We start from the raw sequence: 57,671 nt of genomic DNA, 5'->3' as shown, positions 1-57,671 counted from the left end.
GCGATGCAATTGCCCTGATGCAGCAATTACCGGCGGCGCATATTGACACGCTGCAGTTGTATTTTCCCGACCCTTGGCAAAAAAAGCGCCATTACAAACGCCGTTTTGTCAGTGCTGATCGCATGAGGGTGGTGGAACGGGTGCTTAAAAAAGGCGGCATGTTCCATGCTGCTACCGATTGGGAACATTATGCCCACTGGATGATTGAAGTCATGGATAGTTTAACCGCGTTTGAAAATGTCGAAGGCAAAAACAGCGAAGGTATAGGTAACTTTTTACCGCGTCCCGATTTTCGCCCCCTGACTAAATTTGAAAAACGCGGTATGGAGGAAGGTCGCGCTATTTACGATATTATGTATCGCAAAATTTAGCGCGTTGACAATTTTATGCCATAAACAGGATAATCAAAGCGATTATCCTTTTTTTATGCCTAAAATTTTTCTACAATGTGACTTTTCGTTATTAGATGGTATCTATCAGGATGTCGATTAGCGTGTGATGCCACGTAAAATCTCTATGACTGCTATCAATTTTTAGTGGTTTTATTACCTTGAATCGGGATGACCTTAGGAGTGATGGGATGACACCCGTTTATATTACATTTACGTTGTATTTGATTTTGGTATTGGGCATCGGGTTTGCGGCATATTTTGCCACGCGTAACTTTGATGACTATATTTTGGGTGGTCGTAGTCTGGGCAGTTTTGTGACCGCGATGTCGGCAGGTGCGTCAGATATGTCAGGATGGCTGCTGATGGGGTTACCTGGGGCGATTTATGTATCGGGGTTGAGTGAATCTTGGATTGCGATTGGTTTGGTGATTGGTGCGTATTTTAACTGGCTTTTAGTGGCGGGTCGACTGCGGGTGCATACTGAGTTTAATAACAATGCGCTGACTTTGCCTGAATACTTTCACCACCGCTTTGGCGCCAACAATAAATTGATTAAAATTGCTTCGGCGGCGATTATTTTGTTTTTCTTTACCATTTATTGCGCCTCAGGCATTGTCGCAGGTGCGCGGCTATTTGAAAGCTTGTTTGAAATTGACTATGCCACGGCTATGTGGCTAGGGGCATTTGCCACCATTATCTATACCTTTATTGGGGGATTTTTGGCGGTAAGCTGGACGGATACTATTCAAGCAAGTTTGATGATTTTTGCACTGGTATTCGCACCCATCATGGTTTATTTAAACTTAGGCGGTATGGATGAAATTCATGCGGCGGTCAGTATGGCGGCACAGGCAAATAACAAAAACTACGGTAACTTGCTGTTTGGTACGTCATTCGTCGGTATCATCAGTGCGGCTGCGTGGGGCTTGGGTTATTTCGGTCAGCCGCATATTTTGGCGCGTTTTATGGCAGCAAATTCGGTCAAATCACTGAATAATGCTCGTCGTATCGGTATGACTTGGATGATTTTATGCCTAGCAGGCGCGGTGGCGGTCGGTTATTTTGGGCTTGCCTATATGACGGTGCATCCTGAACAAACTGCCATTTTAAAAGATAATAACGAGCGTATCTTTATCGGTTTGGCACAATTGTTATTTAACCCTTGGATTGTCGGTGTGGTGTTGTCGGCTATTTTGGCGGCGGTCATGAGTACCCTTAGCTGTCAATTATTGGTATGCTCAAGCGCGATTACAGAAGATTTTTATAAAGGGTTTATTCGTCCTACTGCCACGCAAAAAGAGCTGGTTTGGATTGGTCGCTTCATGGTGCTTTTGGTCTCAGCGATTGCCATTGTCATTGCCCAAAACCCAGACAGCAAAGTGTTAGGATTGGTCTCGTATGCTTGGGCAGGTTTTGGCGCGGCGTTTGGTCCTGTAGTATTGATGTCGTTATTTTGGCGACGTATGACTGGCACAGGCGCGTTGGCGGGTATGCTTGTAGGCGCGTTGACGGTCATCGCTTGGAAACCATTAACCGATAGTAGTCTTTATGAAATCGTACCAGGCTTTATTTTAGGCATGATTGCCATCTATGTGGTGTCGCTGTTAACGCCCGCATCTGATAAAGTCATGGCACGTTTTGATGAAGCAGCAACCGCTTTTAAAAATGCTCGTTAACACATTGGCGATACACCGTGCAGACGAAACGCTAAATTTTTGAAAAAAATTGCAGATTATCCTTGACGAGATAGGTCGAAATACGCATAATATGCGACCACAAGACAGACACAAAATGTCTATCCTACATGGCGATGTAGCTCAGCTGGTTAGAGCGCACGACTCATAATCGTGAGGTCAAGAGTTCAAGTCTCTTCATCGCCACCATATCAAAAAAGCCAATAACTTAATGTTATTGGCTTTCTTATTTGCCAAATGTGTATTTGTGCCTTGAAATCTCGTCGAAATTTACCATAATAGTATCAACGTACCAAAATATTATATTGGTTACTGTCATACTCCCCTAATCTCTCAACCTTATGATTTATCACAACTATAAAAACCCATAAAAGGAAGCACTCTTGAGCGATACCATCAGCAGAACAGTCGATTTATCATCTCTAAAAACCCATCAACTCAAAACCTTACTTGGCGAATACAACAATCACATTAAGTATCTTGAACATCGTCTGTCAGTCCACATTCACCAACGCAAAACCGATTTTGTGATTTCAGGTGAGCTCGATTCAGTCGCGCGTGCTGAGCGTATCTTGGCACAGCTTGCCGATGAAACACAAAGCAGCGACGTCATCTCGCCAGAAGATTTGCACCTGCTCGTGCAAACGAGTTTTAGCCGTGAGCAAGATTTAGCGCTAGAGAATGATGCCGCTAGCGAAAATGGCAGCGAGCGCGTAGATAGCACTGAATTCACCCCGATTAGTTTGAGAACCCGTAAAGGAAAAATCATCCCACGCGGTTACAACCAACAGCAATATGTCAAAAAAATCTTACTCTCTGATGTTTCGTTTGGCGTAGGGCCTGCAGGGACGGGTAAGACTTACTTGGCGGTGGCTTGTGCGGTGGATATGCTAGAGCGCAATGAGATTGAGCGTATTTTGCTGGTGCGCCCTGCGGTAGAAGCAGGGGAAAAACTGGGCTTTTTACCGGGGGATTTGACCCAAAAAATCGACCCTTATCTACGCCCACTTTATGACGCTTTATATGAAATGCTAGGGTTTGAAAAAGTGGCAAAACTGATTGAAAAACAAGTCATTGAAGTAGCCCCCCTCGCTTACATGCGCGGTCGTACCTTAAATAACTCGTTTGTGATTTTGGATGAAGCACAAAATACCACCCCCGAGCAGATGAAAATGTTCTTGACCCGTTTGGGTTTTGGCTCGCGGGCGGTCATCACGGGCGATATGTCACAGGTGGATTTACCTCGCGGCACCAAGTCAGGCTTGCGGCATTCGCTAGAAATTTTGGCGGATATTGAAGAAATTCATGTGACGCGGTTTGATAGCAAAGATGTGGTACGCCATCAATTGGTTCAAAAAATCGTGCAAGCCTACGATAAATATGATGAAGCGCAAGAAGCGATTAAAGAAGCCAAAAAGCAATCGCGCCTACTTGAAAAAATCCAAGCACAGTCACAAGCCGCAAGCTCGGCTATCGGAGTGACGGATAACAACGCCCCGAGTGATAAAGCACCGAATGATAAAGCTCCGATTGATAACGCACCCATTGATATAGGTATCGCGGAGTAGCTTATGTCATCAGCTTTGCCAACCCAAATTGATTTAACAGGTGATTTAGCTGGCGCTTTGCCGCAAGCGCCGCTTAGTCAAGTGCCGATGAGTCAAGTGATAATTAGTTTTGCTGAAGACTTAATTGCGCTGCCAAATTTTGGCGAACTTGAAGCCTTGTACCAACAAGACAAGATTGTCGCTATTTTGCAACAAGTTCTGCAGTATTTTGAAAACCATCAAGACACTATCGAGATACCTAATCAACTGGGTGAATTTATCTTTCAAAAAACCGTTGAATTAGAAATTTATGTCACGGAGCCTGTGGAAGCTCGCGCTATCAATTTGGATGCGCGTGGCAAAGACTACGCCACCAATATTTTATCCTATGCCAGTGAATTGCCTGAAGCTGTGCTAGAATTACTGCCTGCATTGCCGCTAGGCGAATTAGTGATTTGCCATGCGGTGGTGGTCAGTCAAGCCGCTGAACAAGGCAAGACCATTGAGCAGCATCTGACCCATTTGCTGGTACATGGGATGCTGCATTTGCTGGGTTTTGACCATGAACTTGGGCAAGCTGAGCAAGATGAAATGGAAGCGATTGAAATCGCTGTCCTTGATAAGTTATCTGTTGCCAACCCTTATGAGTAAAATTTCAATTGAGTAAATCTATCAACAAATCAGGTATTGGCATCATCTACGCGGGCGGCACTTTTGGCAGTTATGGCAAACCGCTTGCTAGCTTAGATGCCGATATTTTTTTACCTGTGTTATCACAGATTTTACAGACCCATTTTGCCACTTATCCAAACCATGCACACGACCCTGTGGATTGGCGGATATTAGATAACCATGTCATTAAAGACAGTAGCCAGTTAACGCCTGCCGATTTTGCGCATTTTTATCAATTGATTGTACAAGCCATTGCGCAAGGGCTTCGCCAATTTGTGGTACTAACAGGCACGGATACGCTCAGCTACCTTGCGGCTTTTTTGGCAGAGTGTTTTGCGGGTAGTCATATTAGTATTGTGGTGACAGGGGCGATGAGACCTTTGCTTGATAGCAATGTGTTAACCGATTACCGCATCGACGCGCAGAGCGATGCCATACAGAATTTATTTGATGCCTGCAAATTAGCCCGTCATGGTGAGCCTGGGGTGCGGGTTTGTTTTTCTGGTGAAGATTGGCCTGCCCAAACTGTGCAAAAAATTCATAGCCATGATTTAATGGCGTTTGTGGGGCACCACCGTGCTGGTTATCCCGCCAATAGCTATACCGCAAAAATCACCCAGGCTCAGCATCAACTTTGGCTAGAAGATCGGTTAAGTGAATTGCCGCAAGTGTTTGACAGCTTGTCCCATGCCAACATTGCCACACTCTATTTGACGCCCGTGGATACGCAGTTGCTCGCCACTCGCTTGGATAATTTATTGTCTGAAAAACCTGATGCCATCATTATTTTGGCATTTGGTGCAGGCAATATGCCGTATGCCGAATCCATTAAAAACCAATTATTACAGGCGAAAAAACAAGGCTGTCTGGTTGCAGTGACGACCCAATGCGCGTATGGCGGCGTCAGCCAAGCGTATGAAGCGGGGGCATGGCTGGCTCAATGTGAAGTTTTGATGACGGGGCGGTTGACCTTACCTGCCATATTTGCGCGTCTGCTTTGGTTGATTGGCAGTTATGACACCCCTGCTCGCCGCCGTCAGCGTTGGGCGCATTGTCTAAAAGATACCCACACCGTCGCCTAATAACTGATTAGTTGTTATACTAGGCTTTTTATCGTAGGTTTTGACAAAATTGGCTTTTTTATGACTGTAAATACTTATGCGATCAGCATCGAATTTATTGGTACTCGCTATCGCGGCTGGCAACGACAACAAGAAGTTGATAGTATTCAGCAGCATGTTGAAGCAGCGTTATCAAAGATAGCCAATGAACCGATAGAAGTCATCGCTGCGGGTCGTACTGATGCAGGCGTCCATGCATCAAATATGATTGCCCATTTTCAAACCACTGCCACGCGTCAGCCTTATAATTGGCTGCGTGCCGCAAATTCTCTACTACCTGATGATATCGCGGTGCGCTGGATACAAGTGATGCCCGCTGAGTTTCATGCGCGCTTTTCTGCAATTGCTCGACGCTACCGCTATATTACCCTCAACCACCCCTTTCGACCTGCGATACTCAATCAGCAAATTACCCATGAATACGCCCCGCTTAATGTCCAACTGATGCAGCAGGCAGCAGCTTATCTGGAAGGCACTCATGATTTTACCAGTTTTCGTGCCGCTTCCTGCCAATCTAATCAACCTGTCCGCCATGTCCATTTTGCCAAATTGATTGCGCATGGTGAACTGTTGGTGCTAGATATCCAAGCCGATGGTTTTTTGCATCACATGGTGCGAAATATTATGGGTACGTTATTTGAAATTGGGCGCGGTGAAAAGCCAGTCGCATGGATTGAAGCATTGCTACTTAGCAAAAATCGGTCACTTGCGGCAGCGACGGCTTCTGCCGATGGGCTGTACTTTATCAATGCGCTGTATCCACCCCAATTTCAATCACTGTTACCTGCAACAAGGCTATCCCCTATTTGGCTAAATTTGCCTGAATAAGGGCACGATGAGCGCAAATCTTTTAGCTGTTTTTTTCAATTGATTGATTTGGGGGTTAAAAGTTGCGATAACACACGCATCAGCGTATAATCTGCATTTATACATTTGACTCATAGATATAGGTATTATGGCAAAAAAAGACGATGTAATTGAATTTGAAGGCGAAGTGGTCGATACTTTACCTAACACATTATTTAAAGTGCGTTTAGAAAATGGGCATGAAATTATTGCGCACATTTCTGGAAAAATGCGTAAAAACTATATTCGTATCTTAACAGGCGATAAAGTTAAAGTTGAAATGACACCTTACGACTTATCGAAAGGACGTATCACTTACCGCGGTCGATAGTTGTTTAGCTAGATATAGTCAGTAAAAAGAGGGTGTTAACTCATTGGGTTAACACCCTCTTTTTTTTGTGACTGTTCAGGTCAATAAATTCTTACAAAAATGTGATTCTATGGTTGTCAATTGTTAAAATTTTGATTATTCTTTACCTAACCAAAGGAAGGTATTACGTCAACTTTAATTTACTAATAAGTTTTTGTTAAATTAGCTGTTAGACGTGATGATTAAAATCAAACAGGGAGCTTCACATGTCATTTAAAATTTCTTCTCTTGCGCTAGCCATTGCTACGCTTTCTACTGTTTCTATCGCAAACGCCGCCGGTCTAGACCGTTCTACCCAACCAAGCTGGGCTTTTACCGAGCAAGGTACTTTTGCCTATGTTGAGCACATTACCATCGATCCAACAATCGAAGGTAAAGATAACGCAAAAGTTGCGACAACTGACGCAAACTTTACCGCTGGTCGCAATGTCCCTGATATGGCGGATGATTACCAGTTTTTAAACTTTGGCGCAAAAGCCGATGTTAATGATACCATCAGCGTAGGGGCATTTTTTGATCAACCTTGGGGTGCCGATGTTGAGTTTTCTGGCGATAACAACTTTGTTGGTGCACCAACTTCTATAGTGAATGGTATCTATGCTCAGGCAGCAGCGGGATTGCAAAATGCAGGTATTGCACTGCCTGTTACCAATGCTACAGAACTGCAAACCGCTATCTCAACCATCCAAAATCAAGTTACTGCAGGGCAAGCGCGATTAGATGCAGCAAATACTCAATTAGCGAGAGCCCAAGCTGCTTTGGCTGCTAACCCTGCATTAGCGCCTGTTTTAACGCCACAAATTACTGCACTTCAACAAGGGATTGCTGCAGGTACTACCCAAGTTGCGGCTGGTAACCAAGCAGTTAAGACTTTATCTACCGCACAAGCGGCTTCACAAAATTTATCTAAAGTCACAGGTGCAACCAACGTTTCTTTCAGCAGCCAAAATTTCACAGGACTGTTGGGGGTAAAACTGGGTGAAAAGAAAAATATTCAAATCTATGGCGGTCCTACGATTCAGCGTTTAGAAGGTGATGTCCACTTACGTGGTAACGCTTATAAAACCGCCTCTGGCTATGATGCAAATATTACGCGTGATACGGCTTATGGCTGGATGGCTGGGATTGCTTATTTAAAACCTGAAATTGCCCTCAAAGCCGCGTTAACTTATCGCTCTGAAATCGACCACGACGTCAATATGACGGAAAATCTTCCTGCACTTGGTGCAGCGGGTGTCGGCTCCAATGAAATTACTATCACCACGCCAAAATCTGTTAACTTAGATTTCCAAACAGGTCTCAATCCAACAACCCTTTTAACTGCAAAAGCACGTTGGGTACCTTGGAGCGATTTTGCGATTAAACCAAAAATCTATGGTAGCGCAAGTGGTTTAAATTTAGTTTCTTATGACGATGACGCTTGGACTGCTGAAGTCGGTCTAGGTAAGAAACTATCGCCACAATTAGCTATTTCGGGCGCTGTTGGTTATGACTCAGGTGCAGGCAATCCCATCACTTCTCTAGGACCTGTGGAGGGTAACTGGAATGTGGGTTTGGGAGCAAAATACAATTTGACACCTGAATGGGCTATCTCAGGCGGCGTTAAATACTTAATGTTTGGTGATGCCAAAGCGAAACTACCTGATGGTAGCATTGTTGGCGATTTCCAAGACAATGATGGTTGGGTATACGGCTTACGTTTATCTTACCAAAAGAAATAAGATAACTTTCAATAACATGAAAGCCAATCTGTTCATCAGGTTGGCTTTTTTTATGTGTCTAGTTAATCAATTGTTGATACAGTAAGCGCTTCATGATTATCAAACAGATGCTGCTTCAACGACATATTGTAGGGTTTAATTTGCAAAATTGGTTAGGGCTATTGTGAGATTACCAATGCTTGGTACCGTGATGCCATTGGCTTTTCTTGGGTAAAGTTTGGCTTTTTGCACTTGTTGGCAAATAAATTTATCCACCGCTTGATCACCCGATGTTTGCGTAATCCTGCATTTTTCCACGCCACCTTGGGCATTGACATTGAGTTTTACTTGTAGGCTGGATAGCTGTTTTAGTGTCACAATACGGGATAAATTGGGTGGTAACTGCGTGTTAGGTCTTTTCTGCCAACTTGCATCCGCATTGCCAAAGGTGATGGGTGTTGCTGGCTTTGGTGACGAATTAATAGCTGGGACAGCGGAGATAGCTGAAATAACTGGGCTAACGGGCTGATTTGGCGTTTTTTTTATTTGAGGGCGCATCGAGTCTTTAGATGATTTAGCAGATGATTTAGCACGCTCATCGTGAGTTATAGGTTTTAAAGCATACTCAGCATTGGTATGGCTTTGGTCAGTAGTAGCTGAGTTGGTGATAGTAGCTGATTTGGGTTGAGCAAGAGATTGGCTAGTGTTTGAACTTATGTTGCGTTCTATTTGCGCCGCTTGCTGTTGTTCATAGTTGGCGTTATTTTCACGCACGTTCAGTAATGGCTCGCTAGGAATATCTTGTGATTTTTTTTGGGGTTGAGTTTGGCTTCGACTTCGACTTCGACTTTGACTTTGACTTGCTGTAGATAACGAAGTTTTAAGTTGACTGGCTTTTTTTTGGTTAGTCGAATTATCTATCGTTGGTCTGAGTTCGATTGGCTTGTGGTTATTATCTTTTGCTGGGTGATTCACCAGTTTAGCGGGTGTAGGGTTTGGTGTTGGGAACGGTTTTTCCTTAATATCAGCCGCTTGTGTGTTATCGCTAAAATAAGGTTGTTTGGCAGGGTCTGCATGATGGATAACCACAGTCTGCGGTTGTGAATGGTAGGTTTGTGAGGGGTAAGGCTTCAGCTGGATAAAGCTAATTTCGAGCGGCTGTGTGGTTTGCGGTTTGATTTTTAATGGCGTTTGGTACTGAAAAAATAGATATAGCAGCAGCCCATGCAACGCAGTAACAATGCCAACTACCGCTACCCTAATATATAGTTTTGACGATTTGTTATCAGATGATGGGGTAGATAGCATAACAGGAAAATCGCTTGATGCACGCTTGAATGATGACAGATGATATTGCCATGGTAATATAATTGTGCCATAAAGTCGCTTGTCCATTGACTTCCTCCCCTCCCTAAAGCGAGGGGATTCCTTCTGCAAGACGGTGAAGCCCCACCGCAAACCTTAAATAGTGGCAACCGCCCGTACGACACACCGTACATTTAAGGTTCTTATTTTAAACTAATCCTACCATTAGGATTGTCAATAGACACGGATTAGCTTAAGTGTGTGTTTGGAGTGCCTTACCAGTTAAGTTACTGCGTACTCGCAATTTAGTCTTAACTTAACTGTTGAGTGCAAGACATTAAATATAGTGATATGAGTATAGCAAATCTTATAGAGTTAAGCAATTGCCTTATATCCACCACCTGAAGTCGCAGGTTTACGGCAAGGTCAGATAATGACGCTTTTTTGCTTATCAATTGATTCAGCGGGCTTGGCAAGGCAGGCATTTTTTGCATGGGTGGCAATCCAATCTTTATGCAAGAAAAAACCTAAAATGAATAAAATTCATTATTTTTAAATTTTAATTCGTTTTTATTCATCTTCATTTTAGCGTATAACTGTCTTTGTACTTTTAGCTGTGACGATTTTTAGTAATCGTAGGGTGCTAAAAGAAAATTTTTTGCGCGACTGTTACGGAGACTATAGACATGACTTTACCGATTGATTGTCATATCAAAACCACTGCATTTGATGAAAACTACCAACCTGCCAAAGATACTAGGCTGACTACCAACTTTGCCAATCTGGCACGGGGTGAACACCGCAAGCAAAACTTACGCAATACCCTGCAAATGATTAACCATCGATTTAATGACTTGGCACATTGGGACAATGTGACGGGCGACCGCTATCAGGTCGAGCTTGAAATTGTATCTGCCCATCTTGAGATAGCGGGTACCAAAGATAGCTTTCCGGCTATTGAGATTTTAAAAACCGTTATCTTTGACACCCATACCCAGCAGCGAATCGATGGCATCGTGGGTAACAGTTTTTCTTCCTATGTGCGCGATTATGACTTTAGTGTATGGCTGTTGGCGCATAACAAAAACCAGCCATCGTTTAGCGTGCCCGAGCGCTTTGGGGATTTGCATGGTAAGTTGTTTGATTATGTGTTGAACTCGCCTGCCTATCGTGAGCAATTTAACAAACCCCCGGTGATTTGTCTGAGTGTATCGACCACCAAGACTTATACCCGAACTGCCAATTGTCATCCAATTTTGGGCATTGAATATGTACAAGACGCGTATTCGCTGACGGATGAGTACTTTAGCAAAATGGGGTTATCGGTGCGTTATTTTATGCCGCCAAAATCAGTGGCACCTTTTGCATTTTATTTTAAAGGTGATTTGCTCAACGACTACACCAACCTTGAGCTTATCAGCGCGATTAGCACGATGGAAACGTTCCAAAAAATCTATCGTCCTGAGATTTATAACGCCAATAGCGTGGCAGGTCAAAGTTATCAGCCCAGTTTAAATCATGAGGATTATTCACTGACCAAAATCGAGTATGACCGTGAAGAGCGCAGCCAGCTGGCGATTCAACAAGGTCAATACACAGAAACCCACTTTATCAAACCCTATCAAACCTTATTACAAAACTGGTTAAATTCCCAAGTAGCTTAACCCAAGTAGCTTAACCCAAGTAGCTTAACCCAAGTAGCTTAATAAGTCGCTTAAGCAGTTTTTGCTGACACCAAACAATCAAAGAGAAAACAATGACGACACTTTTTCCAACATCAACGGCAGGTAGCCTGCCTAAACCCAGCTGGCTTGCTGAACCTGAACAACTTTGGTCACCTTGGAAGCTGACAGACAGCGCCCTTGTCCAAGGCAAACAAGATGCGTTATTGGTATCATTGCAGCAGCAATTAGCAGCGGGCATTGATATTGTGAGTGATGGCGAGCAAACCCGCCAACATTTTGTCACCACCTTTATTGAGCATCTAGATGGGGTTGATTTTGCCAATCGCGCTACGGTAAAAATTCGCAATCGCTATGAAGCCAGTGTGCCGACTGTGGTGGGTGCGGTGTCGCGCCCGCAATCGGTATTTGCGAAGGACGCCAAGTTTTTGCGTCAGCACACAGACAAACCTATCAAATGGGCATTGCCTGGCCCCATGACCATGATTGATACGTTAAGTGACCAATACTACGGCAGCCGCGAAAAACTGGCTTGGGAATTTGCCAAAATACTCAACCAAGAAGCCAAAGAACTGGAGGCGGCAGGGGTCGATATTATTCAATTTGATGAGCCTGCCTTTAATGTATTTTTTGATGAAGTTAATGATTGGGGTATTGCGGCACTCGAACGTGCTATCGAAGGGTTGAAATGTGACACTGCCGTCCATATCTGTTATGGTTATGGTATCAAAGCCAATACCGATTGGAAACAAACCTTGGGCAGTGAATGGCGACAATATGAAGCCATTTTCCCCAAACTGCAACAATCGGCGATTGATATGGTGTCGCTAGAATGTCAAAATTCGCGCGTACCGATGGAACTTATCGAATTGATTCGTGGCAAAAAAGTGATGGTGGGCGCGATTGATGTGGCGACGCATCAGATAGAAACGCCTGAACAAGTGGCAGAGACGCTGCATAAAGCCTTGCAATTTGTGGATGCTAAAAATTTGTACCCTTGTACCAATTGCGGAATGGCGCCGCTCCCCCGTCATGTGGCACAAGGCAAGCTGTCTGCCTTAGCACAAGGCGCCAAGCTCGTCCGAAATGACTATTTAGCCACGCATCAATTGGACGACCTAATAATTTAAAAAGTACTTTGGAAAAAACAATGGTTGACGTTACTGATTTTAAAAATGCCATGTCGATGTTATCGGCTGCGGTCAATGTGGTCACTACCGATGGCCCTGCGGGTCGTCATGGCTTTACTGCATCGGCGGTGTGCAGTGTAACCGATACCCCACCGACCTTGCTGGTATGTATGAATACCGCCTCACGCTCGTATGAAAATTTTGTGCAAAACAAGGTATTGGCGGTGAATGTGCTGGCTGACCATCATGCAGAATTATCCGAGGTTTTTGCATCAAAACTCGAAGCGCAAGCGCGCTTTGAGCATGGCACATGGCATACCTTGATGACCCAATCACCGATTTTGGACAATGCCTTGGTGAGCTTTGATTGCCAAATCGAGCAAATCCAAGAAGTCGGCACACACGGGATTTTTATTTGTCGTATCGAAGCCATACAACAAGGCAAAGACCAGACAGGCTTGGTGTATTTTAACCGTGAATACCATGCCGTCAATACAATTAAAGTCGATACGCCCAGCCAACCATAATGCCAAGCAATGCCAAGCACCGAGTCAGATTTTCTACAATCCAAGCAATTTAATGCTAAAGTAGTCACTCATATCGATAGTTACATAATTTAGGATGGGTGATGGCGATTATTAAATCTTTGTTGGACACGGATTTATACAAATTTACCATGCTACAAGTGGTACTACACAAGTTTCCACAGACGCATAGCGTCTATGCGTTTCGCTGTCGCAACCTTGAGGATACTGCCTATCCCCTATCAACGCTACTCGATGGAGTCAATGCCGAGCTCGATGCGCTTTGTGAACTACGTTTTACAGCCGATGAGCTGCAATACCTTCGTGGTCTGCGCTTTATCAAAAGTGATTTTGTTGATTATCTTGAATTATTTCAACTCAAACGGCGTTTTATCAAAGCGACCATTGATGCCGAAGGTCGGTTAGACATTCGTATTGAGGGCCCGATGATACAGGCAATGATGTTTGAAATCTTTGTGTTGGCGATTGTCAATGAACTGTACTTTAGTCGCCTTGACCAGCAATCGGCTTGGCAAGTCGGTGAACAACGGCTAAACGATAAACTGCTACTGCTACAAGACTATCGTCACCAAATGGCGGCTTATGACGTTCCTTTTTTGCTATCAGATTTTGGTACGCGTCGACGTTATAGTGTTGCTTGGCAAGAGCAAGTGATTGAGCGGTTGATGACAGTGCCGGAAATATTTCGCGGTACGAGCAATGTGTATTTTGCCAAACAGTTCGGTATCACCCCAATTGGCACAATGGCACATGAATTTCTGCAAGCCTTTCAGGCACTCGATGTGCGCTTGCGTAATTTCCAAAAAGCGGCACTCGAAGCTTGGGTTCAAGAATATCGAGGTGACTTAGGTATTGCGTTGACAGACGTAGTCGGGATGGACGCTTTTTTACGAGATTTTGACTTGTATTTTGCCAAGCTATTTGATGGGCTGCGTCACGACAGTGGCGACCCATATGAATGGGGCGAAAAAGCTTACGCGCATTACCAACAACTCAAAATCAACCCAAAAACCAAAATGTTAAATTTTAGCGATGGGTTGACTTTGCAGAAGGCGTGGGCGCTGTACTTGCATTTTAACGACCGTTTTCAACTTGGGTTTGGTATCGGTACTCACCTGACCAATGATATGGGGCAAACACCGCTTAACATTGTCCTTAAACTGGTTGAATGTAACGGGCAATCGGTCGCCAAAATATCCGACAGCCCAGGCAAAACCATGACCGACAACGATACCTTTTTGGCATATCTGCGCCAAGTATTTGATATCGCTGAGTAACAGTACTAAAGCACTAATTGCAAAAACCAATAAGCTAAATCAGCGCGTTCAATTTCACGCCCAGTCACGGCAATGTATACCATGAACTTGGACGATTTAACTATTATTGCACATCAATACACCAATACTTGGTAGTCACATAATCTTCAATCCCATACTTTGAGCCTTCACGCCCAAAGCCTGATTGTTTGACACCCCCAAATGGTGCAACTTCGGTTGATAACAGCCCGGTGTTTTGGGCGACCATACCATATTCAAGTCCTTCACACACTTTCCACGAACGCGCAACGCTTTGGGTGTAAAAATACGCCGCTAGTCCATAAATCGTGTTGTTGGCATGGGCAATCACTTCATCATCGGTATCAAAAATGAACACGGGCGCAATCGGACCGAAAATCTCTTGGCTGGCGATGTCCATGTCATCGGTGATACCCGTGATAACAGTTGGCTCAAAACTTAACGCCGATGCTGCATGTTTTTTACCCCCAGTTACAATTGTCGCGCCTTTGTTCACCGCATCTTCAAGTAACTGCTCGACTTTGTCTAATGCACCTTGGTTGATGAGCGGACCGATATTTACGCCCTCTGTCATACCGTTACCGACTTTTAGTGCTTCGACTTTTTGTTTGAAGATGGCTAAAAATTTATCCTTGATACTTGCTTGCACATAGACGCGGTTTGCACAGACACAGGTTTGTCCGGCATTACGGTATTTGGAAGCGATAAGCCCACTTGCTGCTTTTTCTAAGTCGGCATCATCAAATACGATAAATGGGGCATTGCCACCAAGCTCCATTGAGAGTTTTTTGACGGTGGACGCGCATTGTGACATCAGCACGCGACCGACTTCGGTGGAGCCGGTAAAGGATAGTTTATGGATACGTTCATCTTGGGTGAGCACTTCACCAATCACTGAGGATTTACCGGTGACGATTTGTAGCAAGCCTGCAGGTAAGCCTGCACGTATGGCAAGTTCGCCCAGTGCTAATGCGGTCAATGGGGTTTCGGTGGCAGGTTTGACAATTATGCTACAGCCAGCAGCTAAGGCAGGGGCAACTTTACGGGTAATCATGGCGGCGGGAAAATTCCAAGGGGTAATCGCTGCGCATACGCCAATCGGTTGTTTTAACACCACGTAGCGTAGGTCTTTGTTGGTGGTGGGGATGATGTCGCCATAGATGCGTTTGCCTTCTTCGGCAAACCAGCGGATAAAGCTATTGGCATAGCCGATTTCACCGCGCGATTCGGTGATTGGCTTGCCTTGCTCAGCGGTCATGATGGTTGCTAAGTCTTCTTTATTTTGGTCGATTAAATCTGCCCAGTTGTTTAAAATAGCTGCGCGCTCGTTGGCGGTTTTTTGTGCCCAGTCTATTTGCGCTTTATGTGCGATGGCGACGGCGTCGATGACTTGGGATTTTTCTAGGCTGGGTATGGTGGCAATCACTTGGTTGTCAAATGGATTGGTGACATCAATGGTAGTACGATCCGTTGCATCTACCCATTGGTTGTCAATGAGGGATTGGGTTTTGAGTAAGGTTGGGTCTTTGATTGGTAGCATCAGGAAGTCCTGTTCGTTATGTTGTTATGAGGATATTGAGAACTTTTTTATGATAAGCGAGTCAATGCCATTTATTATAAGCTGATAGCAGCTACCTGCAATAGCGTCATTATGTTGCAGCAGCTGTCTATGCAGTAAAGATTAGATAGCAAATGGCATAAATAATCGGATAAAAATACAAACCGAGTCGGTTAACTCAACTCGGTTGTGACTCTCTTATCGCATTTGAGGCTACTGGCTCAGCAGTGGTATGCCTTTGACTGCATGCGTCTGTGAAAATTGCCGCTGCTTAAAAGTTTTTCTTGGAAATTTTTCTCAGCGCGCTGTTGGCAAATGTCGCTGCATAAAATCATTGACCTTATTAAAGGTAGGATAAAAAGACTGTAACGGTGCTGCCAGACCAATGACGACGCCTACATGAGTGGCAGGGACTTGCACCCGTTCTACGTTGCCGCCTGCTTGGGTCAGCGCTTTTTGTAAGCTATCAGCATTTTGTGGGTAGACAAGCCTGTCTTTACTACCTGTCACCAACAAATGCGGGGGTACATCTTGGCGGATATGATACACAGGCATCACTTGCTGGCGGGTGCTATTAGCTGGAAAAGCAACTTTGGTAGTACCTGTACGAAAATCGTAATCATACGGCCCTGCTAGTCCAATCACGCCTAATATTGCCTTGTTGGGAATGCCGGAGGTTTTCCAAAAACGGCTATCATCCACCGCAGATACCACATTAAACGCCCCTGCAGAATGCCCCATGACAAACAGCTGATTAGGATTGCCGCCATATTGAGCGATATTGCGATACACCCAACCCATGGCGCTGGCTGTATCAAGCACATAATCTGGGAATACGTTTGCAGGGGCTAAGCGATAATCCACCACCACTGTGGTGTAGCCCGACTTGGCAAACTGCTTACCGACAAAGCCATAGGTTTGGCGTTTGCCATGTTGCCAGCTGCCCCCATATACAAATATCAACACAGGGTGACGCTGACCATCTGCAGGGGTATAAATATCGAGTTGTTGGCGGGTATCTGTGCCATAGGCAATATTTTTGATGGTTTTAATACCATTTGACACAGTGCTATTGCTATCAGCTTTTGCTGCGATGGGTGCGTTTTTTGTCGCCATGGCCTGACAGCCTGTTAAACTTAACCCCACAAGGGCTATAACCGCAGCAGTTCCAAGTTTGTATTTATTCAAGCGGAGGGTGGCGGATGACGGGTGTTTTGTAGCGTGGGTCGATGAATTTGACATAGGTTTCTCTTTGTTAAGGGTTTATCTTTGTTAAGCAATTACGTTTTCAATTCAGGACGTTTTTAAGTCAGAACGTTAAATCTGAAATGATTAAATATTTATGTAAGAAAATGGCTTTTTGTTAAGTATAATCGCTTATAAGCGTTAATCAAATGCCCGCTGTAGTGAATTGGTAACAGCGGTAACCTTATGTTGGATATCGTTATGTGTAATGCTATTTATTATTTAACCTATACCAGTAAAATCACCTTACTAGGCGCGATTAATCCGTTTACTTTCAAAACTATCGAGCAGATTTCTAGGCAAAACAATTATACCCAACACATCACAGGATTTTTGCTATTCAAAAATGGGCATTTTTTTCAATATTTGGAAGGGGATAAGGCATTGGTCACTCACCTGTACCAAGATTTACTGAAAGATTATCGCCATAAAAATTTAAAAATAATTACCGAGGGTCATTGGGAGCAGCCGCGGTTCAAAAAATGGGATATGTACTGTATTGACATTGATAAGGATGTGAATAATTTATCCATTAGCCGACTATTTCAAGCGTTTACCCCAACCTATTGGCAGTCATCGGAAGTAAACGAGCTAATCACAGATATGCAAACACAGCATCATAAAAATAATTAAATTTATTACCCTAAAAAAAAATTTATAAACTTTAATTTATTTTTGTATGAATTAAGGGTTATACTTTAGTTTAAACAGATAATGCTAAATTAATAATAACATTAAAAAATTATTATGCTACACTCAAAGTAACATATAAAGAGTATGGCTGAGGAGTTCTACGATGATGTCTCCCCCTACTTACTACCTCACTTATACCAGTTCGCTTACTTGGTCAGCCGCTTTAAAGCCCAGCACATTTACCCAGATTTATCAAAGTGCCAGAGATAATAATCAAAAAACCGGCATAATGGGTTTTATCCTATTCAAAGATGGTCGCTTTCTGCATTTTATGGAAGGTAGTGAAATGTATAGTAAACGCTAAATTAAACTGAACAGTATTTAACACAATCATGAAGCGAATCGAAGTCATTAATCGAGAGTTTTACCTTTTGCTTAACCACTGCCCACTTATGCTCCACAGGATTTAACTCAGGAGAATAAGGTGGTAAGTACAGTAACGTTAAGTTGTATTTTTCGGCAATCTGTTTTAAATCACCACCCCGATGAAAACGCGCGTTATCCATGATTAAAAAACGCTGTGGGTAGCTGTCGAGTTCATCTTTAGGCAAAGATTGACCAAGCGTGTGAAGCCAATTTTCTACCGTATCACGCTTACACCCACCTTCAAAGGTCACAGGCGCAATCAGTTTAAATTCAGCCATACTCATTGCACCGATAAGATTTAAGCGTTTGCCTTTATTGGCATCCATTTTAGCATAGCAAGGTGTGCCAACCGGTGACCAGCTACGATGATAGCTTTGTCTTTGGTAAAAGCCTGTTTCATCCATAAATAGGATGTTGGTTAGACCAAACCAAAAAGCCATGATAGCTAAACATACGCTGAAACCTTGCTGTTTTACGGGGTCTGATTCTTTGTAGGTGAAGGTCTTTTTTTAAATGTCCAGTTGATACGATGTAAGGTATCGACAAACGCATTGTAGGATATACTGACATCAGGATGGTCTTTTAAATATTGTTCCCGTAGCTGTTTAGCGGTATCAAATTGTTTAGCTTTGACATATCGTTCAAAGCTATCAAGGTCGGTTATGATGTGTTTTACACCCGTTGGTTGTGCTTTCTTAGGTTCGGTATTGCCTTGGTCGTGGTACAAGGCTATCCAACTGTTAAGCGTGTTGCGACAGATGCCGAATATTCTCGCTGTTTTGCTTTTGTTATTTGTTTCTTGCCAGTAGGCTATGGTGCGTTTGCGTAAGTCTTGGTCGTATAGGTTTGGCATAGTGCTATCTATGAAAGTTCAAGTTGTGTTCATTATAATACAGGATTTACTATATATAGCGAATTTGTACCTCGCTATCACCCATGATAAACGCCACCATAAAATTCATCTTATCCATCAAGGTGCCACCCATGCTAAACGCTTTAAGCAATGCGATATGCTATGCGTGACACCCGGCATATCCCATACAACCCCAGTGATTAGCGAGCTGTTAGCAAAGTTTGAAACCTACCAATGGCAGACCGAACAGGTCGAGCAATTACTCAATGATATGGTCGCGTTTTATGAGCGCGATGATGCTGATATTGCCCCCTACCAGGTCAAAGCGGGAAGCTATATCGGCGCCATCATCAAACACCATGTCAAAAAACACCTTTTTTTCATACTCACCGTCATCACGGTGCCATGGTTGGTGATATTTATGTTGTTAATTGAGCTGTAAATTTTTGCCACTCTGATAGTAAAAAAGGCTAACCATCAAACGCTTACGCAAGCGCAAGATAGCGACGCAGTTTTTAAACTCAATTGTTTCGACGTCTTTATTGGGTATCTGGTAGTCGTCACTGTCGGCTCATACCCTATCGCGTTAATCAATGTTTGATATTAATAGTTGCTTTTTAGGAACAATAAACTGACGAAAAACATACCTAGTATCAGCAGTTGAATGATTAAATATTTTTTATTCTGCCCCATAAAATGCCGATAAACCACCGAGAAAAAACTCCCTGTTTGGGGAGTCATGTCAATCAAATGGTTTTTTGCCATTAGTGACATCACTTCATGTACGTGAGGGACTGGGCTTGCTCGCGCATGTCAGTGAATAGATTTTGGTCAAAAATTTGGGTCAAATTTATTTTACTGGCGTACACATAATACTGAATTTGATGATTCATGATATTTTCCGAAAACTTGTGAGAGAGGCCAGTTGTAATAAATTTTTATCGGTTAAAAAAAGCTTAATCTTATAAAACCTAGAATTGGTCTCATAAAATTAAGCTAAAATACAGCATCAAGCACAGCGCCAAACTCTCTAAAATGGACCTGAAAATAAAATGGACTGGGAACTTGCCATTTAGCATTTTTGGGTCTGCATAAAAATGTACTACGATACTGTCAATCCGCAGTAGTTTATATAAATGGCATTTTTACATAAATTTTTCAACCAAAGATACGTCAAACTTGGCTTTGGTAATCTTGTTTGCCTGCGCCAAAGCAATATCTGCATCAGTAGGGCCTGCCCATTGACACGCTTGCTGATAAAATAACGATAAGATAGTTCTAAATCCTGCTGTATCCGCATCAGTCAACGACATTGTCAACGCACTTTGTTTATCGCCATCAAAAAACTGATCAAAAAAGTGAATCATGGTTAAGGTTAAAGCCTGATTGGTTTCTGCCTTGCGAGCTAATAGCCCAAAACCACGGGATTTTGATGAATTATGATGCTGATGAATCGTCTGCTTGACACTGTCTAAAATTTGGCTGCCCAATAATGGTGAAAATTGCGCCATAAAACTATCAATCAGTAACTCAAAGGCGGCTATTTGGGTAGATGTTGGTTTAGATATTGGGCTAGATAGTGGGTCGGGTCTTTGGTTAGAGATAGCTAATTGACTAGATAATGGGTGAGTTACTGGGCTATTTTGCCCTAAATCACGAATATCATGGGTCATTGGTTGGGGGTTGACTGCACCCATTTGATAATCACTCAGCGCTTTCATCAAACTTCGACGGATATTTGAGCGATATTCTTTGGTTGCGTTGTCTTGCGTAATTTCATGGACAAAACGCTGGATTTGGTAAGGCGTAATATCGGCATAATCTTTATGAAAGATGTCCATAGCTTTACGTATATCAGCATCTTTTAAAAACGGTGTTAACGCAGATTTGATAGTAGATTCTTTGTTCATGACGGTGCCAAATATTTAAAGTTAATAAAATTACAATTGACGCAAATGACTGTATTGGGTCGGGTACCTGTGACGACAGAGCATACAGGCACCTCAAAATTTAAAACTAATGCCGCTCAGTTAGCGTTTGCTGACTAAATAAGCTATCTTGGAATTCAGGGTAAGCCCCTTCGGCATGTTCGGTAAAGTCAAGCCCGCGTTGCTCATGCTGTGCAAGTACCCGAAGACCGATGGTTTTTTCAATCACAAAATATACCACCATACCCAGTCCAAATGACCAGACAAACATTGCCCCGATGCCCATCAGCTGTACGATGATACGCTGGGTGCTGAATAAATCACCTTCATAAAACAGCCCTGCTGCCAGCGTACCCCACACACCGCCGCCCACATGCACAGCAACGGCATACACCGCATCATCCATTTGAACATTGTCCAACAACTGCTTCACTGCCAAATACGAGACACATGCACCCACACCGGTAACAATCGCATACACAGGTGACATGGTCGCACAGCCTGCGGTAATGGCGACCAACCCTGCAAGGCTGATATTGACCGTATCACTTAATAAAATTGCTTTACGCATCACCCCTGAAATCAACATATAAGCCGTCACCGCACTCACCCCTGCTAGGTGGGTATTTAGCATGATTTTGCCCAAATTGCCTGAGCTGGTCAGTGTAGAACCTGCGTTAAATCCAAACCACGCTAACCATAGAATAAAGCCGCCTAAGGTGACAAGCGTGAGATTATGACCGGCAATCAAACGCGGCGTGCCATCAGGGGCAAAGCGACCAATACGCGGTCCAAGGACGATAATACCCGCTAGCGCTAGCCACCCACCGACAGAGTGCACCACTGAAGAGCCGGCAAAATCAATAAATCCAAGCTGGGCAAGCCAGCCTTGACCGCCATAATAACCACCCCATGCCCAACTTGCTACGACTGGATAAATCAGTCCGCAAGTCATCAACGTACCAATCAGATACCCTGAAAATTTAATGCGCTCCGCCATCGCACCACTAGCAATGGTGGCGGCGGTGGAAGCAAACATCATCTGGAAAAACAAATGTGCCCATTGCATATTGCTAAGCTGTTCTGGTAAAAACTCGCTTTGGCCCACGTAACCTGTCGGGTTGTTGCCTGCCATCAAACCATAGCCCAAAATATAAAAAATTAACCCGCCAATCGCCATATCGGTGTAGTTTTTCATCAACACATTCACGGTATTTTTACTGCGCACTGAGCCGGATTCAATGAGCGCAAAGCCCGCCTGCATAAAGAACACTAGCAAACCGCCAATAACTACCCACATCACATTTTGGTAGTCATATAGCTGCTCATTGGTGGGCGTCGCAGCGTACACCGAGGAATGTTGATAAAAAACCATCACGGATAATAGCCATTTATAGGCTTTATTAAGCCGTTTACCCGTATGCCGTTGAACCGTATTGTTTAACTTTCTCATGAAACTTTTGCCCTTTTGCCCTTATGCCCTCGATAAAAAATTATTGCTCAAGTATTAATCAGTTTTGCCAAGACAGGGAATGCAAATTGTGTACCAAATAAGAAAATAATTGAAAAATAGCGGGTTTTGAAAGCGCATAAAAAAGCGCTTTAAGCCGTGGTGACTTAAAGCGCTAATGGTTGAGGTTGATGGCTATAAGGACTCGTTATCTGAAGTGTTACCTGTTTTATGGATATCTTCAGTGGGATTGCCTTCTGTCACCGTACCATCATTGGTGGGATTATCATCCTGCGCTTTTGGATTAAAGGCTTTATCACGCGCATCGGCATTTTCAAGCCACAGCGCGTTTAAAATCGCCAATAATACCGCAAACCCCAATCCTAATATCCACGCAAAATACCACATTGTGTTCTCCTATTAAGTTGCCTTGATTTGGGTCAGTAAAGTGAATGCTCTTGCTCTCGAACATAAGCCTTGGTCACTTTACCGCGCATCACGTTATATGCCCAGCTGGTGTAGCCTACAATCATCGGTAATAACACCACCACGACAACCAACATAATCATCAAGGTGAGATGACTCGATACACTGTCCCAAACCGTCAAGCTTGAACGTGGGTCGCTAGAGGATGGCATGATAAACGGAAATAACGCCACCCCTGCGGTCATAATCACACTAAGCACAGCAATACTGGAGGCGATAAATGCGCTCAAGGTTTTACGCGCTTTTAGCAATATCGCCGTGACAAGCGGCATGATGACACCAAGTACAGGGAATGCCCATGCCAGCGGATACTGATGATAATTTGCCATCCATGCGCCCGCTTGACGCGTCACCTCTTTATTGAGCACATTTGGCAAGGCTTGGGGGTCAATGTGGCTGGTGATATGATAGCCGTCAATCGATTGTATCCATACCCCTGCTATCACAAACAGCACCGCCATCACCAGACTACTGATAGCAGCGTAGTTAATGGTACGATTTTGTACCTCATCAAGGGTGCGATGCGCCAAATACGCTCCCCCTTGCATAATCAACATAGACGCACTGATTAAGCCACACAGTAGGGCAAATGGATTAAGCAATGCCCAAAAAGAGCCTGTGTAAGTCGATACCAAATGGTCATTAAAACTAAATGGCACGCCTAAAAACAAATTACCAAATGCCACGCCAAACACCATAGCCGGAATAAATGAACCGACAAACAACCCCCAGTCCCACGCTTTTCGCCAGGTTGGATTGTGTATCATACTGCGATATTTAAACCCCACCGGGCGGAAAAACAACGCCCACAACACTGCCATCAAAGCCCAATAAAAACCGCTAAAGGCAGTGGCGTACACCATCGGCCATGCCGCAAAAATCGCGCCACCTGCCGTGATAAACCACACTTGGTTACCTTCCCAGTGCGGACCTATGGTATTGATAATCACCCGGCGCTCTTCATCATCTTTGCCGACAAAAGGCAGTAACGAACACACGCCCATATCATGCCCATCCATGATAGCAAACCCAATCAGCAGCGCACCGACCAATAACCACCAAATAATTTTGAGTGTTTCATAATCAAACAACATGATTCACCTCGGCTGTCTTAGGGCTCAAATTTAATGAAGGATTCACATGAACCTTGTGAGTGTCTTCGCCGTAGTATTTGCCTGTACCTAGACTTGCGGGTCCTTTACGGGCATATTTCACCATCAAGTACATTTCAATCATCAGCAGCACCGTATAAAAACCAACAAATCCCGCCAGCGAGGCATACACATTCGCCACGCTAATGTTGGAGACTGAAAAATAGGTCGGCAACATGCCATAAATCGTCCAAGGTTGACGCCCATACTCAGCAACAAACCAACCAAATTCAGCAGCAAGCCAAGGCGCAGGCAGCATCAATAATGCCCAACGTAACAGCCAAGGTTTTTGGATAAAGTTGCCTTTGACAGTTGACCAAAGACTAATCGTAAACAATGCCAACAATAAAAAGCCCAAGCCCACCATGGCACGAAATGACCAAAACATCGGGACAATAGGTGGAATGGTGGCATCAGTGGCCTGTTTAATCATGGCAGGCGTGGCTTTGCTGACATCAGGCGAATAGCGTTTGAGCAATAACCCAAAGCCCAAGTCTTTTTTTACCTTTTCAAATTCAGCCACTGTCACAGGATTTGGGGTTGAACCTGGGGGTGCACTGCGTAATTGATCCAGTAGCACCACCGCTTTTTGACCATTGATGATGCGTTTTTCATTGATGATTTTGATGTCATGGATGCCCAAAATCGGGGTATCCAGCGAGCGCGTCCCAATCAAGCCCATCACATACGGGATTTGTACTGCCCAGTTGTTTTTTTGCTCGGCTTGGTTGATATCTGCAATCAAATTAAAACTGGCAGGCGCAGGCTCGGTTTCCCACATCGCCTCTATCGCTGCCATTTTGGTTTGCTGTGCCAAGCCAATAGAATAACCCGACTCATCACCCAGCACGATGGTGCTACAAATCGACGCAAAACCAAATGCCGCCGCGACTTGAAAGCTGCGTTTGGCAAATTCGACATCGCGTTTTTTGAGCAGATACCACGCTGAGATGGCAAGCACAAAGGTCGCGCCCACCGTATAGCCGGCAGAGACGGTATGCACAAATTTGTTTTGCGCATCAGGGTTAAACAATACTGCCGCAAAATCGGTCATTTCCATGCGCATGGTTTGGTAATTAAACTCCGCGCCAACCGGATTTTGCATCCACCCATTGGCAATCAAAATCCACAACGCGGATAGATTGGTACCCAGTGCCATCAATATAGTCACCAGTAAATGCTGTCCGCGCGACAGTCTATCCCAACCAAAGAAAAACAGTCCGACCATGGTCGATTCTAAAAAAAACGCCATCAAGCCTTCAATGGCAAGCGGCGCACCAAAAACATCGCCGACATATTGTGAGTAGTACGCCCAGTTGGTACCAAACTGGAATTCCATGGTGATGCCAGTGGTGACACCCAAGGCAAAGTTGATGCCAAACAGTTTGCCCCAAAAACGTGTCATGTCTTTCCACACTTCTTTGCCTGTCATCACGTACATTGATTCCATGATGACCAGCAGCCACACCATGCCCAGTGTGAGTGGTACAAATAAAAAATGATATAACGCCGTGACTGCAAATTGCAGACGGGATATATCGACGAGGTGTTCTGTTATCATGTTGACTCCTTGGTTTGACAACCAATTGAGATGTCAATTACCCTCATGCGTGGTTAAAAAAGGGTAATGTTTTTATTTACAAACATTATATAAATCTATAAATTATTTGTCATGTGGCATAATGTCGCACCTGACTACAAAATACTATGATGAGTATTGCGTTGCTGCTACCATCTTCTCATACCCTGTCAAAGATGGTAATCGTTGAATGAGTGATAGTTGACTGCGTAATAGTTTATGGGTCTTTTGAAGGTAGTCGTTTAAAGTGAGCTCGTTCATCGCTTTACTTATTTAATTGCCTTTTATATGGCTTGTTATATGCCTTTATCAAGGTTTTATCAACCCTCATTGGTGGGCAGGGTGTTTACACTTTTTTGTCTCATTGCCTTGATGAGCATTACGCCATATCTAACAACCGCTTGATACGCTATGATATGTCCATTGATTTTATCGTTACTGTTAACCAACCATGTCTGAAACTTCTGCTGTCAACCAAACCCTTCGTCACTATGCCGCTATGGCAAAGCGACCGATTTATATGGCATGGGGGCTGTCAGTTGTGTCCACGCTGCTATTGATCGTGCAGTCTTGGCTGATTGCGGTCATCTTTGCAGATTGGTTAACGCAAATCGCCCATCACCGCCCTGCCACTGACGTATTTTTTGATTATCTGCCGTGGCTCATAGGGTGTCTGTTGCTACGTCCTTTACTGCATTTTTGCAAAGACCGACTAGCGTTAGACGCGGGGCTACAAGTAGCCAGTATCCTACGAAAAACGCTAGTTGAAAAACTGGCACAAGTAGGTGCAGCGCGCGACCAATATGGCAGTGATGGCGGGCTTGCCAGTATGGTGATTGAGCAATGTGACGCCTTAACGGGCTATGTCAGCCGTTTTTATCTGCAGCGACTGATTGTGGTGACCACGCCTATCATGCTATTAGTCACCGCTGCGACCCAAAGCTGGATAGCCACGCTGATTTTACTGCTGACCGCACCCCTAGTTCCTGTATTTATGGTATTAATTGGTCATGCCACCGCCCGTAAAAGTCGCCAACAATTTGCTGCAATGGCACAGCTGAGCGGGCGATTTTTGGATTGGTTGCGTGGCACAGCGACACTGCAACGGCTGGATGCTGTCGGGCACGCGAGTCAAGACATCGACGCCTCAGCCGAAGCCTACCGTATGCGCACCATGTCGGTACTCAAAATTGCGTTTTTAAACACCGCCGCGCTAGAACTGTTAGCCGCGCTGTCGATTGCGCTACTTGCCGTGTATTTGGGTTTTGGTTTAATCGGTATTTTACCTTGGCAAAAAAACACGGTGCCTGTGCCTTACCAGTCGGCGCTATTTTTACTGCTGTTGGCACCTGAATTTTATGCCCCGCTACGTCAGTTGGGCGCGGATTATCATGTCAAAGCGCAAGCGGAGGGTGCGATTGCTGAATTATCACCGTTGTTAGCGTCTGCGTCAGCGGAAAAAACAAAAGCTAACCCCTTTATATTAACTGCACCCCCTGCCATTGACGCGGATAATATTTGGGTCAATCATCAGCAGCGCACACGGCTCGCGCCGTTAAGTTTCGCTATTGCCGCAGGGGAACGGTTAGCGATTGTCGGTCAAAGTGGCAGCGGCAAATCCACCCTATTGCAAATTTTTTTGGGTTTTTGTGCCTATCAAGGCGATATCTTTATTGATAACCAAAATTTTAACACCATCGATTCCACACAATTTCGCCACCAAATCGCCTATTTGTCGCAGCAAACCATGCTACTGCCGATGAGTATCGCCGATAATTTGCGCCTGCCAAACCCAACCGCCAGTGATGACAAACTATGGCAAATTCTTGCGCAAGTGGGGTTAAAACCTTTGATAAAAGCACTGCCAAATCAGCTAGATACTCAGTTGGGCGAGCGTGGTAGCGGGTTGTCGGGTGGACAACAGCGGCGACTGGCAATAGCCCAGTTACTGTTGCAAGACGCACAGCTTTGGCTACTCGATGAACCCACTGAGCATTTAGATAGTGAGACGGCAGCCGAGATTAATGGGTTATTACAACAAGTAACGAGGGGTAAAACCGTGCTATGGGTCACGCACGATGCCACAAAACTGCCTTGGCTGGATCGGCAAATAAGCCTTGATATTGCATCTACTTTGGCGAAGGCGTAACGGTATGACAGCCCCTAATAGTGAAAAAAATAGCGAGAATAAACTTGCTAGTGAAAATAGGCTTATTAGTCAAAATAGCTTTGTCAAAACTCACCGGCAAAAAAAAGCAAACAGTCATCAAACCTTTCGTTTAACCCAACTGTTTAGCACGCAGCTAGATAAATGGCTCATTGCTGCCTTTTTAGGCATAATGACTGCGTTATCGGTGATTGGGCTATTGATGACGTCAGGGTGGTTTATTTCTGCGGCAGCAATGGCGGGGATGGTGGCGCTGGGCTCACACAGTTTTAATTATCTGGTACCGGCAGCGATTATCCGTGTGATGGCGATGGTACGTACCGCAGGACGCTATGGTGAAATGATGGTATCCCACCATGCGGTGTTTGGTTTGTTGCAGCGGCTGCGAGTGCGGTTTTTTAACCAGTTTGCACGCCTACCACTGGCGAATTTATCAAGTACCTTACAATCTACCCATGCCATGCACCGTTTAACCCATGATATTGAGGTACTCAATGAGTTGCCACTGCGCGTGGTATCGCCTTGGCTAGTCGCGACAACTGCTAGCTTGCTAGTAGCCACCTTACTTTATCAGTATGAGGTTAACCCCACCCTGATTGCCATATTTTTAATCGCGGGTTTGATGCTGCCTGCCATGCTGACATGGATCAGTATCAAGCACGCCCGCGCTCATCAGGCATTGGCAGAGTCTAGGCACGTTAGTTTGCTCAATCCGCTATCGGCGCTTACCCATTTATTGATTTGGCAGCGCTGGCAATCCGAATTGACTGCTTTTAACAGCGTCGACACTCAACATACGCATCAGCAAAAGCGCATCCAGCGCGCCCAGTCATTGATCATGCTGATCATGCAGTGGCTGATTGCAGCGGTTTTGGTCGGCTTGTTAGTGGGTTTTTATCACACTCCCCTTGTCATCAGTGTGCCGATGTTGCTTGCGCTATTTCTCGGTATCATGGGCATGACTGACTTGCTAGCGCCGTTAGTCACCCATTCGCTAGCCCTTGGCAATAGTTTGGCAGCAAAACATCAACTCAATGAATTACTCAATCCTTCGCTACAACCTAGCCATCATTTAAACCATGATTTAGCCCCTTTACCCATTGATGTTGCGCGCCTAAATGCACCACTCACACTCACCATCAATCAGCTAGCTGGCAAAATGCCACAGGCGATTGTCGGTTTCAAAGCTATCAGCTTGACTGCCACCCAAGGCATCCCGGTATTGATTACTGGGCGCTCAGGCGCAGGCAAATCAACACTGTTACAAGTGCTAGCCCATGAACTAGCACCGCAACAAGGCAGCATCGAGCTAAGTGGGATGGATTGGCTAGCCTTACCCAATACGCCAGCGCTCACAGGTTATTTGGGGCAACAGATTGATATTTTTGACCAGACCTTGGCGACCAATTTAAGACTAGGCAACGCCGATGCCAGTGATGAACAGCTTTGGCAAGTGCTGAGTAAGGTTGGACTCAAAGACTGGGCGCGCAATCAGCCGCTACAATTACAGACCCCGCTAGGGGAATACGGACAAGCCATTTCGGGTGGGCAAGCCAGACGCATTGCCTTGGCACGGCTATTACTTAGCCCAAAAAAAATCTTGCTGCTTGATGAACCGTTTGCAGGACTTGATAAAAAAAGCCGTGAAGCACTGTGGCAAATGCTGGTACAGCATCAGCAGCAAGGCATTTTAATCATTGTCACCCACCATCTTTGGCAAACCAAGTGTCCAATTAATATCGTGCAATTACCTGAGCCTGATGTTTTCATTTAACCTGTCAGAGGAAGGTTTGATTTGACAGGCAAAAAATTGATAAAAACATTTTTGAACATTGTTGCGGGCGTTTATGCAAAGCAAATTTTTTATCCGATTGCTATAACCTACCTAGCCTGATTCTGCGTTATCGCTAAGTTTCTGCTGTCTTAATTTTTGTATGATAGTATTATCCAATCAATGGTTATCAACAACTATATTAACAACGCAGGAAAACCTATGAACTTAGCAAAATTTAACCCCTCATTTTTAGCCGCTGGGCTTAGTGTAGCCCTGCTTAGTGTCGTTACAGGTGCGACAGTCACTGCCTGTGCGAGCACCTCAGCGGCACCCCAAGCGCAAAACATGCAAAAGCGCCATCCAGCCAATGCCAAGCACTTTGAGCAACGCTTACAAGCCATGCAGGCCAACGCCCAAGCAGCCGCCAATGCCAGCATCAGTGCCTCTCAAGCGGTCGCCTTGGTACAAAAACAAACCGCGAACACTCGCATTGTTGGCGTACACTATCATGACAGTAGCAACCGACCCAACCCAAACCCTGCCCGGAGCGGCAACAACGCCAATGACAACATTGTCGGCTACCGGGTCATGACCCTTAATGCGAATGGTCAACCACAACTGTATATCGTCAATGCGTCTAATGGTCAAGTGAGCCAAGCAACTATGCCATCACGGCCATCACGCCCAGCGCGTCCGCCACAACCTAATACGCCTAATAACCTCAACAATAATCAACCGCCTGCGCCGCCTGCCATCAATATCAGCCTAGAGCGCGCTATGCAATTGGCAGCAAGCCAAGTCGGTGGTAAAGCTATTGGTGCCCATTTGGGGGGTAAAGGGGGCAAAATGGGTCATGGTTCTCGTGACGGTCACCGCCGCCCTAACAGAGACCCACAAATGGGCAATACAGGTATGCCGCCTGCACCAAACCCTGCCCAAAATCAACCACCTAGAACCCCAAGCTATCAGATTAAGGTGGTAAAAGGTCAAGAAGTTTACCATGTCAAAGTCGATGCCCAAACAGGTGCTGTGAGCGATGTCAAATCATTTAACGACTTCAAACGTCGTGCGCCTACTCAGCCATAATTGAGTGCCAAATGGCAACCTTGCCTATAAGCAACACCGTCATTCTTAGAATGGCGGTTTTTTGTGTTATAGTCTATTTATTGAACAGTATTCGTGTATAAAGGTAACCCAATGAGAGTATTACTCGTCGAAGATGACGTATTCATTGCCGACAGTCTGATTGATAGTCTAGAAGAAGAAGCGTATGCGGTAGACTGGGCAAAAGATGGGCGAGAAGCGATTTTGACCCTCAAAGTCGAAGCGTATGACGTGATTTTGCTGGATTTGGGCTTGCCAGAAATTGACGGCATGAGCGTGTTAGAGACGCTTCGCAGTGCCAAAATCGATACGCCTGTACTGGTGCTGACCGCCCGAGACCAAATCAAAGACCGCGTGAAAGGGCTGGATGCCGGGGCAGATGACTATATGACTAAGCCGTTTGCGATGAGTGAATTACTCGCTCGTATGCGCGTGTTGGTGCGCCGCTCGCAGGGCAATAGCCAAAACACCCTACAGGTCGGTGACTTAATCCTTGATATCAATGCCAAACGCCTCAAACGTGACGGCATAGAAATCGATATTACCGCCAAAGAATACATGCTACTCACCACTTTTATGACCGCGCCCGATAAAGTGTTTTCAAAAAGTGAATTAGAAAATTCTATCTACAATTGGGAGGCGGGGATAGAGAGCAATGCTATTGAATTTTTAATCTATGGACTGCGCAAAAAAATTGGTCAAAAACGCATTAAAAACATCCGTGGTTTAGGCTGGTATATCAGTGCCGAAGCCCAAGACTAACAAACGCGATAGAAAAAGGCCTCAAAAAACATCCAGACAATGACCGCCAAATAGCCGCGACAATGACCATGACTACCCCTACAAAAACCGCCCTGCCCTTGCAAAAATCGTTGCAAAAATCACTGCAAAAACAGTTGCTGGTTTGGATACTTGGCACGTTACTATCGATTGGCATTTTGGTACAGATTGCGGTATTTTGCTATACCTATCAAGAGTTTAACACCTCACAAGAAACCAATCTTAGCTATCTTGCTGAGCTGGTTAGCTCGCGCGCGACAGTTCGACTTCCTCCCCGTAACCTAAAGCCTAATAGGCGGCTATCAAACCCAGATAACGATTTTGCACCGCATGACTTCCCACCGCCTAGACCGCCTATACCAGCTATGATAGCTTCTGCCCCTAGCAGTAGCACGCCGACCACTGTTTTCTCACCCAATGATGAAAGCAGCGTACTACAGTATCAAGGCATTAAAGACGGTGTGCAAGTTGATATTTTCCCTGCCCGTTTTGGCAAAATTGACACCAATTTTATTGAGCCAATGGCTCACCCGCAATTGGTTAACACCCCTATCGGTTTTAGTGAATTAACCCTTGATGGTGAAATCTGGAAAGTCTTTCGTAAAGATACCCCAAGGCGGGTGATTTTTGTGCGTCAACCTGTCGAATGGCAGAAAAAAATTGCCCTAAAATCGGCTTGGCAATCCATTATTCCAATTTTACTGACCACCCTGTTGCTGCTTGCACTATTGCCTTGGGTATTAAAGCGCGTATTGCGTCCGATTCAGATATTAGCTCGGCAAATGGCAAAACGTCACGGTCAAGATCTCAGCTTGATCGAGCTACCCACTGACAGCCAACATCGCTCAATTCTACCCAGCGAGCTGATGCCCTTGGTCATTGAAATCAATGCCTTGTTACAACGGGTTGACACGCATATCCAAAACCAAAATCGCTTTATCGCGGATGCGGCGCATGAGCTACGCTCGCCGTTGACCGCAATCTCGCTGCAAGTACAACAACTGCAAAAATACAGTCGAGATGCGGCGATGTATAGCGACCCTGCGAGGCAAGCCAAATTCAAACAAAACATTCATAAGCTCGCTGTCAGAGTGGAACATAATCAACATTTGGTGGAACAGCTACTCACCCTTGCGCGTATGGACGCCCAGCAATCACAGCTGACCGAGCGCACCAACACGCCCACCGATTTAATCGCAGTGCTACGAGAAGCCATCAAACTGCTATTGCCGATTGCTGATAGCAAAGACCAAACCCTATCGGTTGACAACCATCTCACCGCGCAGGGTGCGTCAGCGACGCAGGTCAGTGTAGATGAAACCGCCTTGTTTATCCTCCTCAAAAACCTACTGCAAAATGCCATTTTATACACCCCAACCACAGGCAATATCGCGGTTGTCATTAATCAAATGACTATCGAAGACTTAACGCAGTCGTCAAGCCGCACCGATTCGACCCATGCCACCTATGCCACTTATGCCGCCCATGACAACTTCGCCAACGCATTGACCCCAACCCCTGTGTTGGTGAACCACACTGGCAACACACTCAATCACCGCGCAAAACGACTCATCGTCCAAGTTGCCGATACCGGCATTGGCATTGATGCAGCCCATTATCAAGACGTCTTTCAACCCTTTTACCGCGTCAATCAAAATGCGTCAAGCGCATCCCTAGCACAAGGACAAGGACAAGGACAAACAAGTAGCACACAAACCCATAGTGATACTGCCAAAAAATCTTTTTCGTCCAAAGACACAAGCGCCCATTCAGGTTTGACGGTAATTGGCGGTACGGGCTTGGGTTTATCGATTGTTTATCAAATCTGCCAACAAGCCAATATTGATATTTATCTCAGTCCTACGCAACTGGTTGAGAATAACGCCCAAACCACTGCCACCACCCAAGGCTTAACGGTAACCTTGGTGTTTTAGCCTGCCTCAAAAATAACGTACTTTTGTCAAATCATCGCTACTTTTTTAAATCATTGTTCAATCTAGTTTTCTCAAACGTATAATTGCGGTATAAAGTACAACAACTATGCTTGGGTAAAACGGAAGTCAACTTTACGATGTTTGATTTTATATTGAAAAAAAATAAAAAAAATGCGCTGGAGTCAATGCATGACAAGCCATCGGGTGTGTTTCATAAACTGGTATTTTATAGCAGTTTATTCGCTGTATTGCTTGCCATTATTGAGACTGGGTTTGTTTTTAAAGTTTGGTTGCATGGCGTGGCTTCGACGTTTTATTTGCTAGTACTTGGGCTCAATTTTATTGAGTTATTGAGTCAATATGTGCAAAAAGGTATACGCTCAAAGCTTGTGCTCACGTTTGATTTGTCCATTGCTATATTAGTCATTGCGTTGCTGGTGACACATTTTTTTGCTGATAACAGTTCTTTTTTATACAAATTCTTGTTTGAAAAATCGCTGATAAAAATTGCGTTGTTGGTTTCTTTTATTCGTCAGTTATTGGTGATGGAGTTTAGCTTTAAGATAGTCGTGGCGCACCCTGCCCAGTTGTTTATTTTAAGTTTTTTATTGCTTATTTTGCTCGGCACGTTTTTGCTGATGATGCCAAATGCCACCTATGGTCATATTGCGTTTGTTGATGCTTTATTTACTGCCACGAGTGCGGTTTGTATTACGGGTCTCGCGGTAAAAGATACAGGCGCTTTTTTTACCCCATTGGGTCAAATCATTATCATGTGTTTGTTTCAATTGGGGGGCTTAGGGATTTTGACTTTTGCCACTTATTTTAGCTATTTTTTTCGGGGACGCATCAGTTATCAGACACAGCTACAGCTTGGGCATGTGACCTCAGCTAATCGTATGAGTGATGTACTAAAGACGCTCAAAGTAATTTTTGCGGTCACCTTTGCGGTGGAGTCCGTGGCAGCCATAGCGATTTATATCAGTATGCTTGATGTCCCTATGAGTATCCATCGTCGCATCTTTTTTTCGGTTTTTCATGCCATCTCTGCATTTTGTAATGCAGGTTTTTCAACGATGAGTAATAGCTTATATGAGTTACAAGTGCGCTTTAATTATCCGTTACAAATGGTTGTGGCGGTGACGTTTTTGTTTGGGGGATTGGGGTTTGCGATAGTTGCCAATGTCGTGGAATATTTGCGCCATCAGCTGATGCGCCTGTTGTTTCCTAACCGCTCACGATATGGTGCCAAGCCGTGGCTACTGAGTATCAATAGTCGCATTAGTCTAGTGACGACCTTGTCCTTGCTAGTGCTTGCCTTTATCAGTGTACTTGCCTTTGAGTGGCAAGGGACTTTATCTGAGCATACCAGTGTCGTAGGCAAACTTGTGACAGGGTTTTTTGTGGCAGCTGCACCGCGCTCATCAGGAATCAACGTGGTAGACATGGCACAGCTAGCGCCGCCGACCGTGATGCTTACCATTGCACTGATGTGGGTTGGGGCAGCCCCAAACTCTACAGGCGGTGGTATCAAAACCACGACTTTTGCGGTCGCTGTGCTCAATATTGTGTCACTGGCACGCGGCTATTCTCGTATCGAAGTATTCCGTCGTGAAATTGCCGATATCTCAGTGAAGCGGGCATTTGCGATTATATGTTTGTCAGTGATTATCATTGCGTTTGGTTGTACGTTAATACGCTGGGCAGAGCCAAACATGAGTATGACAGAAGTGTTATTTGAAAGTGTTTCTGCTTATACCACCACAGGGTTAAGCTTAGGCATCACCCCACATTTAAGTACGTTTAGCAAATCTGTCCTGATTGGGCTGATGTTTTGTGGACGAGTTGGGGCATTGACCATCTTAATTGCCTTATTAAATCGCCCAAGGCATCAAAGCTATCGCTATCCCAGCGAAGAGATTATTATCACCTAAAGATAAATTGATAAGGTATAGATATGAAATACATCATCGTCGGTCTAGGCAATTTTGGCTCATCACTTGCCACCAAACTCACCAGTCAAGGACATGAGGTCATTGGTATTGATATCGATATGGATAAGGTTGAGCGCTACAAAGAATCCATTTCGCACACGATTTGTATCGATTCTACCAGTGAAAACGCCGTCTCAGGCTTACCCATTGCCCAAACAGATGTGGTGCTCATTACCATTGGCGAAGACCAAGGGCAAAACGTGATGGTCACTGCCCTATTCAAAAATCTTAATGCCAAATATATCATTAGCCGAGCCATTAACCCACTGCATGAAAAAGTGCTACAAGCATTGGGGGTTGATGACATCATCCAACCTGAAAACGAGGCGGCAACGCACTGGGCAAAAAAACTCTCGCTCAATGGCTTAATTGATTCGTTTGAACTCGATAACGATTATAGTATTGTTCAAATACAGACACCGCCTACATTTTACGGTAAAACAGTTCACGCGCTTGATTTAATCAATCAGTTTAATGTGATGCTGTTAACCACTATTTCATTTCACCAAAACCAATTTGGCTTTGGTCGAAATCAAACTAAATCCAAAATCGATGGCATTGTGCATCCAGATTTTGTCATTGAGCCTAATACAGTTTTAGTATTATTTGGGGAAACCAATGACTTAAGACGACTGTTCAAGTATATGCACGCCTCCCAGAATAGTTGACAATACTCCATCAAAGCATCTAGTCGTTGTGGCTAATTTTTTGATTTTCGCTAGGCTTCTTGTGTTTTAACAACGGCTTGCGACCTTGCAAGCCGTCAGCCAAAATTTTTGGTAACAAAATGGTCACTTTTTGGTCACAAGCGTTTGGTCACGTTAGTTTTACTTAAATATTAAAAATAGATATCTTTTCAACTTAACAATTAAAACCAATTTTCAAAATAATATGAAGAAAAAAATGTATAAAATAATATATTTTTTAAAATCAATAACTTGGTATAAAATTTAAGCCAAAAAAAACCTCAAATCAGGGGAGATTTGAGGCATAAAACTTTAAAAATTTCGTTTTAAATCCACTAAAATAAGTGGCGCAGCGGACGGGACTCGAACCCGCGACCCCCGGCGTGACAGGCCGGTATTCTAACCAACTGAACTACCACTGCACGGTAGCTGATAGCGATGATATAGGTTGGTGGGTCGTGACGGATTCGAACCGCCGACATTCTGCGTGTAAGGCAGACGCTCTACCAACTGAGCTAACGACCCTGATAGGCAATCTAGTAGCCAATCAAGTTGCTTCAATATCATCGAAGTGACGCGTATTATATAGACTTATGATGGATTGTCAACTAGTTATTTAAAGATTTTTTCGATATCTTTTTGCAAGCTTGGCATCGCTTTTTCTAATTGGCTTGTGTCACCTATCAAGGTCGGCATCATCACCTGCACAAACTCACTGGAAACTTGCGATTGTTTGCTCAAGATGCGTTGTCCCATTGGGGTCTCATAAAATTGGTTGAGGGCATCGACTTCAGCTTGGGTATAGGTTTTTTTGGCAATCGCTTGATAAGCTTGTTGCAGTTGCTGTTTAGAGATGGGTTGGTCTAATTGCTGTCCTAAGACGGTGCTATATTTAACGAAAATATTTTTAAGCTGTTTTTGCGCATGACGGCTAAAAATGCCCGCGTTTTCATCCATAGGCAATTCTTGGGGTAGCCCTTTCATCATATTGGCAGCTTGCTGACGTTGGGCAAGCATTTCATCAATCATTTTATCGATATGTAGCACCTTGACAAGCTTGTTAAGCGATGCATCCGTGGGCTGGGTTTGCAATTCATTGAGAATCGCAATTGGCGTTTGAGCATTGACTGGGTTGTTTTGAATGATTAATTCGGCGTAAGCAGGATGAACCAGCGTCGTCAGACCAGTCGAGGTCAATAAAGCTAGCAAGGCTAATTTTTTAGCATTTAATGAGCCTGATGAATTTAACAGTTTGTTGGGTTTTTTAAAGGGATATTGATGACGCATTTTTTTGCCTATTTGATATCACATTGGGAAATGTTGTTACTTTGAAAACGCAATGCTTTACGCATCTGTGCGGCTTTTTGGCGACATTCTTGCAAATTATCTTTGATTTCAAGGGGTGGTACACGGGTTGGCTTGCCATATTGATCCACCGCGACCATGGTGAAGTAACAACTGTTGGTATGGCGTATCGTACGGTTTTGGATATTTTCTGCTTGCACTCGAATACCCACTTCCATCGAAGTTTTGCCCACATAATTGACGCTTGCCAAAAAGGTGACTAACTCCCCTACATGAATCGGCTCACGAAAAATCACTTGATCGACCGATAGCGTCACCACGTAGCTACCGCTATAGCGACTGGCACAGGCATAGGCCACTTGGTCAAGCATCTTTAATAAATCGCCGCCATGCACATTGCCAGTGAAGTTTGCCAAATCAGGCGTCATCAGCACAGACATGGTAAGTTCATTTTGTAAAGGGGCAACTTGCAAATTTTGATTTGATTCAATGGCGTTGGGCACAATGGCGATCCTTCTTAATTCATATAACAACTATCATAAAAAATTATTAACCTCGGCATCTTAGCTGTTAACTAATAAGCTGTTAACTAACATAGCTTTAAATCAACGCAGCTTTGAATCAATGCTGTGAATCAACTTGCCATATACAGTGATGCCTTAATCGCTAAAGTAGCAAATTCGTCTTATCATCACAATAGCCTATCAGTAACTAACTGATTACTAGCCAAAATCTAGTTGAATAATAAAAAAATCCGAATATTTTTGATATAGGGCTTGACAGTCACGATTAATTTGCTAAAATACGCACCACTTAAACGCTGCGATGTTTTTTGCAGGTTTAACAAAAAATTCTACCGCTTATTCTCCAATAGCTCAGTCGGTAGAGCAATGGACTGTTAATCCATGTGTCCCTGGTTCGAGCCCAGGTTGGAGAGCCATATCAAAAAGACCTTTAACAAGCGTTGTTAAAGGTCTTTTTTTATGTGGTATCTTTTATCTATAGTAAACGCTAAATTAAACTGAACAGTATTTAACACAATCATGAAGCGAATCGAAGTCATTAATCGAGAGTTTTACCTTTTGCTTAACCACTGCCCACTTATGCTCCACAGGATTTAACTCAGGAGAATAAGGTGGTAAGTACAGTAACGTTAAGTTGTATTTTTCGGCAATCTGTTTTAAATCACCACCCCGATGAAAACGCGCGTTATCCATGATTAAAAAACGCTGTGGGTAGCTGTCGAGTTCATCTTTAGGCAAAGATTGACCAAGCGTGTGAAGCCAATTTTCTACCGTATCACGCTTACACCCACCTTCAAAGGTCACAGGCGCAATCAGTTTAAATTCAGCCATACTCATTGCACCGATAAGATTTAAGCGTTTGCCTTTATTGGCATCCATTTTAGCATAGCAAGGTGTGCCAACCGGTGACCAGCTACGATGATAGCTTTGTCTTTGGTAAAAGCCTGTTTCATCCATAAATAGGATGTTGGTTAGACCAAACCAAAAAGCCATGATAGCTAAACATACGCTGAAACCTTGCTGTTTTACGGGGTCTGATTCTTTGTAGGTGAAGGTCTTTTTTTAAATGTCCAGTTGATACGATGTAAGGTATCGACAAACGCATTGTAGGATATACTGACATCAGGATGGTCTTTTAAATATTGTTCCCGTAGCTGTTTAGCGGTATCAAATTGTTTAGCTTTGACATATCGTTCAAAGCTATCAAGGTCGGTTATGATGTGTTTTACACCCGTTGGTTGTGCTTTCTTAGGTTCGGTATTGCCTTGGTCGTGGTACAAGGCTATCCAACTGTTAAGCGTGTTGCGACAGATGCCGAATATTCTCGCTGTTTTGCTTTTGTTATTTGTTTCTTGCCAGTAGGCTATGGTGCGTTTGCGTAAGTCTTGGTCGTATAGGTTTGGCATAGTGCTATCTATGAAAGTTCAAGTTGTGTTCATTATAATACAGGATTTACTATATCGTTATTGCTATGAGTCATTTTGATTGCTAGGAGTCATTTTGCATCATGAACTTTATTGATGTTTTTTGCTAAAAAATGCTTGACTCATGTTTTAAATCTCAGTAATATACGCACCACTTGATTATCTGTTCTCCAATAGCTCAGTCGGTAGAGCAATGGACTGTTAATCCATGTGTCCCTGGTTCGAGCCCAGGTTGGAGAGCCAATCAAGCCAAATTCTGTTGTATATTTTGAACCCGTTCCCTTGTGAATGGGTTTTTTTATGAGCAAAGTTTAGCAATTTGCTGTTTACTACGCTTTTGTTTGATACCCTATTATCTCACTTGCTAAGGTACTTAAGGTACTATTGATAAGATACTACTTATGACACTGTCGTTTTCCCCTACCCAATCTCAATTTTTGACCCTACAACAAGCGATTAATAAAGACCGCATCACCCAGCTAGTGAGCGATCATCAGCAAGGTAAACTGTCACCAGAAGATAAATCTTACTATGAAAACTTAATCACCCAATTTATCGAGCTAATCAAGCTGCCTGATAGCGCGCATTTAGCCATGCAGCTTTTACCAGAATTCAAAATCACCGTGCCAGCCTTGCTTGATGGCATGGCTTATCGCGCCGTGGCTGATAAAAGCCCGAAAGCGTGTGTGTTTGCGGCATATATGATTGACCAATCGCTGTTGCAGCGCGATATGACGCCCCTGTTTAATGTGATTATTGAATTGGGTACGCCTGAGCTGTGGGTTGAATTGGTAAAAAAAGTAAATAATGCCCCTGCCGATCGCATCGTTGAGAAGGTTTATCAATGCGACAAATCGGTACAGGCCTATTGGGAACAACAAATTTTGTAAAGAAAATTGGCTTGATGGTCGCATACAGCGTTAAGCTAATGCAACATTTGACTAAGATTTTTGTAGGAATTTTACGTTTGCCTTGCTTGTTTCTCGCCAATGAAATAATTACACTAGGTTAAAGATATCTAATTGTGCTAAATTTTCCGTCTAATTGATAAACTGGTTACATCTAGCTTCATTGCTAAAAATTGATCACACGCGAGGCATGCAAATGATTACTAAAATCAAAAAAAATCAACAAGTCATGGTTCCTATCCATATCAAAATCACTGAAGAAATGCGGGATTTGTTGGCCCAAGTCGCCAAAAATCATGGATTTCCACGTATTCAAGGCTTGATTCGCTTATATATTCGCCGGGGACTCGATGCCGAGAATGTCGGCTACTCACTCGCCAAAGACAGCCGTTTTATCGAAAAGCTGAAGCGTCAAGGGGTGTCCGATGAGGTGATTTTTGAAGCGATTGATGAGACAGCCAATGAGCCAGAAGCCAAAGCAAACGATACGGCAAAATCTTAAGCATTTTTAGCCCCATAAAAAAACCCAAAACGCAAATGTTTTGGGTTTTTTAAGATTCATCAACGCTTTTATAGGCTTATCTTTTCTAGGCTTATACGCTTATACGGTGGGATGATTCACAACGGGCGGTAATGGCTGACCATTGAGCGCGGCGTCCAAGCGCTGTTTGTCTAGCGCATTTTCCCAACGTGATACGACAATCGTCGCACAGGCATTACCGGTTAAGTTGGTCAATGCACGGCACTCTGACATAAAGCGGTCAATCCCTAAGATAAGCGCCATCCCTGCGACTGGTGCCTAACACCAATAGTAATTCATCTTTGATGTACTTGATCATTTTGATGATTGAAAAGCCATTGTAACGTGCCACAGCAGCGAGTTATTAACAATGTGATAACGTATCAGCAAGGTAATTTTCAACATTATTGTTAAGCTGCAATGGGTCACATGGAGGCACTAAAACAATCCGTTGTATCAATATTTTTAGACGCAGGATTGGTGGGTTTTTGAGCGTTTTTCGCTTTAATATTTTGCTTAACATTAGCGCAAGGTATGAAGCCTAGGTATTAAGCCAAAATTTTCAGCATAGTTATCTAACTTTCTATTTAGCTTTCTTTCGCTAATATTTTTTGCATTAACGTAAAATAATGCTTGCATTGTTATTTCACTTGTATATAATAGCCACCACAATTTGGAAGCTTGGCAGAGCGGTTGAATGCACCGGTCTTGAAAACCGGCAAGGGTGCGAGCCCTTCGAGAGTTCGAATCTCTCAGCTTCCGCCATATTTAAAAAAACCCCTGACTTGATTAAGTTTTGGGGTTTTTTATTGCCTAAGATTTATCCCTATGAATATCATTCTTTTACCGCAAAATACCTCATCGACCGCTATTATTGATGATAAAACGAGCGTTATGCACTTAACACAGGTACTTAAAGTGACATTGGGCGATACGGTGAAAGTCGGTATCAAAGATGGCCACTTAGGTACAGCGGTTGTGAGCAATATCCACGATTTAAGTATTGAATTATCGCAAATCCACTGTACTATTGCGCCACCTGCCAAACTTCCACTTACTGTTATTTTGGCAATTCCCCGCCCCAAGGTGTTGCGTCGTCTATTTTTGGACATGACAGCGATGGGTGCCCAGCATATTATCTTGGTTAATAGTTACCGTAGTGAAAAGAGTTACTGGCAAACCCCATTTTTAACTCAACTCGATAACTATATCCATGAAGGCTTACAACAAGCCTGTGATACCGTAAGCCCAACCGTAAGCCTCAAAAAACGCTTAAAACCCTTTGTTGAGGATGAACTCCCTGCTTTAATCGCGGGTAAACAGGCGATTTTGGCACATCCTTATGCCAATGAGCATTTTACCCAAGTGTGGGACAATGCCCTGCCACATGTGCTAGTGATTGGGGCTGAAGGGGGCTGGATCGATTATGAAGTCGAATTATTCAAAAATGCTGGCTGCCAATCAGCGCATATTGGCAATCGCATCTTACGCACTGAGAATGCCGTAAGTGTGCTCTGCGGTCATGCACTGTTAACTAGCCAATAAAAAAGCCCTTAAAAATCGCCCTACATTGCCGTCAAATAACCTGCTATCGCCAAAGTTAAGCGAATGCAGGTGTGAAAAAATCATTACAACATCATAACAATTTTGTCTTGGGATTGATTTTGCATAAGGGTGTATGATATTTCCTGCTTCATGTCATAACGATAAAATTAAATAATATTGCATAACTAGATAATATGACTAGATAATATAACGAGATAAAAAGGAAAGCTGATGAAAGCGAGTGATATCTTAGATAACGCGACGTTTATGCCTTTTACTGCCCCACCTTGTTCGAATGGTCCCTACGAATTTTTTGACCGCGAATACTTTATTATCACCTACCGCACAGATCCTGAAAAACTGCGTGCTATCGTACCTGAGCCACTCCAAATCACTGATGACGCGCTGGTGAGTTACGAGTTTATCCGTATGCCCAACAGCACAGGTTTTGGCAACTATACCGAATCGGGACAAGTGATTGAAGTGATTGATGCCGAAGGCCGTCATGCCAATTATACCCATTGTATGTTTTTAGATGACTTTGGACCTACCGCAGGCGGGCGTGAGCTGTGGGGTTTCCCAAAAAAAATGGCGTCCCCTGTATTAACCGTCGACAATACCGACACCCTACTTGGCACCCTCGACTATGGCAGTGTGCGCGTAGCCACAGGTACTATGGCGTATAAATATGATGAGCTGGACAAAGCCACCGTCAAAGCCAATATGGAAAAAACGCCCAATTATTTATTAAAACTCATTCCCCATGTCGATGGCACGCCGCGTATTTGCGAGTTGGTGCGCTATTATTTGACCGATGTAGAAGTTAAAGCAGCCTATACAGGACCTGCTACCTTACAGTTATTTGACCATGTGATGGCACCCGTGTCAAAATTGCCTGTGCTAGAAATCGTCAAAACCTCTCATATTATTGCTAATCTCACCCTGGCGTTGGGTGAAGTAGCGGTAGACTACATTGCCGATGCGCAAGCCCGTCCCGATAGTAACTTTCAATAATTAATTTTCAATAATTAAAACGGTCATAATAAAACCACTTTGTCATAAAAAATTAAGGAGAAAAATATGGCTACTCAACTCACTACCGATTTAACAGGTAAAGTCGCACTCGTCACTGGTTCTGCAAGTGGCATCGGCCGCGATATCGCAGAAACCTACGCCAAAGCAGGCGCTGCGGTAGGTATTGCAGATATCAACCCAGATGCGGCGCAAGCAACCGTGGATGCAATCAAAGCTGCAGGCGGTAAAGCGGTTGCCATTGCAATGGATGTGACCAATGAAAACGCGGTAAATGCTGGCGTGGATAAACTGGTGCAAGAATTTGGGGATATTGATATTTTGGTATCCAATGCCGGTATCCAAATCATTAATCCAATCGACCAATTTAGCTACGCTGATTGGAAAAAAATGATTGCCATTCATCTAGACGGTGCTTTTTTGACTACCAAAGCGGCACTTAAATACATGTATCAAAATGACAAAGTAGGTACCGTCATTTATATGGGCTCAGTACACTCGCATGAAGCATCAGCCCTAAAAGCGCCGTACGTCTCTGCCAAACACGCGCTATTAGGTCTAGCCCGTGTATTGGCTAAAGAAGGCGCCGCCCACAACGTGCGCTCATACGTGGTATGCCCAGGCTTTGTCAAAACCCCACTGGTTGAAAAACAAATCCCAGAACAAGCCAAAGAAAAAGGCATTTCTGAAGAAGAAGTGGTGAAAAACGTAATGCTGGGTCAAACCGTAGACGGTGAATTTACCACAACCGATGATATTGCTCAATTAACCTTATTTTTAACGGCTTTCCCAACCAATGCGATGACCGGTCAATCATTTATCGCAAGTCATGGTTGGTTTATGAAATAGCCGAATACTGGCTTACAAAACTAAAGCACAAAACAAAGTACAAGAATAGAATACAAAACTGACTAATAAAAAAGGATTAGCGTGGCTAGTCCTTTTTTTTGCGTTTGCAATCTATATAAATGGTTAATGCATGGGTTACAAATCGTCAATGAACTTTCGACCATCGCTCGCCACAGGTTCATGATCAATTTTTTGAATCTCTGATTTTATAAGCTGTTCATTGTTATCAGCGATACATTGCATGATCATGGCAAGTTGTTGCTTGGTCGCATCTTGATATTTTTCTGCTAAAATTTGCCCGACGTGACCGGCGGTTTGGGCAGACTTTGGATTGGCAAGCCAGTGAGCCAGTTGCTGCGTTAATTCATCACTACCATTGACTTGCACCAATGCACCCGCTTGTTTTAACTGATCTACAATCAGTTGGCAAGATTGGGTATATTGTCCCATAATGATTGGCTTGCCGACAATGGCTGCTTCAATCGGATTATGCCCCCCGATATTGACCAAAGAGCCACCGACAATGGCAATGTCCGAAAGAGCATACCACACGCCAAGTTCACCCATACTATCTGCCAAATAAACGCTCTGGTTTTTGGCAGGTTCGCCATCTTGACTACGGCGAATCACCGGCAAATTTTTGGCATCAATCAATTTGGCGACATCATCAAACCGCTCGGGATGACGTGGCACGATAATGAGTAGCGGATGACGGTTGGCATACTGGGCTTTCACGGTTAAAAAGCTGTCTAAAATTGCCAATTCTTCGCCTTCATGGGTACTGGCTGCCAAAATCACGGCGCGATCTGACAAGTGCCAACTTTCTCGTAACTTTTCGGCACGGCTTAGCATCAATGGGTTGGTTTTACTAGACCATTTAAGCGAGCTGGCAATGCGGATTTTGTCACTGGTAGCGCCCAATTGGCGAAAGCGTTTGGCAGAATCGCTATCTTGGGCGATGATAAGGCTTAAATTCTCCATCATGCTTTGGCTAAGCTTGGCAGCTTTTTGATATCCCTTAAAAGATTTTTCAGACAAGCGGCCATTGACCAAAATCGTGGCAATTTGACGATTGCTCAGTTCAGCAAGCGTGGTGCCCCACAATTCAGTCTCGATAAATAGCGCGGCGACGGGTTGGACATGGGTCAAAAATTTATCAATCACCGCTTTGCTATCAACCGGTACAAAACTATGGTACACCTTGCCGTCTGCTATCTCAGGCGCAAACAGCTGTTCGACGCGGTTATAGCCTGTATGGGTGGTATTGGTCACCCACAGTGCATAGCCTTGCGCGAGCAAATCTCTTAAAATCGACTCGGCGGTATTGGTTTCACCGAGTGACACCGCATGGCACCAAATCAGCGGTTTTTGGGTGGTGATGGCAGGATAGACTTTACCAAATCTCTGCTCAATCTCATTGGGCAAGGTTTTGTTAATTTGCAGCTTGAGTTGGTACAGGGGTTTGAACATCGCCATCGATAGGCGGTAATAAAAAGGCGTGGCTTGCATAACGACTCTTGAAACAACTTAATAAAAAAATGCCGTCATTGTAAAAAACGAGGGCTAAAATAGCAATAAAAAACCCTACTTTGTGGGTAGGGTTTTTGAACTTAGACGTTCGCTAAATTCAACACCAGCCATTAGGCTTGTTCTGTCCAGCGTTTTTGTGATTCTTTAATCACCGCTTTCGCTTCCTCGATGTCGCCCCAGCTTTCAACTTTGGTTGTGCCCGCTTTTTTCAAATCTTTATAGTGATTAAAATGGAACTCGATTTGCTTAATCAGTTGCTGTGGTAAATCTGCTAGGGTATTAATCGCGTTACCGTTGTTGCGGTCATCGGCAGGTACCACCACCACTTTATCATCTACTTCACCATCATCCACAAATTTCATCACGCCAATGACTTTGGCTTCGATAAAGATGCCTGTTGGTAGCGGTGTGTCAGTGATGATCAGTGCGTCTAATTCGTCGCCATCTTCATCAAGGGTTTGTGGGATAAAACCATAGTTGGTTGGTTTGGCAAATAATTGTGGCTCTACGCGGTCAAGTTGCATCACGCCAAGTTTACGGTTCCATTCGATTTTGTTGTTTGAACCCGCTGGAATTTCGATAACCACGTTAATCACGCCGCCATCAACATCGCCCGCATCAAGAATTTGGTTAAAATCTGCCATGAGTTTTTCCTTTTTGTTAGTAAAGTTGTTTACAAAACTGCTTGTAAAAAAGTAGCCTAAAAGTGGGTTGATTATAGCAAAGTCTGTTGGCTTTCTCTATTTTTTCCCACCGCAACTTCTAGGAGATTATGAATATCCATAGGCAAGTTTGGAATTAAAAAATTTGGCCGTTTAACATTCTGGTTTGATTTTCTGGTTTTATTTAAAGCAACTTACTTTTCAATAAACTTGGCTTTGTCTTTAAACATACATTCATCAAACACCGGGCATTTGCCACATTCGGGACTTCTAGCTTTACAGGTGTAACGCCCATGCAAAATCAAATAATGGTGCGCGTCCAATATATAGTCCTGTGGTATGCGCGCGATGAGTTTATCTTCCACTTCTCGCACGTTTTTACCCGTTGCCAAGCCTGTGCGATTGCCGACACGAAAAATATGTGTATCCACTGCCATGGTGGGCTGCCCAAAGGCGGTATTGAGCACCACATTGGCAGTTTTTCGCCCTACCCCCGCTAGGCTTTCAAGCTCGTGGCGGGTTTGCGGTACTTCGCTAGCAAATTTATCCACCAAGTCTTGGCAGCATTTCATCACATTTTTGGCTTTGCTATTATATAGCCCAATGGTTTTGATATAGCTTTTTAGCCCCGCTTCACCCAAATCCAAAATTGCTTGCGGGGTATTGGCAACGGCATATAGTTTACGGGTAGCCAGATTGACACTGATATCGGTGGCTTGTGCCGACAGTATGACCGCGATTAACAATTCAAAGTTGCTCTGATATTCCAGTTCCGTCTCTGGTTTTTCAATAGCTGCTGCTAGTTTTTGGAAAAACGGCAACACGTTTTTATTGGGCATGCGCCGTGAGGGCGGTGTCTCTGCGGTTTTGGGCACTTGGATTTTTGATTTGATGTTGGCAACCATTATGCACTCTTTAGGTTATGGCAGTGTCGCAAGTTGCTGCTGCAAGGCTTGCACCAAGGCTTGTTTATTGTCATCAGCGCGTACGGCAAGTTGTTTTTCTAATTTTTTGATTTGGGTGCGTAGTTTTGCCGCTTCAATGGCGTTTTTTGCCGCTGCTGCATCGATATCGACTTTGATATCATTGAGTTTGGCTTGTACCATGCTGACCACAGGTTTGGCATTGGTGTTGTCATTGACTTGGCGTTCGATACGGTCAAGATGGGCGTAATAGCGCGCGCGTAATCCGTCTTGCTCGGTTTGCCTTGTCGCGTCATCCATCAACCGTGTGAAAGGTACCAGCTCGATGCAGTCCACTGGACAGGGTAGCAAACACAGCTCACAGCCTGTGCATAGGTCGGTAAAAATGGTGTGCATACGTTTGCCTGAGCCAATAATGGCATCGACAGGACACGCAGGGATACATTTGGTACAGCCAATGCAATCTTCTTCTCGAATGATGGCTCGCATTTCCATCGGACGATTGGTAGCGGTATCGGTTTGCCACTTTGAGGCTTCAGCTGTCAGCGGTATACGCCCAAGCAACTTGCCGATTTGGTCGGTGACTGATTGTCCACCGGGCACGCATTGGTTATGCGGCTCGCCCAGTGTGACAATGGAGGTGGCATACGGCAGACAGCCTTCAGGATGACCGCATAGCCCGCATTGGGTTTGCGGCAAAACTTGGTCAATTTGTTGTATTAATCGTTGATGCTCGATACTTAGGCTATTTAGGTTTAAATTATTAAATAGATTGGGTACCTCGAAAACAGGTTGGCTATCAGACATGGCTCAATTTTTATTCACTATAATCATCAATGTGTATTTTAGCATAGCTCATGCCTATTTCGCCTATACCCTATCAATACAAATCATCAATACAAATCACTTAATCAATCTATTTAAGATTGGTAATGCTGTTTAACCCATTCGATTAGTTGGTAAGCAATCGTGCCTTTTGGCGGGATGATAGGGCCGTTTTCATCTAAGCTATCTATATCAAAAAATTGGGCATCCATCAGCTCATTGTTATCTATGGTAATATCGCCACTTTGGTACTCTGCAATAAACCCTACCATTAAATTGCTGGGAAAAGGCCACGGTTGGCTGCCAAAATAGCGCAAATTGCTGACAGATAACCCCACCTCTTCCATCACTTCACGATGCACACATTGCTCTAAGCTCTCACCGACTTCTACAAAACCTGCCAGCACGGTATACATTCTGCTATCTGTCGCCCGTAGATGATGCGCCAACAAAATCTGTGATTTGTCCGTGGTGGTTTTGATGATGGCGGTGATGATACAAGGCTGTACTCTGGGATATTGGTGATAATGGCAGCTGGGGCAAACGGTGGCATTCTCAACGGGGTGTAACTCTGTGGGCGTACCGCAGCGACTACAAAATTGATGATCTTGACGCCAGCGTAACAACTGCATAGCTTTGGCTAATTGGCTGGATTGTAGCGCATTAAGGCTGCCAATCAGATGTCGAAAGCGCAGAAACTCAATCTGTCCTGTCATCTCTTCTGGCAATTGTGACAAGTCGATATCTTGATGGGCAATGGCATAGATACTGTTGCCTGCCTCATCGGTGTTCACTTTAACGGCCTGAACAGGCACGTCCTCACAACGATAAAAAAAAGGAAGTCCGCCTATACAAGCGAACTTATCGTTATCACAAATAAGCAAATCATGGTGTAATGCGGTCATATTGGTTACCAAATCACCCTAAGCCACAAGCATGTGTTGTAAGCTGCGATAGCCTACATACATTGCATGGTTGCCTGCGGGTTTGTTCGTTTCAAGACTTTCTAGATAATAATCTGCTGACATCACAATATCGGCAATTTTAGCAAGCTCATGCTCTGACAACTCGCGACCCTGTTGCTCGATTAAGTTTTGTAGCACTGTGGCACCGCGTTTTAGCAGTTGGCTTTGTCGAGGTAAGTTTAGAAATAAGCAAGCACCCGAGATAGTGCGCATGATATCAGGCACAGGCTTGATATGTAAAATATCTTTGTCGGTGTCATTTAGATAATCATTGAGCGCAGTTTCAATGGTGGCAATCGCGGTACGGCTTTCTTGGACGAGGGTGTTGTGAGCCGTTTCGATTTGATGTAGCGAAATCGTTTGGTTGTACACGGGCAATGTCACCGCACCTGGGGTATGTGATTTTGCCAGGTTAATCGCCGCATTTTCTGCCATCATTAAAGTGCCAAGCAAGCCATCAAAATCATCAGGCGTTGGCTGCGTCCAAGTTTTTACTTTGCCAATTTGTTGAGACAGCGCTGCACTAACCTCATTTAAATTTAAGGTTTTAAACACGCTACTTAAATCATGCAAATGCTGCGCCATGCTATCAATCTCATCTGGACTTGAATTGAGATTAACTTGGCGAGCATAACTGTCACTGGCAGATTTAATCAAATCAATTTCTTGCTGGATAAGCTGGTTAAGCGTACTAGTCACTTCACGGTCAGGTCCAAATAAGAAGCGGCGCATGGTTTTTAGCTGGGTTTCGTCTAAAGTATTGGCCGAGAATTTGTGCCGAACTTGCAAGGCAAGCTGGCTATCTCTTGAACTGGCAAATTGCACCAAATCAGCAAAGCGAGAATCATTGACAGGTAGATAGTCATTAAATTGTTGTTCAACAAAAATGAGCGCCCGCTTTTGCAGGTTACTAAGCGGTAACACCCCTGCCAAATCTGATACAGCGGCATCAGCAGCATGCCAAAACAAACTATCGGTACGTTTTGAAACCATTTCACACGCAGCTTGCATGGCGTTGAGTTTTTCTAGCTCTTTTGGCGATAATTGATTGCTCTGTGCAGTGAGTGCCACGCTCAGACCTGCGCGATAAGCTTCCACCAGTTTTTTTGGGTCAATGCCAAGTGATTTTAACGGTTGGTAATTTTGTTCTGGATTGGCAATGACGATACTGCTGTTTTTGTTAGCAGTTAAGTCTGATAGCTGCAGCGCTGGCTGATTCAAATCGCTGTGAAGTTGATTAATAACCGGCAACAACAGCGAAGGTTCAATGGTCTCTTTTAGTAATACAAACTCGATATAACGCGCCAACGTCATGATACCTTCTGACACATCCATCATCATGTCATTATTGGGTCGGTCGCGCTCGTCATAGAGTTTTTGCAGTCCTGCAGATAGACTATTGGCAAGTTCATAGCCTTCCTCTAATTGAATCAACCGCAATACTTTTGCCAGTTGCGCCAAGGTATCCACGGAATCAAGCAGCAACGGCGCTTGACTACTGTCGTCATTAAACTCACTTAAATGCATCTCGGCATCATGTAGCGTCACGGCAATTTCAGGTCTTAATAAATGCAATGAAGGCAAATCAAAATTGGTGGCCGTTAGTTTTTGTGAGTTAGGACTTGGCAGACTCATGTTTTTTTATCCAAAATGATTTTAGGGTGATAAAGATAAAATGACAGCGTTTAGGCGTTTTTAACGTAGACTTGCATATTAATCCAACGCACCTATGACAGCTACGCTTATTGCTGATTATTGTAAGACGTCCCTATGCCAGTGTCTATGTCAAAGTGTTAATACCCGCACAATAATTACACTTTATCATGAAATTTTGCCCATCGAAGAAATGACGTGACAAAATTTAATGAGACAATTTTTATTGTTAAACACTCGCCCAGTTTTCAGCCAGCTGTGGGTTGTTATTTTTTAAGGCGTTAAGCCATTCAAGATGCGCCTGCTCAGCATCACTACTCGCCAAAAAGCGCTTGATAGTCGTGCTAAAACGCTGATGCTCAGTTGCGCCGCCGACACCGCCACCGACATCATCATCGATGGCTAACGCAACCTGTCCGCCAGTCATCGCCAGATACACTTCCGCTAAAATCTCGGCATCGAGTAACGCCCCGTGAAAGGTACGGTCTTGTTTACCGACATTGAGACGTTTCACCAGCGCATCTAAGGTATTGCGCTGCCCTGCGAACATGCGTTTGGCGATGGCAAGGCTGTCTGTCACGGTGACGGCTTGGTTAATATCAGGCAAGCCAAGACGCGCAAACTCAGCTTGCAAAAAGCTCATGTCAAACCCTGCATTATGCGCGATGAGTTCTGCGCCTTGCAAAAAGTCATAAATCGCTTCACCGACTTGCTCAAACACGGGCATATCATTTAAAAACACATTGTGAATGCCATGAACGCGAATGACTTCCTCACCCATCTCAATTTTTGGGTTGATATAGACATGCAGTTTTTCACCGGTAAAACGTCGATTAATCATCTCAACGATACCGACCTCAATGATACGGTCACCATTTTGTGCTTCAAACCCTGTGGTCTCAGTATCGAGAATCAGCTGACGATTGGCAGTACCTTTGTGTTTGGCGATGGGTAATAAAGGTATAAAGGTCGGGTTGGGCTGACTGGTAATACCATTAAACGCTGGACGCTGAGCAATCAAGCTGTCATCTTGTGCGACAAATTGCCCTTGTGGGTTGGTGAACACCGCAAAATGTGGGTTAGCACTTATTGGCGAGTGGGTCAGCTCTCCCCCTAACGATGACTGAGTTGATACATCGATGCTAGTTTGAGTATGGATAGCTTGAGTAGGTTTGGTTTGAGCCTTGATTGTTTGGGTAGTGTTTGTGTGAGTAGTGCTTGCGGCGGGTTCACCGTCAAGTGCCTGCAAAAAGATATCCCCCATCATCTCACTTTCTGCAAACGCCATGTCTTGCGCGTCATCAAAAGACGTATCGCTAAAATCGCGGGTTAACGCTGAGTGATTGAGGACTGGGTTGTTATCGGTTGACATTGGATTCATGGGCGGGTCTTTTTTTTTATCATCAAAATCAGGGTTTTTATCACTAAAATCCGATTTAACATCTAAATCAGTGGTAGGATTGGGTGGATTTTTAATCACTTTGTTAAAGCTTTTGGGTAGTTGGTCAATGCCTTGGTTTGCAAGCTTATCGGCATATTCATTGCCATCATGACCGGCGTGTCCTTTGACCCATTGCCAGTCAATTTGTCTCTGCTCACACAGCTTATCAAGCCGCTGCCATAATTCCACATTTTTGACATTTTTCCAATGTTTCTTTTTCCACCCTGCCAGCCATTCGCTGATGCCTTTGATGACATAGCTAGAGTCTGACCAGATTTGAATCGGTAACGCTTTTGGGCTGTTTTCCAGTGCCGCAATCGCACCCATCAGCTCCATGCGGTTGTTAGTGGTATGCGCCTCACCCCCGCAAATATCAATTTGCTCACCCGTAGGTAAAATCACCACAGCGCCAAAGCCCCCTTTACCAGGATTGCCACGGCAGGCGCCATCAGTGTAAGCAAGGGTTCGACCCACAAGGGGCGTTAAGGCATGATTTGACATAGATAACAACCCATAAAAAACAGCAAAACAATCAAAAAAACAGCCCTCAGTATAAGAAAAAAAAGCATAAAAAGCCATGCCAAAACGTCTATAATAACCGCTTATAGTTGCTATCTGCAGGTTTAAAGGACGTCTATGCAAAAAAAATCTCGTGCGCGCGTGTCAGCTGTGTTGACCAAGGTGGGTATGGCTATGGTCTGTGCGCTAAGCCTAAATTTGGCAGCTTGTAACAAGCCCCAATCCCCTGCAACGACTAGCAGCGATGGCGCAAAACAGTCGCCAGCACTATCACAACCTGTCGCTAGCGATGATGTGTTTGTGGGCTGTTACACAGTCAGCCATACGGAACCTGCCCAAATCAAAATCATCAAAAATGGTGACAACTATGCCATGCAAATGCGCGAGTTTAACGACCCCAGCAAAAACTGGGACAAGCCTGAAGCCATGCAAGTCATCGCCACTGACAGCCCAGATATACAAAAATACTTTGACATCAAAGCCGATGAACATCAATATTTAGAAAAAGTCATTGCCCGTCCCGACCGCGTGTTTGTGCTTGCCAAAATCACCGATAGTTTTGCAAGCCTAAACCCGCAATTTGACAGCCCGTATCTAGGTTATATCTACAAAGGTAGCAATACTGTGTATAAAGTGGCATGCGAGCAAACCACCAACCTTTAATTACCTAAGTTGCTGCTTGACTTGATGAGCTTGATTTGATGCGTGAGTTAATATATCTCATCCAAATTTTAACCCCAAACGATTGATAGAGAAATAAGCGATGAATTTTTTTGCATGGTTAGTGCTGGGCTTGGTGGCATACACTAGTGGCTTTAGTATCCGTCATTTTCGATACAAAGGCACAACCCTCTCAAATGATAAAAAATGGCAATACGCGGCGATTTTTTTTGTGATCGCGCTCGTGGTGTTTGCGCTATTGAATTTATATGTTATGCATAAAGCTGCCCTTGATATGATGTTTGTGTTGGTATCGAGTTTGGTGGCGACAGGGGTTTTTTATTATGGTATCTCGGCAGATACCAACAACAAGATGAATATACCTGATTAAACATACCAGATTAGTTGAACCATGATTTTTTGTAAGTCGATGAATTTGTTTGGATAATAAAATGTCTAAAAAAATGGCGAATACTGACGCCCACTTGGCTGGCTTGACGCGGCGCCGACTGCTAAAGACAGGCATAGCGCTATCGGCAGCGACGGTAACGGGCGCAAAAGCGGATTTGACCATAGGCGGGCAAGTGATTAGCCAACCTTCACAGCGCTATGGGTCAAACAATGATGCTGATAACATGGCTTTTGGCGAGCCAAACGCTACGCCCATGACCCCCCAATGGGACTTTGTAACCATCAAAGCCAATTGTGAAGCCCTCAAAGGTCGCGGTGTCCACCTCCATCTGGTAGCGCCATCGGGATTTGGCAGTGATGAACAGCGTAACTTACTGGCGATTTACCGACTCACCCAAGCCGGATTTTATATCGACAATCCAGAAGTGATTAGCCGGCGTTATTTGCGTTTTGCAGGTTCAGACAGTGAGCGCTTGGGCGATATTACCGCGTTACTTAACCGGCCTGTACTTGAACTGCCTAAGATATTACTCGGCGTGCGTGGCGGCTATGGCGCGATGCGTTTGCTCAACAAACTAAGTAATCAGCAGTGGCGAATGCTGACGCAAAAACTCAAAGAGCGTGGCACACTGCTGATGGGATTTAGTGATTTTACTGCGTTGCAACTTGCCATGTACGCCAAAGGTCATCTTCCCTATGTGGCAGGGGCAATGCTCAGTAGTGACTTTGGCAAAACAGAGGTGAATACCGATACCATCCAAAGTTTTATCAATCTTTGTACCCAAAACCAGCTACGTATCCAAGTGCCAGAAGCTCAGCTTTATCGTGACACTGCGCGTGATTTGGCTAAGCCGATAAAAGGCATCTTATGGGGCGGTAATCTTAGCGTGTTATCTGCAATGGTGGGCACGCCGTATATGCCAACTGTCGAGAACGGGATTTTATTTTTGGAAGATACCGGTGAGCAGCCTTACCGTATCGAGCGTATGCTACAAACCTTGGTATTATCAGGTATTGTGGCAAAACAGCAAGCGATTGTGCTGGGCAAATTCAATTTTAGTGGCATCAGTGATGCTTACAATGGTGATTACACCTTTGATACTGTCATCCGTACTATCCAACAAGCGACAGGGCGACCCATCTACACCGATTTTCCCTTTGGGCATGTGGCAAGACGCATCAATTTTCCACTTGGTGTCCCTGTGACGCTTGACAATGTCGGCAGTGGCTATCAAGCAACGTTTAACCAGTTTTATCATCTTAAAACCGATGCAAACTTTGGCAATTTGGACTTAACTAAATTATTCGTCTAACGTATTTTCGGCAGATTGATTGCATGCTTACTTGAAAAATTACTTGAAACACTACTTTCAAAGCTACTTGCAAGATTAATTGTTAGACAAACGTAAAATTTTAACCGCGCCACTGGCGACCAAGGCAAAGACCAAGAGCCCAATCAACAGATCGGGATAGCGCGACTGGGTAAACCACGTTAACACCCCAGTCAAGATGACACCTAAGTTGACAATCACATCATTGGACGTGAATATCATACTGGCTTGCATATGTACGTCTTTACTTCTACTTTTCTGAAGTAGATATAGACATAAAGCATTACCGAGTAACGCCAACATCGAGATACCTATCATCATCGCAAAATTTGGTATCGTCTCTGCACCTAAAAATCGACGCACCACTTCCATCAATCCCGCTACAGCAAGCAGTAACTGCAACACACCTGCGACCTTAGCAGTCAGCTGTTTGGTTTGCAGCGAATGACCCACGGCAAACAACGCTAACCCATATACGAAGCTATCGGCAAGCATATCTAGACTATCAGCGACCAATCCCATTGAGCCGCTTAGCCAACCACTCACGGATTCTATGATAAAGAACAGCAAGTTAATAGCAAGCACTTGCCATAACAATTTGCTTTGTTGGTGATCGTTGCTAGTTTTGCTATTGGCTGCATCAGTCACTTGGGTGAGTTCCGAGCCAATGATCGAACTGTCAAAATTTAGCGGCTGTAGTTGCTGCAATATCACTGCAGCATCGCCTTCGTGAATTACTGTCATCTGACGATTGGCAATATCAAAGGCTAGCGAGTGAATTCGGGTATTGGGCGCTAATGCCATCCGAATCATTTGCTCTTCAGATGGGCAATCCATTTTAGCAATTTTAAATAGCGTTTTTTGCATAACTCATCTAATTGAAGACATGGTTAATTGGGGCTTATATTATTTTAAAACCTGTTTGAATTTTAACATGCAAACAGGCTTGTAATTTTTCAAATACGCTCGCATTGACTATCAGATTTCAATTTAGAAAATCCGGTTATTGTCATGCGTTTTGGCAAATTTGGCGATATTGGCTTCGATATTTTTAGCGATATTCAAATAATATTCAGCAAATTCATCGCCTGCGCCTTGATTGGCAATGACGGACGGCTCTCCTTTATCTGCTTGCTCGCGGATGCCTTTTGCCAGTGGTAATTGCCCCAGCAGCGGTACTTGATACTGTGCGGCCATTTTATCCCCGCCACCTTCGCCAAAAATCGCTTCGGTATGCCCACAGCTGCTACAAGTATGCAGCGCCATATTCTCTACCACGCCCAGCACAGGGATATGGGTTTTGCGGAACATCTCAATGCCTTTTTGCGCATCTAGCAAGGCGATATGCTGCGGGGTGGTCACAATCACCGCACCGGTCACAGGAATACGCTGGGCGAGCGTCAACTGAATATCCCCCGTCCCAGGTGGCATATCGATCACCAAATAATCAAGATTTGGCCAGTTGGTTTGATTGTAAAGTTGCATCAGTGCGCCTGTGGCTTTGGCACCGCGCCAAGCAATCGGGGTAGTGTCATCGCTCAACAAGCTACCGATGGATAGCATCGGCATGCCTTGCGCTGCAATCGGTACAAACTGCTCATGCTCTAGCTGCGGCTGCTGACCTGCCACGCCAAGCATACTTGGAATACTTGGACCATAGATATCCGCATCCAGCACGCCCACGCGTTTGCCCAGTTTTTGCAGCGCTAAGGCGATATTCACCGTCGTCGTCGATTTGCCAACCCCGCCTTTGCCTGAAGCTACTACAATAATATGCTCGATACGTGGATGCGGTGTTAATTCTGCTTGGGTGGTGGCTTTTTTGGCAATCGCAGGTTCAGGGGTTTCTGTGACTAATTTGTCACTTTGTGGCGCGACCTGAGTGACAGGTGGCATGGCATTGGTGGTTTTGGGTAGAGTTGAGCCACTGCCTTTGGTCGTAGGTTTTGGCGCAGTAGTGCTGTCAAACAAGGTAATATTCATATTCACTTCACTGACCCCATGAATATGCAGCTTTTGGCTCAAATCATGATGGATTTGTTCAGGATTGCAGTCATCGGGCAAGCGTAAATCCAATGTCAGACTATTACCTTGCTGTTTAACCCCTTTGACATACTGGCGAATTGGCTGATGATTAACGCGGTAGTCATCAAATAACTGATTAAGCGTGGACTCATCCACTGTCGCCACGGTTTTTGGTTTGATAAAGTTGAACATGATAGTTGCTTACCCCAATGTTGTTATTTTAACGATTTTAACCACTGTTAAGTGGGGTTTATTGCCAATTTTCACAGTGATAGATTGAACATATCTGTGTGAAAAGTAATTTTTCTTGTTTGATTGATGCCCATTGGTTGGGAAATGATGCGATTTAAGCTATCATACAGCAATAATAACGTTTTTTTAAACAAATCAATAACAGGTGTATTGTGAGAAAAATTTTAGTTACTAGCGCCCTACCCTATGCCAATGGTCCGATTCATTTGGGGCATTTGGTTGAGTACATCCAGACCGATATTTGGGTGCGCGCCATGAAATCATTGGGTCATCAAGTGACGTATGTGTGTGCCGATGATGCCCATGGCACAGCGATTATG

General features: G+C 44.2%; 54 protein-coding genes, 6 tRNA genes and 1 pseudogene (2 of these 61 only partly in view). 35 read left to right on the top strand and 26 right to left on the bottom strand.

Annotated features, from left to right (window positions below):
• The 9 genes from trmB to ACAM39_RS03980 all read left to right on the top strand — a co-directional run.
• Window positions 1-371, top strand: partial view of a tRNA (guanosine(46)-N7)-methyltransferase TrmB gene (trmB, locus tag ACAM39_RS04020; RefSeq protein ID WP_369628296.1) — the 3' end only. 466 nt of this gene lie to the left of the window's left edge; the window shows 371 of its 837 coding nt (coding positions 467-837); its start codon lies off the left edge, out of view; it ends in the stop codon at window positions 369-371.
• Window positions 372-580: 209 nt separating this feature from the next.
• On the top strand, window positions 581-2,068 hold the full coding sequence (gene putP / locus ACAM39_RS04015) for a sodium/proline symporter PutP (RefSeq protein ID WP_369628295.1): 1,488 nt from the start codon (window positions 581-583) through the stop codon (window positions 2,066-2,068).
• 130 nt (window positions 2,069-2,198) lie between these two features.
• Window positions 2,199-2,275, top strand: a tRNA-Met gene (locus ACAM39_RS04010).
• Between the two features lie 194 nt (window positions 2,276-2,469).
• Window positions 2,470-3,654 (top strand): PhoH family protein, encoded by a 1,185-nt coding sequence (locus ACAM39_RS04005; RefSeq protein WP_369628294.1) that lies wholly within the window; start codon window positions 2,470-2,472, stop codon window positions 3,652-3,654.
• A 3-nt stretch (window positions 3,655-3,657) separates the two neighbouring features.
• Window positions 3,658-4,284 carry an rRNA maturation RNase YbeY gene (ybeY, locus tag ACAM39_RS04000; RefSeq protein ID WP_309575412.1) on the top strand — a complete coding sequence of 209 codons (627 nt, stop codon included), beginning with the start codon at window positions 3,658-3,660 and terminating at the stop codon, window positions 4,282-4,284.
• Window positions 4,285-4,292: 8 nt separating this feature from the next.
• A complete protein-coding gene (locus ACAM39_RS03995; RefSeq protein ID WP_369628293.1) occupies window positions 4,293-5,387 on the top strand; it encodes an asparaginase in 1,095 nt (364 codons plus the stop codon).
• 60 nt (window positions 5,388-5,447) lie between these two features.
• Window positions 5,448-6,254: a tRNA pseudouridine(38-40) synthase TruA gene (truA, locus tag ACAM39_RS03990; protein ID WP_369628292.1), complete on the top strand. Its 807-nt coding sequence runs from the start codon at window positions 5,448-5,450 to the stop codon at window positions 6,252-6,254.
• A 127-nt stretch (window positions 6,255-6,381) separates the two neighbouring features.
• Window positions 6,382-6,603 (top strand): translation initiation factor IF-1, encoded by a 222-nt coding sequence (infA, locus tag ACAM39_RS03985; protein ID WP_007116282.1) that lies wholly within the window; start codon window positions 6,382-6,384, stop codon window positions 6,601-6,603.
• A 245-nt stretch (window positions 6,604-6,848) separates the two neighbouring features.
• Window positions 6,849-8,363, top strand: a complete 1,515-nt coding sequence (locus ACAM39_RS03980; protein WP_369628291.1) for an outer membrane protein transport protein — start codon at window positions 6,849-6,851, stop codon at window positions 8,361-8,363.
• A 135-nt stretch (window positions 8,364-8,498) separates the two neighbouring features.
• On the opposite strand, the gene ACAM39_RS03975 is transcribed toward ACAM39_RS03980, so the two are convergent.
• The gene (locus ACAM39_RS03975) at window positions 8,499-9,737 is read right to left on the bottom strand and encodes an energy transducer TonB (RefSeq protein WP_369628290.1); all 1,239 of its coding nucleotides are present in this window, start codon (window positions 9,735-9,737) and stop codon (window positions 8,499-8,501) included.
• Window positions 9,738-10,333: 596 nt separating this feature from the next.
• Here ACAM39_RS03975 and ACAM39_RS03970 point away from each other — a divergent pair.
• From ACAM39_RS03970 to pncB, 4 genes are all read left to right on the top strand, one after another.
• Window positions 10,334-11,311, top strand: coding sequence for a DUF1852 domain-containing protein (locus ACAM39_RS03970; protein ID WP_369628289.1), 978 nt, complete (start codon window positions 10,334-10,336; stop codon window positions 11,309-11,311).
• Window positions 11,312-11,403: 92 nt separating this feature from the next.
• On the top strand, window positions 11,404-12,459 hold the full coding sequence (locus ACAM39_RS03965) for a methionine synthase (protein ID WP_369628288.1): 1,056 nt from the start codon (window positions 11,404-11,406) through the stop codon (window positions 12,457-12,459).
• Between the two features lie 20 nt (window positions 12,460-12,479).
• Window positions 12,480-12,986 carry a flavin reductase gene (locus ACAM39_RS03960; RefSeq protein ID WP_369628287.1) on the top strand — a complete coding sequence of 169 codons (507 nt, stop codon included), beginning with the start codon at window positions 12,480-12,482 and terminating at the stop codon, window positions 12,984-12,986.
• 98 nt (window positions 12,987-13,084) lie between these two features.
• The gene (pncB, locus tag ACAM39_RS03955; protein WP_472828234.1) at window positions 13,085-14,281 is read left to right on the top strand and encodes a nicotinate phosphoribosyltransferase; all 1,197 of its coding nucleotides are present in this window, start codon (window positions 13,085-13,087) and stop codon (window positions 14,279-14,281) included.
• Window positions 14,282-14,384: 103 nt separating this feature from the next.
• On the opposite strand, the gene ACAM39_RS03950 is transcribed toward pncB, so the two are convergent.
• Together ACAM39_RS03950 and ACAM39_RS03945 are read right to left on the bottom strand one after the other, a co-directional pair.
• Window positions 14,385-15,839, bottom strand: a complete 1,455-nt coding sequence (locus tag ACAM39_RS03950; protein ID WP_369628285.1) for an NAD-dependent succinate-semialdehyde dehydrogenase — start codon at window positions 15,837-15,839, stop codon at window positions 14,385-14,387.
• 315 nt (window positions 15,840-16,154) lie between these two features.
• Entirely contained in the window at window positions 16,155-17,099 is a 945-nt protein-coding gene (locus tag ACAM39_RS03945; RefSeq protein ID WP_369628284.1) for an alpha/beta hydrolase, read from the bottom strand.
• Between the two features lie 204 nt (window positions 17,100-17,303).
• Here ACAM39_RS03945 and ACAM39_RS03940 point away from each other — a divergent pair, with 204 nt between their 5' ends.
• Together ACAM39_RS03940 and ACAM39_RS03935 are read left to right on the top strand one after the other, a co-directional pair.
• A complete protein-coding gene (locus tag ACAM39_RS03940) occupies window positions 17,304-17,735 on the top strand; it encodes a BLUF domain-containing protein (RefSeq protein ID WP_369628283.1) in 432 nt (143 codons plus the stop codon).
• A 163-nt stretch (window positions 17,736-17,898) separates the two neighbouring features.
• Window positions 17,899-18,099: a BLUF domain-containing protein gene (locus tag ACAM39_RS03935; protein ID WP_369628282.1), complete on the top strand. Its 201-nt coding sequence runs from the start codon at window positions 17,899-17,901 to the stop codon at window positions 18,097-18,099.
• A 1-nt stretch (window position 18,100) separates the two neighbouring features.
• On the opposite strand, the gene ACAM39_RS03930 is transcribed toward ACAM39_RS03935, so the two are convergent.
• Both ACAM39_RS03930 and ACAM39_RS03925 read right to left on the bottom strand, forming a co-directional pair.
• Window positions 18,101-18,601 (bottom strand): IS630 family transposase, encoded by a 501-nt coding sequence (locus tag ACAM39_RS03930; RefSeq protein WP_159374020.1) that lies wholly within the window; start codon window positions 18,599-18,601, stop codon window positions 18,101-18,103.
• A gap of 32 nt (window positions 18,602-18,633) precedes the next feature.
• Window positions 18,634-19,014, bottom strand: a complete 381-nt coding sequence (locus ACAM39_RS03925) for a helix-turn-helix domain-containing protein (RefSeq protein WP_101965293.1) — start codon at window positions 19,012-19,014, stop codon at window positions 18,634-18,636.
• A 10-nt stretch (window positions 19,015-19,024) separates the two neighbouring features.
• On the opposite strand from ACAM39_RS03925, the gene ACAM39_RS03920 reads away from it, so the two are divergent.
• Entirely contained in the window at window positions 19,025-19,456 is a 432-nt protein-coding gene (locus tag ACAM39_RS03920; RefSeq protein ID WP_369628281.1) for a hypothetical protein, read from the top strand.
• 703 nt (window positions 19,457-20,159) lie between these two features.
• On the opposite strand, the gene ACAM39_RS03915 is transcribed toward ACAM39_RS03920, so the two are convergent.
• The 5 genes from ACAM39_RS03915 to ACAM39_RS03895 all read right to left on the bottom strand — a co-directional run bounded on the left by ACAM39_RS03915 (window position 20,160) and on the right by ACAM39_RS03895 (window position 25,590).
• Window positions 20,160-20,924: a hypothetical protein gene (locus ACAM39_RS03915; protein WP_369628280.1), complete on the bottom strand. Its 765-nt coding sequence runs from the start codon at window positions 20,922-20,924 to the stop codon at window positions 20,160-20,162.
• A 106-nt stretch (window positions 20,925-21,030) separates the two neighbouring features.
• Window positions 21,031-22,317 carry an ammonium transporter gene (locus ACAM39_RS03910; protein WP_472828270.1) on the bottom strand — a complete coding sequence of 429 codons (1,287 nt, stop codon included), beginning with the start codon at window positions 22,315-22,317 and terminating at the stop codon, window positions 21,031-21,033.
• Window positions 22,318-22,587: 270 nt separating this feature from the next.
• On the bottom strand, window positions 22,588-22,800 hold the full coding sequence (gene cydX, locus ACAM39_RS12435; RefSeq protein ID WP_201664450.1) for a cytochrome bd-I oxidase subunit CydX: 213 nt from the start codon (window positions 22,798-22,800) through the stop codon (window positions 22,588-22,590).
• A 32-nt stretch (window positions 22,801-22,832) separates the two neighbouring features.
• Window positions 22,833-23,969 carry a cytochrome d ubiquinol oxidase subunit II gene (gene cydB, locus ACAM39_RS03900; protein WP_369628569.1) on the bottom strand — a complete coding sequence of 379 codons (1,137 nt, stop codon included), beginning with the start codon at window positions 23,967-23,969 and terminating at the stop codon, window positions 22,833-22,835.
• A complete protein-coding gene (locus ACAM39_RS03895) occupies window positions 23,962-25,590 on the bottom strand; it encodes a cytochrome ubiquinol oxidase subunit I (protein ID WP_309595369.1) in 1,629 nt (542 codons plus the stop codon). The genes cydB and ACAM39_RS03895 overlap by 8 nt, the downstream gene beginning before the upstream one ends.
• A gap of 469 nt (window positions 25,591-26,059) precedes the next feature.
• Between ACAM39_RS03895 and cydD the strand changes: the two genes are divergently transcribed.
• From cydD to ACAM39_RS03860, 7 genes are all read left to right on the top strand, one after another.
• The gene (gene cydD, locus ACAM39_RS03890; protein ID WP_369628278.1) at window positions 26,060-27,757 is read left to right on the top strand and encodes a thiol reductant ABC exporter subunit CydD; all 1,698 of its coding nucleotides are present in this window, start codon (window positions 26,060-26,062) and stop codon (window positions 27,755-27,757) included.
• Between the two features lie 4 nt (window positions 27,758-27,761).
• Window positions 27,762-29,549 (top strand): amino acid ABC transporter ATP-binding/permease protein, encoded by a 1,788-nt coding sequence (locus ACAM39_RS03885; protein WP_369628277.1) that lies wholly within the window; start codon window positions 27,762-27,764, stop codon window positions 29,547-29,549.
• A gap of 219 nt (window positions 29,550-29,768) precedes the next feature.
• Window positions 29,769-30,635 carry a PepSY domain-containing protein gene (locus ACAM39_RS03880; protein WP_369628276.1) on the top strand — a complete coding sequence of 289 codons (867 nt, stop codon included), beginning with the start codon at window positions 29,769-29,771 and terminating at the stop codon, window positions 30,633-30,635.
• Between the two features lie 111 nt (window positions 30,636-30,746).
• The gene (locus tag ACAM39_RS03875) at window positions 30,747-31,415 is read left to right on the top strand and encodes a response regulator (RefSeq protein WP_369628275.1); all 669 of its coding nucleotides are present in this window, start codon (window positions 30,747-30,749) and stop codon (window positions 31,413-31,415) included.
• 62 nt (window positions 31,416-31,477) lie between these two features.
• Window positions 31,478-33,367: a sensor histidine kinase gene (locus tag ACAM39_RS03870; protein WP_369628274.1), complete on the top strand. Its 1,890-nt coding sequence runs from the start codon at window positions 31,478-31,480 to the stop codon at window positions 33,365-33,367.
• A gap of 152 nt (window positions 33,368-33,519) precedes the next feature.
• Entirely contained in the window at window positions 33,520-35,301 is a 1,782-nt protein-coding gene (locus ACAM39_RS03865) for a TrkH family potassium uptake protein (RefSeq protein WP_369628273.1), read from the top strand.
• A gap of 23 nt (window positions 35,302-35,324) precedes the next feature.
• Window positions 35,325-36,029, top strand: a complete 705-nt coding sequence (locus ACAM39_RS03860; RefSeq protein WP_282849224.1) for a potassium channel family protein — start codon at window positions 35,325-35,327, stop codon at window positions 36,027-36,029.
• A 363-nt stretch (window positions 36,030-36,392) separates the two neighbouring features.
• Here ACAM39_RS03860 and ACAM39_RS03855 read toward each other — a convergent pair.
• The 4 genes from ACAM39_RS03855 to ACAM39_RS03840 form a co-directional block, all read right to left on the bottom strand.
• Window positions 36,393-36,469, bottom strand: a tRNA-Asp gene (locus tag ACAM39_RS03855).
• Between the two features lie 27 nt (window positions 36,470-36,496).
• Window positions 36,497-36,572: transfer RNA gene (locus tag ACAM39_RS03850), tRNA-Val, on the bottom strand.
• Between the two features lie 87 nt (window positions 36,573-36,659).
• The gene (locus tag ACAM39_RS03845; RefSeq protein ID WP_369628272.1) at window positions 36,660-37,334 is read right to left on the bottom strand and encodes a DUF2059 domain-containing protein; all 675 of its coding nucleotides are present in this window, start codon (window positions 37,332-37,334) and stop codon (window positions 36,660-36,662) included.
• Window positions 37,335-37,342: 8 nt separating this feature from the next.
• The gene (locus ACAM39_RS03840; RefSeq protein ID WP_369628568.1) at window positions 37,343-37,792 is read right to left on the bottom strand and encodes an acyl-CoA thioesterase; all 450 of its coding nucleotides are present in this window, start codon (window positions 37,790-37,792) and stop codon (window positions 37,343-37,345) included.
• 424 nt (window positions 37,793-38,216) lie between these two features.
• Here ACAM39_RS03840 and ACAM39_RS03835 point away from each other — a divergent pair.
• A tRNA-Asn gene (locus ACAM39_RS03835) sits at window positions 38,217-38,292 on the top strand.
• 76 nt (window positions 38,293-38,368) lie between these two features.
• Here ACAM39_RS03835 and ACAM39_RS03830 read toward each other — a convergent pair.
• Both ACAM39_RS03830 and ACAM39_RS03825 read right to left on the bottom strand, forming a co-directional pair.
• The gene (locus tag ACAM39_RS03830) at window positions 38,369-38,869 is read right to left on the bottom strand and encodes an IS630 family transposase (RefSeq protein ID WP_159374020.1); all 501 of its coding nucleotides are present in this window, start codon (window positions 38,867-38,869) and stop codon (window positions 38,369-38,371) included.
• A gap of 32 nt (window positions 38,870-38,901) precedes the next feature.
• Complete coding sequence (locus tag ACAM39_RS03825; protein WP_101965293.1) at window positions 38,902-39,282, bottom strand: helix-turn-helix domain-containing protein; 381 nt, start codon at window positions 39,280-39,282, stop codon at window positions 38,902-38,904.
• 185 nt (window positions 39,283-39,467) lie between these two features.
• On the opposite strand from ACAM39_RS03825, the gene ACAM39_RS03820 reads away from it, so the two are divergent.
• The 3 genes from ACAM39_RS03820 to ACAM39_RS03810 all read left to right on the top strand — a co-directional run bounded on the left by ACAM39_RS03820 (window position 39,468) and on the right by ACAM39_RS03810 (window position 40,710).
• Window positions 39,468-39,543: transfer RNA gene (locus tag ACAM39_RS03820), tRNA-Asn, on the top strand.
• A 158-nt stretch (window positions 39,544-39,701) separates the two neighbouring features.
• A complete protein-coding gene (locus tag ACAM39_RS03815; protein WP_369628271.1) occupies window positions 39,702-40,190 on the top strand; it encodes a hypothetical protein in 489 nt (162 codons plus the stop codon).
• 214 nt (window positions 40,191-40,404) lie between these two features.
• Window positions 40,405-40,710, top strand: a complete 306-nt coding sequence (locus ACAM39_RS03810; protein ID WP_128678115.1) for a CopG family transcriptional regulator — start codon at window positions 40,405-40,407, stop codon at window positions 40,708-40,710.
• 99 nt (window positions 40,711-40,809) lie between these two features.
• Here ACAM39_RS03810 and ACAM39_RS03805 read toward each other — a convergent pair.
• Window positions 40,810-41,004: pseudogene (locus ACAM39_RS03805) on the bottom strand (cation:dicarboxylate symporter family transporter); the annotation flags it as partial.
• Window positions 41,005-41,403: 399 nt separating this feature from the next.
• Here ACAM39_RS03805 and ACAM39_RS03800 point away from each other — a divergent pair.
• From ACAM39_RS03800 to ACAM39_RS03785, 4 genes are all read left to right on the top strand, one after another.
• A tRNA-Ser gene (locus ACAM39_RS03800) sits at window positions 41,404-41,493 on the top strand.
• A gap of 63 nt (window positions 41,494-41,556) precedes the next feature.
• The gene (locus ACAM39_RS03795) at window positions 41,557-42,273 is read left to right on the top strand and encodes a 16S rRNA (uracil(1498)-N(3))-methyltransferase (RefSeq protein WP_369628270.1); all 717 of its coding nucleotides are present in this window, start codon (window positions 41,557-41,559) and stop codon (window positions 42,271-42,273) included.
• A gap of 231 nt (window positions 42,274-42,504) precedes the next feature.
• On the top strand, window positions 42,505-43,287 hold the full coding sequence (locus ACAM39_RS03790; RefSeq protein WP_060994805.1) for an acetoacetate decarboxylase: 783 nt from the start codon (window positions 42,505-42,507) through the stop codon (window positions 43,285-43,287).
• A gap of 66 nt (window positions 43,288-43,353) precedes the next feature.
• On the top strand, window positions 43,354-44,154 hold the full coding sequence (locus ACAM39_RS03785) for a 3-hydroxybutyrate dehydrogenase (RefSeq protein ID WP_369628269.1): 801 nt from the start codon (window positions 43,354-43,356) through the stop codon (window positions 44,152-44,154).
• Window positions 44,155-44,289: 135 nt separating this feature from the next.
• Here ACAM39_RS03785 and ACAM39_RS03780 read toward each other — a convergent pair whose 3' ends face one another.
• The 7 genes from ACAM39_RS03780 to dnaQ all read right to left on the bottom strand — a co-directional run bounded on the left by ACAM39_RS03780 (window position 44,290) and on the right by dnaQ (window position 52,654).
• Window positions 44,290-45,663, bottom strand: coding sequence for a 3-deoxy-D-manno-octulosonic acid transferase (locus ACAM39_RS03780; RefSeq protein ID WP_369628268.1), 1,374 nt, complete (start codon window positions 45,661-45,663; stop codon window positions 44,290-44,292).
• Window positions 45,664-45,794: 131 nt separating this feature from the next.
• Entirely contained in the window at window positions 45,795-46,328 is a 534-nt protein-coding gene (locus ACAM39_RS03775; protein WP_060994803.1) for an inorganic diphosphatase, read from the bottom strand.
• 212 nt (window positions 46,329-46,540) lie between these two features.
• On the bottom strand, window positions 46,541-47,185 hold the full coding sequence (nth, locus tag ACAM39_RS03770; protein ID WP_369628567.1) for an endonuclease III: 645 nt from the start codon (window positions 47,183-47,185) through the stop codon (window positions 46,541-46,543).
• Window positions 47,186-47,266: 81 nt separating this feature from the next.
• Entirely contained in the window at window positions 47,267-48,076 is an 810-nt protein-coding gene (locus ACAM39_RS03765; protein ID WP_369628267.1) for an RnfABCDGE type electron transport complex subunit B, read from the bottom strand.
• A 113-nt stretch (window positions 48,077-48,189) separates the two neighbouring features.
• Entirely contained in the window at window positions 48,190-48,999 is an 810-nt protein-coding gene (gene nudC / locus ACAM39_RS03760; RefSeq protein WP_369628266.1) for an NAD(+) diphosphatase, read from the bottom strand.
• Between the two features lie 18 nt (window positions 49,000-49,017).
• The gene (locus ACAM39_RS03755; RefSeq protein WP_369628265.1) at window positions 49,018-50,694 is read right to left on the bottom strand and encodes a hypothetical protein; all 1,677 of its coding nucleotides are present in this window, start codon (window positions 50,692-50,694) and stop codon (window positions 49,018-49,020) included.
• 247 nt (window positions 50,695-50,941) lie between these two features.
• Window positions 50,942-52,654: a DNA polymerase III subunit epsilon gene (dnaQ, locus tag ACAM39_RS03750; RefSeq protein WP_369628264.1), complete on the bottom strand. Its 1,713-nt coding sequence runs from the start codon at window positions 52,652-52,654 to the stop codon at window positions 50,942-50,944.
• A 135-nt stretch (window positions 52,655-52,789) separates the two neighbouring features.
• Here dnaQ and ACAM39_RS03745 point away from each other — a divergent pair, with 135 nt between their 5' ends.
• The 3 genes from ACAM39_RS03745 to ACAM39_RS03735 all read left to right on the top strand — a co-directional run bounded on the left by ACAM39_RS03745 (window position 52,790) and on the right by ACAM39_RS03735 (window position 55,056).
• Window positions 52,790-53,335, top strand: a complete 546-nt coding sequence (locus ACAM39_RS03745; RefSeq protein WP_369628263.1) for a hypothetical protein — start codon at window positions 52,790-52,792, stop codon at window positions 53,333-53,335.
• A gap of 100 nt (window positions 53,336-53,435) precedes the next feature.
• A complete protein-coding gene (locus ACAM39_RS03740; RefSeq protein WP_369628262.1) occupies window positions 53,436-53,723 on the top strand; it encodes a hypothetical protein in 288 nt (95 codons plus the stop codon).
• Window positions 53,724-53,784: 61 nt separating this feature from the next.
• Window positions 53,785-55,056, top strand: coding sequence for an LD-carboxypeptidase (locus ACAM39_RS03735; RefSeq protein ID WP_369628261.1), 1,272 nt, complete (start codon window positions 53,785-53,787; stop codon window positions 55,054-55,056).
• Window positions 55,057-55,131: 75 nt separating this feature from the next.
• Here the strand turns inward: ACAM39_RS03735 and ACAM39_RS03730 are convergent, their stop codons facing one another.
• Window positions 55,132-55,941: a cation efflux transmembrane domain-containing protein gene (locus ACAM39_RS03730; protein WP_369628260.1), complete on the bottom strand. Its 810-nt coding sequence runs from the start codon at window positions 55,939-55,941 to the stop codon at window positions 55,132-55,134.
• A 123-nt stretch (window positions 55,942-56,064) separates the two neighbouring features.
• On the bottom strand, window positions 56,065-57,291 hold the full coding sequence (gene apbC, locus ACAM39_RS03725) for an iron-sulfur cluster carrier protein ApbC (protein WP_369628259.1): 1,227 nt from the start codon (window positions 57,289-57,291) through the stop codon (window positions 56,065-56,067).
• 212 nt (window positions 57,292-57,503) lie between these two features.
• On the opposite strand from apbC, the gene metG reads away from it, so the two are divergent.
• A protein-coding gene (gene metG, locus ACAM39_RS03720; protein ID WP_369628258.1) for a methionine--tRNA ligase crosses the window boundary here: on the top strand, window positions 57,504-57,671 show its 5' end (the start). The gene runs 1,944 nt beyond the window's last position; the window shows 168 of its 2,112 coding nt (coding positions 1-168); it begins with the start codon at window positions 57,504-57,506; its stop codon lies off the right edge, out of view.

It is taken from the genome of Moraxella sp. K02, assembly GCF_041154755.1.
In the GTDB taxonomy this organism is placed as follows: Bacteria; Pseudomonadota; Gammaproteobacteria; order Pseudomonadales; family Moraxellaceae; genus Faucicola.
This window is presented reverse-complemented; position numbering and strand designations above follow the sequence as displayed.

Coding starts and splice junctions, on each gene's coding strand:
- ACAM39_RS03880 (WP_369628276.1), top strand. CDS start 29,769: ATGAACTTAGCAAAATTTAACCCCTCATTTTTAGCCGCTGGGCTTAGT.
- ACAM39_RS03830 (WP_159374020.1), bottom strand. CDS start 38,869: ATGGCTTTTTGGTTTGGTCTAACCAACATCCTATTTATGGATGAAACA.
- ACAM39_RS03910 (WP_472828270.1), bottom strand. CDS start 22,317: ATGGTTTTTTATCAACATTCCTCGGTGTACGCTGCGACGCCCACCAAT.
- ACAM39_RS03915 (WP_369628280.1), bottom strand. CDS start 20,924: ATGAACAAAGAATCTACTATCAAATCTGCGTTAACACCGTTTTTAAAA.
- ACAM39_RS03930 (WP_159374020.1), bottom strand. CDS start 18,601: ATGGCTTTTTGGTTTGGTCTAACCAACATCCTATTTATGGATGAAACA.
- ACAM39_RS03950 (WP_369628285.1), bottom strand. CDS start 15,839: ATGCTACCAATCAAAGACCCAACCTTACTCAAAACCCAATCCCTCATT.
- cydD (WP_369628278.1), top strand. CDS start 26,060: ATGTCTGAAACTTCTGCTGTCAACCAAACCCTTCGTCACTATGCCGCT.
- apbC (WP_369628259.1), bottom strand. CDS start 57,291: ATGTTCAACTTTATCAAACCAAAAACCGTGGCGACAGTGGATGAGTCC.
- ACAM39_RS03885 (WP_369628277.1), top strand. CDS start 27,762: ATGACAGCCCCTAATAGTGAAAAAAATAGCGAGAATAAACTTGCTAGT.
- nth (WP_369628567.1), bottom strand. CDS start 47,185: ATGCCCAATAAAAACGTGTTGCCGTTTTTCCAAAAACTAGCAGCAGCT.
- cydX (WP_201664450.1), bottom strand. CDS start 22,800: ATGTGGTATTTTGCGTGGATATTAGGATTGGGGTTTGCGGTATTATTG.
- ACAM39_RS03960 (WP_369628287.1), top strand. CDS start 12,480: ATGGTTGACGTTACTGATTTTAAAAATGCCATGTCGATGTTATCGGCT.
- ACAM39_RS03975 (WP_369628290.1), bottom strand. CDS start 9,737: ATGGACAAGCGACTTTATGGCACAATTATATTACCATGGCAATATCAT.
- ACAM39_RS03945 (WP_369628284.1), bottom strand. CDS start 17,099: ATGTCAAATTCATCGACCCACGCTACAAAACACCCGTCATCCGCCACC.
- ACAM39_RS03775 (WP_060994803.1), bottom strand. CDS start 46,328: ATGGCAGATTTTAACCAAATTCTTGATGCGGGCGATGTTGATGGCGGC.
- dnaQ (WP_369628264.1), bottom strand. CDS start 52,654: ATGTCAAATCATGCCTTAACGCCCCTTGTGGGTCGAACCCTTGCTTAC.
- ACAM39_RS03780 (WP_369628268.1), bottom strand. CDS start 45,663: ATGCAAGCCACGCCTTTTTATTACCGCCTATCGATGGCGATGTTCAAA.
- ACAM39_RS03860 (WP_282849224.1), top strand. CDS start 35,325: ATGAAATACATCATCGTCGGTCTAGGCAATTTTGGCTCATCACTTGCC.
- ACAM39_RS03730 (WP_369628260.1), bottom strand. CDS start 55,941: ATGCAAAAAACGCTATTTAAAATTGCTAAAATGGATTGCCCATCTGAA.
- ACAM39_RS03935 (WP_369628282.1), top strand. CDS start 17,899: ATGATGTCTCCCCCTACTTACTACCTCACTTATACCAGTTCGCTTACT.
- ACAM39_RS03815 (WP_369628271.1), top strand. CDS start 39,702: ATGACACTGTCGTTTTCCCCTACCCAATCTCAATTTTTGACCCTACAA.
- ACAM39_RS03980 (WP_369628291.1), top strand. CDS start 6,849: ATGTCATTTAAAATTTCTTCTCTTGCGCTAGCCATTGCTACGCTTTCT.
- ACAM39_RS03870 (WP_369628274.1), top strand. CDS start 31,478: ATGACCATGACTACCCCTACAAAAACCGCCCTGCCCTTGCAAAAATCG.
- ACAM39_RS03825 (WP_101965293.1), bottom strand. CDS start 39,282: ATGCCAAACCTATACGACCAAGACTTACGCAAACGCACCATAGCCTAC.
- ACAM39_RS03785 (WP_369628269.1), top strand. CDS start 43,354: ATGGCTACTCAACTCACTACCGATTTAACAGGTAAAGTCGCACTCGTC.
- ACAM39_RS03965 (WP_369628288.1), top strand. CDS start 11,404: ATGACGACACTTTTTCCAACATCAACGGCAGGTAGCCTGCCTAAACCC.
- ACAM39_RS03875 (WP_369628275.1), top strand. CDS start 30,747: ATGAGAGTATTACTCGTCGAAGATGACGTATTCATTGCCGACAGTCTG.
- ACAM39_RS03920 (WP_369628281.1), top strand. CDS start 19,025: ATGAAAGTTCAAGTTGTGTTCATTATAATACAGGATTTACTATATATA.
- truA (WP_369628292.1), top strand. CDS start 5,448: ATGACTGTAAATACTTATGCGATCAGCATCGAATTTATTGGTACTCGC.
- ybeY (WP_309575412.1), top strand. CDS start 3,658: ATGTCATCAGCTTTGCCAACCCAAATTGATTTAACAGGTGATTTAGCT.
- ACAM39_RS03895 (WP_309595369.1), bottom strand. CDS start 25,590: ATGATAACAGAACACCTCGTCGATATATCCCGTCTGCAATTTGCAGTC.
- ACAM39_RS03755 (WP_369628265.1), bottom strand. CDS start 50,694: ATGAGTCTGCCAAGTCCTAACTCACAAAAACTAACGGCCACCAATTTT.
- ACAM39_RS03940 (WP_369628283.1), top strand. CDS start 17,304: ATGTGTAATGCTATTTATTATTTAACCTATACCAGTAAAATCACCTTA.
- ACAM39_RS03735 (WP_369628261.1), top strand. CDS start 53,785: ATGTCTAAAAAAATGGCGAATACTGACGCCCACTTGGCTGGCTTGACG.
- infA (WP_007116282.1), top strand. CDS start 6,382: ATGGCAAAAAAAGACGATGTAATTGAATTTGAAGGCGAAGTGGTCGAT.
- ACAM39_RS03845 (WP_369628272.1), bottom strand. CDS start 37,334: ATGCGTCATCAATATCCCTTTAAAAAACCCAACAAACTGTTAAATTCA.
- ACAM39_RS03925 (WP_101965293.1), bottom strand. CDS start 19,014: ATGCCAAACCTATACGACCAAGACTTACGCAAACGCACCATAGCCTAC.
- ACAM39_RS03740 (WP_369628262.1), top strand. CDS start 53,436: ATGAATTTTTTTGCATGGTTAGTGCTGGGCTTGGTGGCATACACTAGT.
- ACAM39_RS03795 (WP_369628270.1), top strand. CDS start 41,557: ATGAATATCATTCTTTTACCGCAAAATACCTCATCGACCGCTATTATT.
- ACAM39_RS03970 (WP_369628289.1), top strand. CDS start 10,334: ATGACTTTACCGATTGATTGTCATATCAAAACCACTGCATTTGATGAA.
- ACAM39_RS03840 (WP_369628568.1), bottom strand. CDS start 37,792: ATGTCTGTGCTGATGACGCCTGATTTGGCAAACTTCACTGGCAATGTG.
- putP (WP_369628295.1), top strand. CDS start 581: ATGACACCCGTTTATATTACATTTACGTTGTATTTGATTTTGGTATTG.
- ACAM39_RS03810 (WP_128678115.1), top strand. CDS start 40,405: ATGATTACTAAAATCAAAAAAAATCAACAAGTCATGGTTCCTATCCAT.
- ACAM39_RS03790 (WP_060994805.1), top strand. CDS start 42,505: ATGAAAGCGAGTGATATCTTAGATAACGCGACGTTTATGCCTTTTACT.
- ACAM39_RS03765 (WP_369628267.1), bottom strand. CDS start 48,076: ATGTCTGATAGCCAACCTGTTTTCGAGGTACCCAATCTATTTAATAAT.
- ACAM39_RS03745 (WP_369628263.1), top strand. CDS start 52,790: ATGCAAAAAAAATCTCGTGCGCGCGTGTCAGCTGTGTTGACCAAGGTG.
- nudC (WP_369628266.1), bottom strand. CDS start 48,999: ATGACCGCATTACACCATGATTTGCTTATTTGTGATAACGATAAGTTC.